This is a genomic window from Bacillus sp. SRL543 (assembly GCF_984799205.1).
In genome coordinates this window covers 1063815-1121274 of the sequence record NZ_OZ481794.1, presented here as the reverse complement: position 1 = coordinate 1121274, position 57460 = coordinate 1063815, and the positions used below count along the sequence as shown (strand labels likewise).

At 47.7% G+C, this 57460-nt stretch carries 58 protein-coding genes (2 of these 58 only partly in view); 15 read left to right on the top strand and 43 right to left on the bottom strand.

Going from position 1 to position 57460, the window contains the following annotated elements; translation table 11 throughout:
- Window positions 1-1002 carry the 5' portion of an ABC transporter substrate-binding protein gene (locus AC4E8B_RS05775; protein WP_490217602.1) on the bottom strand. It extends 360 nt beyond the left edge of the window, so 1002 of the gene's 1362 nt are visible here — the first part of the coding sequence; its start codon is at window positions 1000-1002; the stop codon falls past the left edge of the window.
- A gap of 223 nt (window positions 1003-1225) precedes the next feature.
- Window positions 1226-1858 (bottom strand): glycerol-3-phosphate responsive antiterminator, encoded by a 633-nt coding sequence (locus tag AC4E8B_RS05770; protein WP_490217600.1) that lies wholly within the window; start codon window positions 1856-1858, stop codon window positions 1226-1228.
- Between the two features lie 193 nt (window positions 1859-2051).
- Here AC4E8B_RS05770 and AC4E8B_RS05765 point away from each other — a divergent pair, with 193 nt between their 5' ends.
- The gene (locus AC4E8B_RS05765) at window positions 2052-2894 is read left to right on the top strand and encodes a metallophosphoesterase family protein (RefSeq protein ID WP_490217599.1); all 843 of its coding nucleotides are present in this window, start codon (window positions 2052-2054) and stop codon (window positions 2892-2894) included.
- 454 nt (window positions 2895-3348) lie between these two features.
- A complete protein-coding gene (locus AC4E8B_RS05760; protein ID WP_490217598.1) occupies window positions 3349-6378 on the top strand; it encodes an efflux RND transporter permease subunit in 3030 nt (1009 codons plus the stop codon).
- A gap of 105 nt (window positions 6379-6483) precedes the next feature.
- On the opposite strand, the gene AC4E8B_RS05755 is transcribed toward AC4E8B_RS05760, so the two are convergent.
- The 4 genes from AC4E8B_RS05755 to AC4E8B_RS05740 form a co-directional block, all read right to left on the bottom strand.
- Window positions 6484-7716: an MFS transporter gene (locus AC4E8B_RS05755; protein WP_490217597.1), complete on the bottom strand. Its 1233-nt coding sequence runs from the start codon at window positions 7714-7716 to the stop codon at window positions 6484-6486.
- A 606-nt stretch (window positions 7717-8322) separates the two neighbouring features.
- On the bottom strand, window positions 8323-9099 hold the full coding sequence (locus AC4E8B_RS05750; RefSeq protein ID WP_490217596.1) for a TerC family protein: 777 nt from the start codon (window positions 9097-9099) through the stop codon (window positions 8323-8325).
- 24 nt (window positions 9100-9123) lie between these two features.
- Window positions 9124-9399: a YkvA family protein gene (locus AC4E8B_RS05745; protein WP_490217594.1), complete on the bottom strand. Its 276-nt coding sequence runs from the start codon at window positions 9397-9399 to the stop codon at window positions 9124-9126.
- Window positions 9400-9414: 15 nt separating this feature from the next.
- Window positions 9415-9540, bottom strand: a complete 126-nt coding sequence (locus AC4E8B_RS05740) for an FbpB family small basic protein (protein ID WP_083783065.1) — start codon at window positions 9538-9540, stop codon at window positions 9415-9417.
- 314 nt (window positions 9541-9854) lie between these two features.
- Between AC4E8B_RS05740 and AC4E8B_RS05735 the strand changes: the two genes are divergently transcribed.
- From AC4E8B_RS05735 to AC4E8B_RS05720, 4 genes are all read left to right on the top strand, one after another.
- Window positions 9855-10256: a VOC family protein gene (locus AC4E8B_RS05735; RefSeq protein ID WP_490217593.1), complete on the top strand. Its 402-nt coding sequence runs from the start codon at window positions 9855-9857 to the stop codon at window positions 10254-10256.
- Window positions 10257-10346: 90 nt separating this feature from the next.
- Window positions 10347-10511, top strand: coding sequence for a hypothetical protein (locus AC4E8B_RS05730; RefSeq protein WP_224904466.1), 165 nt, complete (start codon window positions 10347-10349; stop codon window positions 10509-10511).
- A gap of 180 nt (window positions 10512-10691) precedes the next feature.
- Window positions 10692-10868 (top strand): SE1832 family protein, encoded by a 177-nt coding sequence (locus AC4E8B_RS05725; protein ID WP_490217592.1) that lies wholly within the window; start codon window positions 10692-10694, stop codon window positions 10866-10868.
- A 253-nt stretch (window positions 10869-11121) separates the two neighbouring features.
- Window positions 11122-12132 carry a hypothetical protein gene (locus AC4E8B_RS05720; RefSeq protein ID WP_490217591.1) on the top strand — a complete coding sequence of 337 codons (1011 nt, stop codon included), beginning with the start codon at window positions 11122-11124 and terminating at the stop codon, window positions 12130-12132.
- 40 nt (window positions 12133-12172) lie between these two features.
- Here AC4E8B_RS05720 and AC4E8B_RS05715 read toward each other — a convergent pair whose 3' ends face one another.
- Window positions 12173-13060: a GNAT family N-acetyltransferase gene (locus AC4E8B_RS05715; RefSeq protein WP_490217590.1), complete on the bottom strand. Its 888-nt coding sequence runs from the start codon at window positions 13058-13060 to the stop codon at window positions 12173-12175.
- Window positions 13061-13410: 350 nt separating this feature from the next.
- Complete coding sequence (locus AC4E8B_RS05710; RefSeq protein ID WP_490217589.1) at window positions 13411-14739, bottom strand: sensor histidine kinase; 1329 nt, start codon at window positions 14737-14739, stop codon at window positions 13411-13413.
- Window positions 14740-15133: 394 nt separating this feature from the next.
- Between AC4E8B_RS05710 and AC4E8B_RS05705 the strand changes: the two genes are divergently transcribed.
- The 3 genes from AC4E8B_RS05705 (at window position 15134) to AC4E8B_RS05695 (ending at window position 17415) form a co-directional block, all read left to right on the top strand.
- On the top strand, window positions 15134-16549 hold the full coding sequence (locus AC4E8B_RS05705) for a Na+/H+ antiporter NhaC family protein (RefSeq protein ID WP_490217587.1): 1416 nt from the start codon (window positions 15134-15136) through the stop codon (window positions 16547-16549).
- A gap of 74 nt (window positions 16550-16623) precedes the next feature.
- Window positions 16624-16968, top strand: coding sequence for an ASCH domain-containing protein (locus AC4E8B_RS05700; protein WP_490217586.1), 345 nt, complete (start codon window positions 16624-16626; stop codon window positions 16966-16968).
- 6 nt (window positions 16969-16974) lie between these two features.
- On the top strand, window positions 16975-17415 hold the full coding sequence (locus AC4E8B_RS05695) for a hypothetical protein (protein WP_490219522.1): 441 nt from the start codon (window positions 16975-16977) through the stop codon (window positions 17413-17415).
- A gap of 48 nt (window positions 17416-17463) precedes the next feature.
- On the opposite strand, the gene AC4E8B_RS05690 is transcribed toward AC4E8B_RS05695, so the two are convergent.
- The 22 genes from AC4E8B_RS05690 to AC4E8B_RS05585 all read right to left on the bottom strand — a co-directional run bounded on the left by AC4E8B_RS05690 (window position 17464) and on the right by AC4E8B_RS05585 (window position 38130).
- On the bottom strand, window positions 17464-17820 hold the full coding sequence (locus AC4E8B_RS05690) for a YbaN family protein (protein WP_490219520.1): 357 nt from the start codon (window positions 17818-17820) through the stop codon (window positions 17464-17466).
- A 137-nt stretch (window positions 17821-17957) separates the two neighbouring features.
- Complete coding sequence (locus AC4E8B_RS05685) at window positions 17958-18704, bottom strand: amino acid ABC transporter ATP-binding protein (protein WP_490217585.1); 747 nt, start codon at window positions 18702-18704, stop codon at window positions 17958-17960.
- A 13-nt stretch (window positions 18705-18717) separates the two neighbouring features.
- Window positions 18718-19398 carry an amino acid ABC transporter permease gene (locus AC4E8B_RS05680; protein WP_490217584.1) on the bottom strand — a complete coding sequence of 227 codons (681 nt, stop codon included), beginning with the start codon at window positions 19396-19398 and terminating at the stop codon, window positions 18718-18720.
- A gap of 14 nt (window positions 19399-19412) precedes the next feature.
- Window positions 19413-20216, bottom strand: a complete 804-nt coding sequence (locus tag AC4E8B_RS05675; protein WP_490217583.1) for an amino acid ABC transporter substrate-binding protein — start codon at window positions 20214-20216, stop codon at window positions 19413-19415.
- Between the two features lie 226 nt (window positions 20217-20442).
- On the bottom strand, window positions 20443-20805 hold the full coding sequence (locus tag AC4E8B_RS05670; protein ID WP_490217582.1) for a hypothetical protein: 363 nt from the start codon (window positions 20803-20805) through the stop codon (window positions 20443-20445).
- A complete protein-coding gene (locus AC4E8B_RS05665; RefSeq protein WP_490217581.1) occupies window positions 20805-21350 on the bottom strand; it encodes an NAD(P)H-dependent oxidoreductase in 546 nt (181 codons plus the stop codon). The genes AC4E8B_RS05670 and AC4E8B_RS05665 overlap by 1 nt, the downstream gene beginning before the upstream one ends.
- A 28-nt stretch (window positions 21351-21378) precedes the next feature.
- Window positions 21379-22014 (bottom strand): HlyD family secretion protein, encoded by a 636-nt coding sequence (locus AC4E8B_RS05660; protein WP_490217580.1) that lies wholly within the window; start codon window positions 22012-22014, stop codon window positions 21379-21381.
- Between the two features lie 28 nt (window positions 22015-22042).
- Window positions 22043-23671, bottom strand: a complete 1629-nt coding sequence (locus AC4E8B_RS05655; protein ID WP_490217579.1) for an MFS transporter — start codon at window positions 23669-23671, stop codon at window positions 22043-22045.
- A gap of 155 nt (window positions 23672-23826) precedes the next feature.
- Window positions 23827-24270, bottom strand: coding sequence for a MarR family winged helix-turn-helix transcriptional regulator (locus AC4E8B_RS05650; RefSeq protein ID WP_490217578.1), 444 nt, complete (start codon window positions 24268-24270; stop codon window positions 23827-23829).
- A 107-nt stretch (window positions 24271-24377) separates the two neighbouring features.
- Window positions 24378-25085 (bottom strand): hypothetical protein, encoded by a 708-nt coding sequence (locus AC4E8B_RS05645; RefSeq protein ID WP_490217577.1) that lies wholly within the window; start codon window positions 25083-25085, stop codon window positions 24378-24380.
- A 73-nt stretch (window positions 25086-25158) separates the two neighbouring features.
- Window positions 25159-26619, bottom strand: a complete 1461-nt coding sequence (gene nagE, locus AC4E8B_RS05640; protein WP_490219518.1) for an N-acetylglucosamine-specific PTS transporter subunit IIBC — start codon at window positions 26617-26619, stop codon at window positions 25159-25161.
- 167 nt (window positions 26620-26786) lie between these two features.
- Complete coding sequence (locus AC4E8B_RS05635) at window positions 26787-27752, bottom strand: alpha/beta hydrolase (RefSeq protein ID WP_490217576.1); 966 nt, start codon at window positions 27750-27752, stop codon at window positions 26787-26789.
- A gap of 91 nt (window positions 27753-27843) precedes the next feature.
- Window positions 27844-28449 carry an SAM-dependent methyltransferase gene (locus AC4E8B_RS05630; RefSeq protein WP_490217574.1) on the bottom strand — a complete coding sequence of 202 codons (606 nt, stop codon included), beginning with the start codon at window positions 28447-28449 and terminating at the stop codon, window positions 27844-27846.
- A complete protein-coding gene (locus tag AC4E8B_RS05625) occupies window positions 28446-29183 on the bottom strand; it encodes a hypothetical protein (protein WP_490217572.1) in 738 nt (245 codons plus the stop codon). The genes AC4E8B_RS05630 and AC4E8B_RS05625 overlap by 4 nt, the downstream gene beginning before the upstream one ends.
- A gap of 20 nt (window positions 29184-29203) precedes the next feature.
- Entirely contained in the window at window positions 29204-30268 is a 1065-nt protein-coding gene (locus tag AC4E8B_RS05620) for a C45 family autoproteolytic acyltransferase/hydrolase (protein WP_490217570.1), read from the bottom strand.
- A 560-nt stretch (window positions 30269-30828) separates the two neighbouring features.
- Window positions 30829-31545, bottom strand: a complete 717-nt coding sequence (locus AC4E8B_RS05615) for a LutC/YkgG family protein (RefSeq protein WP_490217569.1) — start codon at window positions 31543-31545, stop codon at window positions 30829-30831.
- Entirely contained in the window at window positions 31545-32972 is a 1428-nt protein-coding gene (locus AC4E8B_RS05610; protein WP_490217568.1) for a LutB/LldF family L-lactate oxidation iron-sulfur protein, read from the bottom strand. The genes AC4E8B_RS05615 and AC4E8B_RS05610 overlap by 1 nt, the downstream gene beginning before the upstream one ends.
- 27 nt (window positions 32973-32999) lie before the next feature.
- A complete protein-coding gene (locus AC4E8B_RS05605; protein ID WP_490217567.1) occupies window positions 33000-33716 on the bottom strand; it encodes a (Fe-S)-binding protein in 717 nt (238 codons plus the stop codon).
- Between the two features lie 174 nt (window positions 33717-33890).
- Window positions 33891-35675 (bottom strand): L-lactate permease, encoded by a 1785-nt coding sequence (locus tag AC4E8B_RS05600; protein WP_490217565.1) that lies wholly within the window; start codon window positions 35673-35675, stop codon window positions 33891-33893.
- 250 nt (window positions 35676-35925) lie between these two features.
- A complete protein-coding gene (locus tag AC4E8B_RS05595; RefSeq protein ID WP_490217563.1) occupies window positions 35926-36645 on the bottom strand; it encodes a FadR/GntR family transcriptional regulator in 720 nt (239 codons plus the stop codon).
- Between the two features lie 86 nt (window positions 36646-36731).
- The gene (locus tag AC4E8B_RS05590; RefSeq protein ID WP_490217562.1) at window positions 36732-37439 is read right to left on the bottom strand and encodes a hypothetical protein; all 708 of its coding nucleotides are present in this window, start codon (window positions 37437-37439) and stop codon (window positions 36732-36734) included.
- 265 nt (window positions 37440-37704) lie between these two features.
- On the bottom strand, window positions 37705-38130 hold the full coding sequence (locus AC4E8B_RS05585) for a flavoprotein (protein ID WP_490217560.1): 426 nt from the start codon (window positions 38128-38130) through the stop codon (window positions 37705-37707).
- A 180-nt stretch (window positions 38131-38310) separates the two neighbouring features.
- Between AC4E8B_RS05585 and AC4E8B_RS05580 the strand changes: the two genes are divergently transcribed.
- Window positions 38311-38613, top strand: a complete 303-nt coding sequence (locus tag AC4E8B_RS05580; protein ID WP_490217558.1) for a DUF5634 family protein — start codon at window positions 38311-38313, stop codon at window positions 38611-38613.
- Between the two features lie 48 nt (window positions 38614-38661).
- Here AC4E8B_RS05580 and AC4E8B_RS05575 read toward each other — a convergent pair whose 3' ends face one another.
- Window positions 38662-40707, bottom strand: coding sequence for a bifunctional diguanylate cyclase/phosphodiesterase (locus tag AC4E8B_RS05575; RefSeq protein ID WP_490217557.1), 2046 nt, complete (start codon window positions 40705-40707; stop codon window positions 38662-38664).
- A 183-nt stretch (window positions 40708-40890) separates the two neighbouring features.
- On the opposite strand from AC4E8B_RS05575, the gene AC4E8B_RS05570 reads away from it, so the two are divergent.
- From AC4E8B_RS05570 to AC4E8B_RS05560, 3 genes are all read left to right on the top strand, one after another.
- On the top strand, window positions 40891-41316 hold the full coding sequence (locus AC4E8B_RS05570; protein WP_009791814.1) for a MarR family winged helix-turn-helix transcriptional regulator: 426 nt from the start codon (window positions 40891-40893) through the stop codon (window positions 41314-41316).
- A 122-nt stretch (window positions 41317-41438) separates the two neighbouring features.
- Window positions 41439-42065 (top strand): FMN-dependent NADH-azoreductase, encoded by a 627-nt coding sequence (locus tag AC4E8B_RS05565; protein ID WP_490217556.1) that lies wholly within the window; start codon window positions 41439-41441, stop codon window positions 42063-42065.
- 109 nt (window positions 42066-42174) lie between these two features.
- A complete protein-coding gene (locus AC4E8B_RS05560) occupies window positions 42175-44214 on the top strand; it encodes a molybdopterin-containing oxidoreductase family protein (RefSeq protein WP_490217555.1) in 2040 nt (679 codons plus the stop codon).
- Window positions 44215-44262: 48 nt separating this feature from the next.
- On the opposite strand, the gene AC4E8B_RS05555 is transcribed toward AC4E8B_RS05560, so the two are convergent.
- From AC4E8B_RS05555 to AC4E8B_RS05525, 7 genes are all read right to left on the bottom strand, one after another.
- Window positions 44263-44877 (bottom strand): acetate uptake transporter, encoded by a 615-nt coding sequence (locus AC4E8B_RS05555; RefSeq protein WP_490217554.1) that lies wholly within the window; start codon window positions 44875-44877, stop codon window positions 44263-44265.
- A 211-nt stretch (window positions 44878-45088) separates the two neighbouring features.
- Complete coding sequence (locus AC4E8B_RS05550) at window positions 45089-45973, bottom strand: helix-turn-helix transcriptional regulator (protein WP_490217553.1); 885 nt, start codon at window positions 45971-45973, stop codon at window positions 45089-45091.
- Window positions 45974-46059: 86 nt separating this feature from the next.
- Window positions 46060-46485 carry a YhfM domain-containing protein gene (locus AC4E8B_RS05545; RefSeq protein WP_490217551.1) on the bottom strand — a complete coding sequence of 142 codons (426 nt, stop codon included), beginning with the start codon at window positions 46483-46485 and terminating at the stop codon, window positions 46060-46062.
- 114 nt (window positions 46486-46599) lie between these two features.
- On the bottom strand, window positions 46600-47448 hold the full coding sequence (locus AC4E8B_RS05540; RefSeq protein WP_490219517.1) for a phytoene desaturase family protein: 849 nt from the start codon (window positions 47446-47448) through the stop codon (window positions 46600-46602).
- A gap of 12 nt (window positions 47449-47460) precedes the next feature.
- Entirely contained in the window at window positions 47461-48048 is a 588-nt protein-coding gene (locus tag AC4E8B_RS05535; protein WP_490217550.1) for a phytoene desaturase family protein, read from the bottom strand.
- A 159-nt stretch (window positions 48049-48207) separates the two neighbouring features.
- Window positions 48208-48582 carry a hypothetical protein gene (locus AC4E8B_RS05530; RefSeq protein WP_490217549.1) on the bottom strand — a complete coding sequence of 125 codons (375 nt, stop codon included), beginning with the start codon at window positions 48580-48582 and terminating at the stop codon, window positions 48208-48210.
- A 377-nt stretch (window positions 48583-48959) separates the two neighbouring features.
- Entirely contained in the window at window positions 48960-50225 is a 1266-nt protein-coding gene (locus AC4E8B_RS05525; protein ID WP_490217548.1) for a hypothetical protein, read from the bottom strand.
- 273 nt (window positions 50226-50498) lie between these two features.
- Here AC4E8B_RS05525 and AC4E8B_RS05520 point away from each other — a divergent pair, with 273 nt between their 5' ends.
- On the top strand, window positions 50499-51500 hold the full coding sequence (locus AC4E8B_RS05520; protein ID WP_490219516.1) for a glutathione S-transferase family protein: 1002 nt from the start codon (window positions 50499-50501) through the stop codon (window positions 51498-51500).
- Entirely contained in the window at window positions 51497-52009 is a 513-nt protein-coding gene (locus AC4E8B_RS05515) for a GNAT family N-acetyltransferase (protein ID WP_490217547.1), read from the top strand. The genes AC4E8B_RS05520 and AC4E8B_RS05515 overlap by 4 nt, the downstream gene beginning before the upstream one ends.
- Window positions 52010-52151: 142 nt before the next feature.
- Here the strand turns inward: AC4E8B_RS05515 and AC4E8B_RS05510 are convergent, their stop codons facing one another.
- The 5 genes from AC4E8B_RS05510 to AC4E8B_RS05490 form a co-directional block, all read right to left on the bottom strand.
- A complete protein-coding gene (locus AC4E8B_RS05510; protein WP_490217546.1) occupies window positions 52152-53327 on the bottom strand; it encodes an amidohydrolase in 1176 nt (391 codons plus the stop codon).
- Window position 53328: 1 nt separating this feature from the next.
- The gene (locus tag AC4E8B_RS05505) at window positions 53329-54570 is read right to left on the bottom strand and encodes a Zn-dependent hydrolase (protein ID WP_490217544.1); all 1242 of its coding nucleotides are present in this window, start codon (window positions 54568-54570) and stop codon (window positions 53329-53331) included.
- An 18-nt stretch (window positions 54571-54588) separates the two neighbouring features.
- Window positions 54589-55803, bottom strand: coding sequence for a hypothetical protein (locus AC4E8B_RS05500; RefSeq protein ID WP_490217543.1), 1215 nt, complete (start codon window positions 55801-55803; stop codon window positions 54589-54591).
- 558 nt (window positions 55804-56361) lie between these two features.
- Window positions 56362-57147 carry an SDR family oxidoreductase gene (locus AC4E8B_RS05495; protein ID WP_490217542.1) on the bottom strand — a complete coding sequence of 262 codons (786 nt, stop codon included), beginning with the start codon at window positions 57145-57147 and terminating at the stop codon, window positions 56362-56364.
- A 234-nt stretch (window positions 57148-57381) separates the two neighbouring features.
- Window positions 57382-57460, bottom strand: partial view of a TerC family protein gene (locus AC4E8B_RS05490; protein WP_490217540.1) — the final stretch only. 683 nt of this gene lie beyond the right edge of the window; the window shows 79 of its 762 coding nt (coding positions 684-762); its start codon lies off the right edge, out of view; the stop codon is at window positions 57382-57384.

The window sequence follows — 57460 nt, the reverse complement described above, 5'->3', positions numbered from 1 at the left end:
GGCACCGCCTGTCGGAACTCCATTCACCTTATTGGCAGGCATGAAAGCAGTGTTCAGCTCAAAGCCCTGTTCTTCGGCAACGCTCAGATTATAAGAAAGATCGGCTGTAGAAGAGAAAGCCATGGCAGAACGGCTGTTGGCAAAGTCCTGCTTGGCTGTATCTGCAGCTGCTTCGCCGCCAGGAACCTTGATGACGCCTTTATCGGCCATCTTTTTCCAGAATTCAAGCGCTTCGACACCTGCTTCTCCATTGAACTCAGCACTCTTTTCATCATCGGAGATCATTTGCCCTTCGCCTTGTGCGACAAATGCTTCATACATCCAGATATTGACCGGCATGGTCATCCCCACTGTTTCCCCTTCTTTTGTCAGGGCAGTCAGATATTCTTCGAATTCGTTCCAATCCTCAGGTCCTGCCGGATCAAGGCCAGCTTCCTTCAGCATGGTCGTATTCATATACAAAATCGGTGTGCTTCGCAGATATGGAAGGCCGTAAAGCTTGTCATCCACATAGGAATTCCCCATCAGCCCCGGATTAAAGTCATCCATATTGATATCATCTTTTTCAATGAATGGCGTGAGATCCTGCGTCATGCCGGATTTAGCGAAAACGCCAATGGAAGCAATCTCATTCTGAGTGACTTCAGGAGCATTCTTGGCGGCAAAAGCAGCCTGTGTCTTGGAGTGAAGCTCATCATAAGTCCCCTGGTATTCTGCTTCTACATAAATCTTGTCCTGGGATTCATTGAACATCTTGACTAGATTTTCATTATTCTCGCCAATTTTATCTCCCCATGCATACCAGTATTTGATATGGATTCGGTCATCACTGGCAGATGCTTTATGATCTCCCGAAGATTTCGTTTCTGTACCCGCAGAATTATTGCCTGAGCATGCGGTTGCCATCAGCAGCATAAAAATCATTACGATAAGACCGGATATTTTCTTCACTTCATATTCCCCCGTTTTTCGATTGAATTGTGATCTAGCGAATGCATTCATTATTGCAGCTTAAGCAAGATTGGAGCTTTAAAGCTTTCAAGAAAATGGTCAAAGGTACTGGCCTGCCTCCTCACCTCCCAAAAAAATAAAGAGACCTCAAACTAACGGAATGATTCTGTCCGTGTTTGAGGTCTCTCTGCATTGAACCTGTTTTCTATGTACTTGTCGATTATGATGTTACATCCCTTTTGCTAAGATAGTATTAGGGAATTGTAAATCTTTATTAAACTGGCATTCTCGCATTTTTGCGCCCGGCCTTGCTTAAATCTTCCTTCCAGATCCCGGTATTGGAGGTTGTGACCGCCGCAGCCCCGCATGAGAGCGATTCTTCCGCATGCTCCCTTTCCGTCAGCAGCCCTCCTGTGATAACCGGCACCGCGAGCTTTGCCGAGAGTGATTTAATGATGTGCGGAAGCCTTGAAGGCATGATTTCAATCATATCAGGGCCATCAGGACCACCCAGCTCCAGGACATGATCATATACTTCCGAATCTATCATGAATACACGCTGGATGACCATCAGGCGCCGTTTCTTAGCTTTTGCCGCGAGTCCCGGCTTTGTGGTCACAATGCCGAGCGGCTTGACATAATTGGCGATGAAATCCAGCCCTTCACTGTTAAGGCTCAGCCCCCCGATCTTTTCTATATGGATAAAAACCGGCAGCCCCTCCTTCCTGAACAGATCTGTATAATTTTTGACAGACATGATATTGCCGGTCATCAGGAAGACCGCGCTGAGTTTATCTTTATGCCTGATCGCTTTTTCAATTCCGCAAGGCTCTTTGACTGCCGCAATCTTCCTGCATGCTTCCAGACGTTCCAGAAAACCCGCTTTCTCTGCCAATGCTGCCACCATAACACTCCTATTCTTAAAATAGATTCGCTGTCCGTGATCCTGTCTTTCCCCTATTACAGTATCATAATCCTCTTTGATAAAAAGGAACCGGGAGTCTCTTTAACCTGATTTTTACAATTCCCGTCATTTTTCTTAATATTCGGCCCTTACTGTTCTAAGTGAAAGGAAGTACATACGAAGGGAGAATAAAAAAATGAAAATTGCAATGATTGGAGATCTGCATTACCCGGCAATCAACGAAGAGGTTTTGGGACTCAAGGAAGCGCGTACAGCTTTCTATGAAACGTTCATGAATCACTTTCTGGATATCGAGGCTGATTTTCATGTTTCTATCGGTGACCTGACTAATTTCGGCCTTCCAAACGAGCTTGAGGAAATCTACAGCATCATCAGGCAAAAAGACCGGACCTTCTACCATGCGCTTGGCAATCACGATGTATATGCGATGACAAAGAAAGAAGTGCTCGCCATCACCGGCCAAAAACAATATCACTCTTTCGAAAATGAAAAAGCCGTTTTCGCCTTCCTTGATACGGCAAGGGAAATGAACTATGAAGACTGGGGCGGCTGGATGGACGATGAGCAGCTGCACTGGTTCGAAGAAGTAGTGGCAGCTTCCGGGTCCAAGCCGCTTCTTGTGTTTGCCCATCATCCTATCTATAACACAACAACCCGCTCAGATGGCGAAAAAGGCTCCATCCACAAGGATATCGACATGTGGAAAGTGCTGAACCAGAAGAAAGGGCTTGGCGTTTATTTCAACGGCCACACCCATGTAGACTCCATCGTGCGCCAGCACAACTGGACCTTTGTACAGAAATCCGCTTGCCTTGACCAGCAGGCAGTCCGGGTCATTGAAATCGGCGAAGAAGAAATCTCCGTATCCGCTATTGATCTGGATGATGATATCTTGGCGGAAAAAGCAGGCTTCATCGCCGACAGCATCCCCCACTTTGGCCCGACTCCTGCAGCAAGGGGCACACAAGAGCAGCGTGAGTGCCGCATTCCCCTCCATGCAGCTGCCTACCAGCTGTAATAACTGCAAAATAGACATGGCTGTGAGCCATGTCTATTTTTTTGCGGACGGAGCGTCGTGCTGTTAGTCTGCGGCGGCACAATGGATGCGGAATGCAATTGCGGCGGCAAATTGAGCTTGTTTTTCTGAAGTCGCAAATAAATGCTGGAACTCGCAAATATATCCCCAAATCCGTAAATATAGCCTTTAACTTCAAGTCCAGCTATGGCGCCAGCCCCTCCGAATCTGAAAATGCCCCGCGCTTCCCTAGGTCCCAAGTCTTAGTCAAAATATGGCTGAGGCTCAATCCCTTTTTGGCAGTTTGCCTTTAAGATAGAAAACAGAATATGTGGAATTTACTCCTTTATAAAGAAAATTTTACCTATTGTACGTATTTTTTTCTTTTTCCTCTCTGTGTGATTGGTTTTTGGGGGCAAAAATCCATATTATTCATTTTACTTAAAGGAGAATCTTTATGAAATTGATCAGATTTATTGTTGAAAGAAAAATCCTTGTTGGACTGGTGGCGGTCCTGGTTTTGCTTACCGGGAGCTATGCGGTTCTTGAGCTTGATAAGGAGCTCATGCCTGCCATGAAGATGGATGGCGGCTATGCTGAAATCAATGCAGGAGAAATGCCTGCTATAGAGATTGAACGATCGATTACCACTCCGCTTGAGCAGCAGTTAAAAGGGCTCGACGGGGTTGAAGATGTAACCTCCACTACTATTGCCGGAAGAAGCTCCATACAAATGACCTTTGAGCAGGGACGCGGTGATGAGGTATTCAAAGAAGCAGAATCTGTCATTAATTCTTCCACTGCAGGAATATCCGGAGTTAAGGAAGTAGAAATGGGACAATACGGCGCAAGCCAGAGCTATGAATTTTTCCTGGATTTGTCGGACGGCAATCTTGAGGATACAACGAAGTTTGCAAAGGATACATTGGAGCCAAGGCTTGAAGCTCTGCCGGAGGTCCGGGATGTATCGCTTTCCGGCCTTGAGGAAAATGAAGTAAACATTCTCTTAAACCGGGAGGAAATGCAGAAAAAAGGACTGGATGCTGCGGGAGTGATGGCAGCCATCCAGCAGGTGAACAGCGAAGCGACACTCGGCCAGCTCAAGCTTGAAAATGATTCACCTTCCGTCCGCTGGAATACAAAACCGGGATCTGAAGATGACATAAGAAATATAGAAATCGCTTCCCCTGCCGGGTTCATCAAACTGGATGACATTGCTGATATTACTGTGGCACCGCAGGAAAGCTCCTCCTTTGTCTGGAAAAATGGCACCAAAGATCTTGTGTTTGTCCAAATAGGCAGGGTTTCTGATGCAACGCAGATCGAAATGGCAGATGCAGTCCGCGGGGAAATTGAAAAAATCCGCGAAGAAGGTCTGATCAAAGGGTTTGAATTGAATGAGATGGTTGCGCAGGCTGACTATGTTCAAGAGTCCATTGACGGTGTTGCGTCAAACATCATCATCGGGGGCATCATTGCTGTAGTGATTCTCCTGTTATTCCTGAGAAACTTAAGGGCTACTCTTATTGTCGGAATTTCCATCCCGACATCTGTACTCCTGACCTTTGCTTCTATGTGGATGTTCGGATACAGCCTCAATATCCTGACACTCATCGGCCTTGGATTGGGAATCGGCATGATGGTTGACTCCTCCATCGTCATTCTGGAATCCATCTACCGCAAAAAAGAGCAGGGGCTGGCCCGTCTTGAGGCAGTATTGGAAGGAACGAAAGAAGTTTCGGCAGCCGTAATCGCAAGTATGCTCACAACCATCGTCGTGTTCCTGCCGATCGGGCTGCTCGGCGGAGAAATGGGGCAATTTATGATCATGCTGTCTGCAGTTGTTGCGATCACACTGATCAGCTCAGTACTGGTTTCATTTACTGTCATCCCTTCTCTATCTGAGAAATTCTTGAAGATTTCCGGCAAAAAGAAAGCACGCAGGGAAGGTCCGCTGCTCCGTTTTTACAGCAGGGTGATTTCCTGGACTGTAAAGAAAAAACGCCACAGCCTCGCTGTGATCACAGCCTTTTTCATCATGTTCGCAGGATCGCTGCTGCTGATTCCAAAAATACCGATGACGATCATGCCGGATGTGTTCAACCGCTATTCCGAGCTGATGGTTGACCTGGAAACCGGTGTTTCCATTAAGGAAAAAGAAGCGGTTGCCGCAAAGATGAATGAAAGTCTGAGCAAAATCTCTGATGTAGAATCCAATTATGTCATGGACAGCGGCGGCATGATGTATACCATCATCAATATGACCAAAGGGGATGATATCACAAAGCCCCAGAAAGAGGTCAACGAGGAAATCATGAAAGCCCTTCGCAAACTTGAGGATACCCAGCCGATTGAAAGCGTCCAAAGCGCCATGTCCAGCGGAGGCGGCTATCCTGTGCAGATTAATCTGAAGGGTGAAAGCTTTGAGGAGCTCCAGTCTGTTTCAGGCTCTTTTATGAAGGAACTTGAAAAAATAGATGGAATCGTCGGCGTCACTACCTCCATGAAACGGACATCTCCTGAAGAGATAGTAGAGTTGAAAGAAGAAGAAATTGAAAAAGCTGGCCTGTCCGGACTGCAGGTCAAGCAATTCATTGAACAGTCTTTTATGGAAATGCAGCTTGGCGATGTTGCACTCAATGAAGAATCTGTTCCCCTTTCTTTAAAATGGAGCGAAAAAACGGCTACAAAAGAAGCGCTGATGGATCTCACCATCCCTGCTGCCGGCGGCGAAAAGAAGCTGTCAGAGCTGATCAGCCTGAAGAAAGTCGAAGTGCCGAATGAAATTGCACATAATGATGGAGACAGATATATATCGATTTCTGCTGATATCGAGGACAGGGATCTTGGCAGCATCAACCGGGATGTACAGAATTTGATCGAGGACTTTGATACACCGGCAGGCTACACCTTGTCTGCAGCCGGAGACCTTGAAGAGCAGCAGGAATTGATCAAGGATATGGTCTTTATCCTTGCCATCAGCATATTCCTTGTGTATCTCGTCATGGCAGTCCAATTCAACCACCTGGTTCAGCCGATCATCGTCATGTCCGTCATCCCGATGACAATCGTCGGCGTCATCCTTGGTCTTTTCCTGACCCAGCGCGAGCTGAGTGTCATGTCGGCAATGGGAATCATCATGCTGATCGGCATAGTGCTGAATAATGCCATCCTTCTGCTTGACCGGACCAACCAGCTGCGCAAGGAAGGAACTGCAATCACTGATGCGCTCATTCAGGCCGGAAAAGACCGGATCCGCCCGATCTTCATGACGACCCTGACAACAGCTGGCGGAATGCTGCCGCTGGCCCTTGCTTCCGGGACATCCGGAAACTATCAGGCGCCAATGGCAACTGTCCTCATTTCCGGGCTTATGTTCGCTACCTTTATAACGCTTCTGCTGATTCCGGCTGTGTACCGCTTGTTCACCCGCTCTCCTAAGAAAACGGAGGAGCAGCCGGAGCCAGTGATGGAGAATGCAAGCTGATGAGAATAGCCCCGCTTTTGGCGGGGCTTTTTTGTTCCGTTGATACCTCTTTCACAAATTCATGCCAAAATGCAAAACAGACAGAGAGAATCCCTGTCTGTTTTTTTACGATGCCTCCGCTCTCTCTTCCTCCGAAAAATACTGGTTCTTCCCGGGCTTCAAAGCCAGCCGGATAACATAAAGGGAAAGCAGCAGGTTTGCCCCGGCGAGGGCGATCGTTGTATAGCGCAGAGGAATAACATCGCCGATTATCCCGATTCCGAGCAGGAAGATGATCTGCGCAATGCTTTGGAAGACACTCAGCACACTTGTCATCCTCCCCATGATGGATACGGGGATGTTATTTTGATAAAAGGTCTGAAAGCCAGCGCTCATAAAAGCATTAAAAAAGCCAAGGAGCAAAAAACCTGCTGTGACCATGGCAAATGAATAGGATAAAGCATAAATCATATAACCTGCCGAGACCATGAGCATCCCGATGGCCATTAGCTGCCTGATGCTCAGCCGTCTGGAAATAACGGTAATAAGCAGAGCTCCAAGTGCAAAGCCGATACCGGTGATGCTGACCAGGAAGCTGTAATCCGCCTCGGACAGCCCAACCGTATCCTGGATGAACACAACTTCCTGTGAATCGAGGGCAAGGGAAAACAGGCCGAACGCAAGAAAGCTGCTATAAACGGCAAAAACGAATGATTCCTTCCGGCTGAAGGTGATCACTGCCTGCCAGTCCTCTTTTAAATGCTCAAATGCATTCCTCTTTTCAGGCAGTGCTGGTACATCCTTGTCTGCATCAGGAAGGAGCATGATGATCAGGGCAGAAATAAGAAACGATAGGCTGTTCAAGTAGATGGCCATATCAATGGTTCCAATCAGGAACAGTGCACCTGCAATCGAAGGACCGACAATGAAGGCACCGGATGAGACAAGGCTGCTGATCCCGTTAAACCGTTTGCGGCTGCCGGCAGGTACAAGCATGGTGATATATGTAGTGGATGCCGGAGTAAAAAAAGCTCTTGTGAGACTGATGACAAACAGGCTAACATAAATCAGTTCCACACTGCCAAGCAGCGGGATGACTGCGACTCCGGCAGCCCGGATGATGTCCGTAATGATCATCAGCTTTTTTTTATTGCTGCGGTCGACCAGCCCCCCGCTCCAGGAATTCATCAGCACCGCAGTGACCGGTCCGATGATCCACAAGCCTGCGACCGCTGCAGCCGAACCGGTCATCTCGAAAACGAGCAGATTAATGGCAATCAGATAAATAAAATCCCCCAGCCTGGATATGCCGATGCCAGTCAGGAGAAGCGAAGCAAGCTTCCAATTGAATTGATTCATGAGTTCACCCTTTTTTTGTGGGAATAGTCAATTAATTCATTATAGCATGCGAGTCACTTATCCTTTTGGGAAGATGTTACAAACTGGCAAACTCATATAAAAAGAGGAAGGCAGCGCCTTCCTCTTTTTCTGGGATCACTATTTTCGTTTTTCATAGAAATAGTGGTTCTGCCTCCTCGCGCTGGAACCACTATTTCCATTTTTCATAGAAATAGTGGTTCTACCTTCTCACCCTGGAACCACTATTTTCGTTTTTCATAGAAATAGTGGTTCTAGCCCGACTACCTGGAACCACTATTTTCATTTTCCATAGAAATAGTGGTTCTACCTTCTCTCGCTGGAACCACTATTTTTGTTTTTCATAGAAATAATGGTTCTACCTTCTCTCGCTGGGACCACTATTTTCGTTTTTCATAGAAATAGTGGTTCTACCTCCTCTCGCTGGAACCACTATTTTCATTTTCCATAGAAATAGTGGTTCTACCTCCTCTCGCTGGAACCACTATTTTCGTTTTTCATAGAAATAGTGGTTCTAGCTCGACACCCTGGAACCACTATTTCCAATTTCCCCAGAAATAATGGTTCCAGCTCCTCTCCAGCCTGCCCTCATCCTTCAGATACAGCCTCTTCCTTCGGCTTTGAGAAGAACCAGCCGCCAACTGCAATTAATATAAGCACGATATAAAATGTGATTTTCCATTCAGCAGACTTTGCAAAGCCTTCTGCGAGAACGCCGAGCGCCGGATGCGAAAGTGTGTAGACTGACAGCTTCACACCTACCCAGCCGACAATAAGGAATGCAGTAACCTCAAGGCCAGGCCTTGAGTGCAGCAGCCCGACAAACAGATTGGCGGCAAAGCGCATGATGATCAGCCCGATGAAACCTCCGGCAAAGATGACAAGGAATTTACCGCCGTCAAGTCCCCCGATGTTAGGCAGCCCGGAGTCCGGCAGCGCTATCGCCAGGGCAACAGCAGCAAGGATCGAATCGACAGCAAAGGCAATATCTGCCAGCTCCACTTTAAGGACGGTCATCCAAAAGCCTGACTTCTTCTTTTCTTCTCCTTCATCTTCCTCTTTCGCGCCGAATTTTCTTGCAGCGAGCTTGCGGAAGATATGGTTAATACAGATAAATAATAGATACAGCGCGCCAATGGCTTGAACCTGCCAAACGTCGACCAGGAATGAGATGACGAATAAAGAACCAAACCTGAAAACGAATGCCCCTGCCAGACCGTAGAATAATGCCTTTTTCCGCTCCTCCTCAGGCAGATGCTTGACCATGATGGCCAGTACGAGCGCATTGTCAGCAGCTAAGAGCCCTTCGATGGCAACCAGGAGCAGCAGCACCCAGCCATATTCCATTAATAATGCAAAATCCATTTTTTGTGCCTCCTATTAATCTGATTATTTTTCTATTCCATGCTTTAATTTCAGTGAATCCGGCGCCATCTTGATCATCCGCTCTACAAGAAACCCGGCCACTGCCAAGTCATCAACGATTCCGAGGAGGGCAAGATAATCAGGGATAAGATCGAATGGGAAAAAGGCATAAGTCAAAACGAGCAGGATGCCGAGCGCCTTTTTGTGAGCCCCGACCTCCTTTGATAAAAAGAAATCCTTTAGAAAGGGAATCACCTTCCAGAACTTAAACAGAAACTTGATTCTTCGAAAAAACTTCATACTGCCTCACACTCCTTATTGCGATTTTGCATACCTCTCATCCAGGCGTTTTTCAATTTTTTCAATCTCCCTCTTGTCCTTCAGAAGCTCTTCCTTGTTCTTCCTGATCAATTCTTCAAACTGGAATTTCTTCTTTTTCATGCCTGACACCCCTTTTTAAATTTTTAACAGAAAAAAAGCCTTTGCCACATCCGGCAAAGGCTCAATAAACAAATAAAGACCTTTACCCGAATCAGGTAAAGGTCTTGCTAACAACGTCATGGTTGCCAACAAAGCCGGGAGAAAACTCCGAAATGACGACTTTGCTGTAAAAGCTACTCCCCTTTAGGAGACTATTTAACTGTTGCTTTTATCATAATATAAACCTTCTGGGCTGTCAAATTTTCTTCTGCAGGAAGGAAATGGCATATCCAATGGCAAATTATTAAACAGACCATTTTTTAAGGAGGATAACCATGCAAAATTTTGTATCTCATATTGCCACGATTGAAATCCCTGTCTCAGATCTTGAAAGGTCCATAGCGTTCTACAGAGAAATATTCGGTGTCTCTGTGCACTTTCATGGGGAAAAAGCTGCCATGCTGACATTTGAAGCCAAAGGGGTGCCGACCATCTTTCTTGTAGAGACTGGCAGTGAAGGAAAACTGTCTTTCCATAATACATATACCGGAATCGACCACACCATTGTTGATTTTTATACAGAATCTCTTGAAGAATTCAGAGATTGGCTTAAGGGAAAAAATGTAGAAGTGGGGCCGCTTAATGTTCATCCTGAAAACGGGATGGGCGGGTTTGGCTTCAAAGACCCGGACGGCAACAATCTGAGCGCGTGCAATGTCCTTCACCCAGGACAATAGGCATTAAAGGAGGCATTGCCCCTTTTTCTGCTTTGTCCACACCATTCTTCCCCGAAGAGCATTATATGTATCCGTAAAGGATGTGAAATCATGAACATTGCGTCAATCGGGGAGCATTGTGTCGTAAGAATCAACCGGCAATTTTTCCTGCTGCTGGAAATCGATTTTTCTTTTGAGGCGATGAACAGAAAAGAAACTATTTTTATCAAATTGACCGAACAAGAAGCCAGTGCGCTGACCGAAGCTTCTCTATAAAAAGCCATGAGGTGCCCTGCCGGGAGAAGGCAGGCACCCAATGGCTTGCTTTGCTTTATAGAACTAACGGGTTTTCCGGAGGAAATGCAGCCATATGCTGCGCTACATAAATGCAAATCAGTTGCCCTTCCCTTCTGTACACGTTATATTTCGGGTAAATAGAAGAAATGAGGGATCAGGATGAAAAAAGCAGAAATAGAATACAAAATCCAGGACTTGAAACTGGACTATGTGCGGCTGCAAAACGACCTGGAGAAGCTGGAATCTGTCGATGGGAATATTTCTCCTCTGGAAAAGCAGATCCAGGCTATCGAGGCAGAGCTGAAGAGTTTGTATAGTGAACTGGAAAACGCCTGATTTTGTTTGTCAGGCTGGACAATTAAGTTATTCAGAACATGACTCTTTAGTCTCGAATCAATTCTGTACGTATTGGCACCAATGAAAGGACTCGCCTTACCGGCGAGTCCTTTGTGACTTTTGCAGCAAGGGCACCTCTCCCTTAATAGGCATATCGAATTATTTTTCCAATATTTAGGTATTATCATTCACATTAACTCTTTCCTCCCGTTTACAATAAGGATTGTTATCTTATAATCGGAGGAACGTAAATATGAAAATCAATTCTCTTATTCTAGTCATTCTGGCTGTACTGCTGGCTGCCTGCGGGAACAATCAGAATGAGGAAGCGGGCAAAAAGGAACCTGTGCAAGAAGTGGATGCCCAAAAGGAAGACCAGGATTCTGCTGAGGATGAGGACAGTGAGAAAGAGGCTGTGGAAACCACGGTGCTTAAAGCTCGTGAGGATGCTGGCGATTATGATGTGAAGCTTGAAGGCGAAATCCACCGGAAGGACCAGAAAATCACAGTTACAGGCACCACCAATCTTCTTCCCGGTTCAAAACTTTTCCTTTATACCGATCCGCTTGACGGCGCCATCATCGGTAGCGCTGGCACCACTCTTGTCGAAGAGGATGGAAGCTTCACACTTGAAGACAGCATCCCGGATGGCTATAAATATCCTGTGATTTATACAAGAATCATTTTCAGTCCTTCTGCCAGCAGCGATGAGGTGAATGAGCATTATTCCGTGGATGGCAGCAAGCTCGAAGGGGCATTCGTAAGGCTTGATGAAGAAGGCGGGGAACATCAGAAGCAGATTGTCGCTGTGAATGAAATTGATCTGTCCCAGCCGGAAAGCACGGTTATGATTGAAGAATCGGAGTGGTCAAAGCCTGAAGATTACGGAGCTGTTCAAATCCGGATGGAAACTGAAGTGACCGAAGATGAAGATTTCATTTACATTAATGGCAAAAGCAATATCCTGGAAGGAGCATCTGTTACAGGTGGCGTCAGTGCAGAAGGCTATATCATCACAGGCTTCAATGACCGTGCCGATGTCATGCCTGACGGATCCTTCCGCCTGGTCATCTCCAACCCGATGACCGAAATCAAGGATCTGAAATCGTATCAGGTCAAAATCATGTTCGACCCAACTGATGGCAACGGCTTATCATATATCCAGGAAACCTACGGCGAAAAAGGCGAGAAGCTGCAGGGCGGCCTGATCAAAAACGAAAACGGGACTAACATGGCGGTTTATACTTTTAAGGCAGGAAAATAATAATTAACAGGCCTCCTGAATAATTTCAGGAGGCCCTTCTTCATGCCTGGGCAGTCAGCGGATGCTTAAACTCTGCCGGCAGTCTGCTATGTTCGCCATTATATTTTACAAATAAAACAGTGCTGTCCTGATACTTCACCTTTTCCAATACAGCGGTCTCTGGGGAAGGGGTGAAATAAAGCGCTGCCCTGTTTGTGCCCTCTCCTGCGAGCATTCCGGCAAGCTCGGCCGGATCCCAATCGGGTTCAGATGAAATGACATCGTACATATGCAGGACATCGTCTTCCTTCCTGGCAAGGACAATGGCCCCTTCTTCCGGAATGTAATAGATATCATCATGAAACACATTCAGGCAGTAAAACATGAGCAGCTCTCTTGTATTGACGGCATCAAACCCGCCTGGAAAGCTCCTTCTGGCTGCCATCTCATAAATGAACTTCAGATCTTCAGGATTTCTGCCATCCAATTTGCGGATTTCCCTTTGCCGGCTGCCAGCGCTCACCTTTATGAAATATTGCGTTTCTTTCACAGGATTAAAACCAAATTTCGGATAAAAATCGAGCACAGATGAATTGGCAAAAAGGTAAATGAAATCTGCTTCTTTAAAGTCTTCCAGGATGCGTTCCATCAATTGCCTTGCCAGCCCTTGGTTGCGGCAGTCGGGGTGCGTCATGACGGTGCCTACCTGGACAGCCTTCCACTGCTTCCCCTCCCCTGAAAACTGGATCAAGTTTGCCGAGGCATTGGCCACCACCTTTTCTCCGACTGCAAAAGAATAAGGTATGTATTTATTTGACCAGTATCCAAGGTTGAACCATTCTTCAAATTGGATGCCGAAAGTCTCTTCCGCCAGTTCATTAAAACTCCTGCGCAATTTTCGGTTTTTTTCATAGCCTGTGACAAACGTCAGCTTCTCCAGTACAGCCATATTATTTTCCTCCATCAAAGCTTCTTTGCTTTTATAGTAAGCCGGAAAATGATCAGCGTCCAATCTTTTTTCAAAAAAATCCCTGATTTAAGTTTACAGGAAAACACACCGGGAACGAGTGGAATATCTAATTCTTACACAGGGAGGCGGAAAAGATGAGCCTGCTTTTTTACAAAGCAATGGAAGCGTTCAAAAAAGATGCTGAACGCGAAGAGCAAATGAAGCGCCAAGCGGCAAGTCAATATCCGATAAAGCAAAAATAAGAACCTTTTCCCTTTCCTGTCCATCCTTTCGGGGGTGGATTTTCTGTATAAGAAAAAGGATAAAATCCTATGGGATTTTATCCTTTTTCATTTTGCCGGGCTCTTTCCAGCAGCTGCAGGAATGACCACTTTTGCAGAAGTAACCGAGTTTTGTGAATCTAAGGTAACCTGGCCGCCATAGCGGCTGGTGATCTGCTTTACGATGAACAGCCCCTGGCCCCTTGTTTTTCCTTTTTCGGTTTTTTTCGTTGAAAATCCGCTTTCGAAAATCTTTTCTTTATCCCATGAATTTATGCGGGGGCCTGTGTTTGTCACGGTAAACATATAGCGTCCTTCACCTGCCGTGCAGGATACTGACAGCTTCCTTTCTTCCTCAGGAAGCTCAAGGGAAGCCTCTATGGCATTATCAATCAAATTTGAGAGGATTTTAATCAGGTCTGTAGTTTTAATAAAATTAAAAGAATCCTCAGAAACGGTAAATCTGGCTTCGATGCCGTAATTTTGTGCCAGCAGCCTTTTTGTTTCAAGCAGTACCCCCAGCCCGGGGTTGACCGTATCGAGCTTGATGGATTCAATGGAATGCACTTCCTTGGAAAGGGCCGTCAGATAGGAAAGGGCCTGATCATAGCTCTCAATCTTCAGCAAACCGTGAAGCACCTGGATATGGTTTGAGTAATCATGCCTCAATGACCGGACTGAAGAAAGAAGCGAATCAAACTCTGCCTGGTACGTATATTCCGTCTCACCGACTTCATTTTTCAGCTCACGCTGGTACCAGCGCTGGATAAAGATGAATGCTGTGAGGAGAAACAGTACAAAGACTCCGTTGAAGACCAGGTTGGATAAACTGCCTTTCAGCACCTTGCTGCTGATGCTTCCAATCATATCCGCGCTGATGTCAATGGCCAGGAAGCCAATGACCGCACCTTCCGAATTTTTGATTGGCGCCCCGGCGGTCAGATACTCGCCATATTCAGGGTCCTGAATGATACCGGTACTAAAAGGCTTTCCATTATAGGCCTGCTTCACCTGCTCCTCCGGTACTGTGCAGATCCCGCCGATCGGGAACTCTGCGGCACCAGGCGGCAGCCCGGCTATCATCGCCCTTGAAACCTCAGGATTATCAATAAGGAGGGTATAGACGTGAAGAGAGCCTGTCTTTTTCCTCACATCCTCCAGATACCTTTTGACAGCATCATATTCCGGCCCTTTTTCCGGATTTTTCAGAAACTCCTCATAAATGATGACTGGCATGGATTCTGCAATGGACTTGGCTGTTTCCAGCGTCTGGCTGGCGATGGACCTTACGGTTGAGCCTTTTATGCTTACATAAGATATATACATATTAAAAATAGTAAACAATAGCAGCAATAGCGCTGATATGACAATGATGGCTTTGAGCTTGGCATTTTTCATCTGCTTTGACTTCCTCTTCTTATTTACAGTTATAGTAAAAATAGCCTAAATTCAAGTTTACTATATTTTGAGGGCGAGCACATCATAAAATAGGTTGGGAAAATTTCAAAAGCAGGCCAGTCTGAATGGCCTGCTTCAATTCATTCTATTCTTCCTTTTCATTGTGCTCCGAATAAGTGTTTCCTTCATTTTCAAAGAGAATCTTAAGTACCGTTTCAGCGGCTGTCCCAGAACCGGTCGAAATAACGGGCCATTCCCTCAGTTCAGCCAGGGATTCGGGCTGGGGGATAGGCAGCTTCTCCCTCCCGCCTTTCAGGAAATCTTGCCCAATACCCGAATAAATTTTCCCAACCTCGGCAATCTAACATTATGACAAAAAACAGGGTGAATCATTGTGCAGACTGACTGGTTTTCTATCCTTCCATTTCTGATCGCCATTCCAATTGCCATTAAAACCAAGCAGGTTCTTCCCGGCCTTTTTGCCGGCCTTCTTGCCGGCTCCTTCCTTCTTCAGCCAACACTGGCAGGCGGCTTGGAAACGCTCATCCGTTTTCTTGTAAAAGGGCTGGTGGACGAAAATAATATTAAGATCATTCTTTTTCTGTATGCTTTTTCCGGCCTTGTCGGCATGATCAAGATTTCCGGGGGCATCCGGGGATTTGTCGAGGAAGCCTCAGTCAGGATCCAGAACAAAAGGCAGGCGCTGCTTCTTACCTACCTGTCAACGGTCGGGACCTTCTCCGCCCCGAGCTTCCGGTTCGTCACGATTGCGCCGATCATGCGGGCACTCTTGAAAAAGGTCAATATGTCGACGCAGGAGCTTGGCTTTGTCATTGAGACGACAGCCACGCCCATCATTGTCCTGATTCCCATCGCTACAGCCTTTGTCGGCTATATGACCTCCATTGTCGATATTGCTGTAAGCAATGAAAATATCGCTGCCGATCCTTATGATCTTTTCCTGAGGAGCATCCCTTTTAATTTCTTTTCTTTTGTGATGATTCTGCTTGGGATCTATTTAAGCTTTTTCCATCATTCAAAATCGACCCAGGACAGCGACCCTGAAAAAATTGGAGAATCCGGCGATGATGAGGATGATTGGCACACATGCGATCCGTCGGTTGGAAGGGATTTGCCGGAAAAGCCGTGGAACCTTTTAGTTCCGCTTGCGCTTGTCGTCCTCCTGACTTTGATTTTCACATGGTGGGACGGCTATAAAAAGGCAGGGGGCTTTGCCGCCGCCTTCATTAAAGCAGATGTAATGGATGCTATGCTGATTGCCCTTGTATTTACCGTACTCTTTACCTTCCTGTTTTTCCGGTTCCAAAAGACGAAGACATCAGATCTCTTGAACAGCTTCGTGATCGGCGGGAATGACCTTATGTCTGTCATCGTCCTGCTTGCTGTTGTCTGGGGGCTGTCGTCCGTGACGGAGGAACTTGGATTTTCCGCTTTCATCACCCGCTATTCAGGCTGGATACCGCCTTCCATAGTTGTGCCGCTCCTCTTTTTATTCGGGGCAGCCATCTCATATTTCATCGGGTCTGCATGGGGCACATGGGGAATCCTGATGCCGCTCGGGATTTCAATGGCCGTTGCCTCAGGCATCTCTCTTCCGCTCGTCATCGGCGCTGTCTTTGCGAGCGGGACTTTTGGTGCATTTGCCTCCCCGCTGAGCGACGATACAAATACGATAGCCCGTATCCTGAATCTGTCTGTCATAGAATATGCACGTTATAAGCTGAAGCCCGCACTGATTGCTGCCGGGATCACTGCCGTATTGTATGCCGGCACCGTATTTTTCTCCTGACAGCAGAATTGCCCGCACCGCAGCGTATAAAGTGTGGTAAAGTAAGAGGGCACAAAACTGAAAGGAGAATACATATGACACATCAAGCAAATGAATTGCCTGCTAAAACATGCAGCATAGAAAGACTGGTAACCGTTCCGGCAGATATCGAGAAGGTACTAAAAGGAGAAAAAACAGCCACAAGACGTAACGGCAGGTATGCCGATATCGGGGAAATCATGGTACTGAAGGATAAGGAATTTGTCGTTACTTCCGTCTACAGCCAGACTCTCGGCGAGCTTACAGACGAGCATGCCCGCCATGAAGGATTCAGCTCTGTAGAGGAATATAAAGAGACCATCCTTTCCTATCATAAAGGTATGCCATGGCTTCCGCATATGAAGGTCTGGGTCCACGAGTTTAAACCGGCTGAAGCGTAAAACATGATGGATTTACTCTATCGGGCCGTTATATACATACATGTACTTAGTGCGATTATGTCAATCGGGCCGTTCTTCATCCTCTTCCCGATCGTGAAGAAGCTGAAGACAGCCGCCGGTGCCGGGCTCGAAGCATATATGGATACTTTCCGCTCCGTTGTCAGGCTCTCCAAGCACTCCGGGCACGTCCTTGTGGGATCGGGCGTCATTTTGATTGCAGCCGGACCTTGGACATGGGGCACCTCCTGGGTTGTCATGACCCTGATCATCCTGTTTCTCTCTCTCTTCTTCCTGGCACGCGCCTTCACGCCGAAGCTGCGGAAATTCAGGGAAGAAGGGACCGATAAGGAAACAGCAGCGGCTGAGCTTAACCGCACTGTATGGATTTACATCATCCTTCTTTCGGCCATGCTCTGGTTCATGGTCGTCAAGCCAGGTCTTTGGTAAGATGGTTTGCTTATTGAGGAATACAGGATAAAATGCTAAAACCTTGCCCTATTGCGGCAAGGTTTTTATTTTAAAGAAGAAATAATAGTATTTATAAAGAACAATGATGACCAGCATAATCCTGACTGCTGTGATGTCCGTCAAGAAGAATGCAATGATGATCATAGCGTCAGCAAACAGCAGGATCGTGAACTTTTGCTTCAGTGTCATCGACTTATTTTTCACAAAGCTTGCTAAGTGCTTTTTGTAGATCCCTGTCTGCTTGAACCAGACTTCGAACCTTTTGGATCCCTTCATAAAGCAGAATGAGGCCAGCAGAAGCAGCGGGGTGGTCGGAACGACGGGAAGGATGATGCCAAGGATGCCGAGGCCCAGGGCCAGAAAGCCGGCTGTGACGAATAAAATCTGTATTAATTTCCTGATAACATCTGCCCCCCTTCCTATTCTGAGTTTAATCTACCATTTTTCAAATTAAAAAGATATATCTGATGTATGTAAAACTCCATAATGAAAGGCCCTGCATCAACGCAGGGCCCTCCACTTTACCGGGCAGTCACTTTGTTCAGGAACTGCTGTGTACGCTTGTTTTGTGATTTTTCAAAGACTTCCTCAGGTGTTCCTCTTTCAAACACAACACCGCCGTCCATGAAGATGACTTCGTCGGCAGCATCGCGGGCAAAGTTCATTTCATGCGTCACGATGACCATCGTGATGTCTTCCTTGGCCAGATCCTTCATTACCTTCAGCACTTCCCCGACCAGCTCCGGGTCAAGAGCAGATGTCGGTTCATCAAAGAGCAGCACCTGCGGGTCCATCGCCATTGCCCGGGCAATCCCGACCCGCTGCTGCTGGCCGCCGGACAGCTGGTGCGGATAATTATCGGCACGGTCTTTGAGACCCACCTTTTCAAGGAGGCTCAGCGCCTTTTTCCGTGCTTCGTCTTTCGAGCGCTTCAGCACGACCATCTGGCCTTCCATTACATTTTCAACCGCGGTCAAATGCGGGAAGAGATTATAGTTCTGGAATACCATGCCGGTCTGCTTGCGGAAGGCTACCATTTCCGCCGTTTTAATTTTCACAGAATCACCGAACTGGAGCGTTTTGCTGCCAAGCTCGATCTTGCCGGCATCAGGAGTTTCGAGCAGGTTCATGCATCTGAGAAGGGTTGTCTTCCCTGATCCTGAAGGGCCGATGATAACGGCCGTTTTCCCGGTCGGTATGGACAGGTCGATCCCTTTCAGCACTTCCAGTTCGCCGAATTTCTTATACAGGTTTTCAATCTTTATCATTCAGGCACCTCCATTATTTTGCTACGCTTCTTCCAAAACGGTCTTCTAGCTTGTTCTGGAAATAAGACAGGACTGTGCTGAAAATCAGATAAATAAAAGCAACCTCGATGTACAGCCACAGCGGTTCATAGGTGGCTGCCGCAATCTGCTGCCCTTTTTGGAACATCTCGGTAACCGTGATGGTCGCTGCCAGGGAAGTATCTTTTACCAGGCTGATAAAAGAATTCCCGAGCGGAGGGACTGAGACCCTGACTGCCTGGGGAACGATGATGCGCCTCATGGCCTGGCTGCGGGTCATCCCGACAGAGGAAGCCGCCTCCCATTGCCCTTTGGGAATGGAAAGGATTGCTGCCCGGATGATTTCAGAGCTGTAAGCCCCCTTGTTTAAGGTAAAAGCAATCACAGCGGCCGGGAACGGATCCAGTGTGATGCCCAGGCTTGGAAGCCCAAAAAACAGGATGAAAATCTGGACCAGCAGCGGGGTTCCCCTGAAGATCCAAACATAAAACCTGGCCAGCGCGACAAGCGGCTTGATGCTGGACAATCGGGCAAGGGCTACAAAAAACGCAAGAATCAAACCGAGTGCAAATGTAATCAATGTGAGCGGGATCGTAAAATAGATCCCTGCCTTTAAAATAGGAAAAAAGGAATCAGCGAGGATTCCTATAATTCGTTCTGAGCGTTCATCAAACATCTATATCATATCCTTTATTTCGATACGTCTGAGTTGAACCATTTTTTAGAGATTTCCAGGTATGTTCCGTCTTCTTTCATTTCTGCAAGTGCCCCGTTCACAGCTTCGACAAGCTCATCACTGCCTTTGCGGAAAAGGAAGGCATTGCTTGTTGCATCTTTTTCTTCATAAACACTCTTGACTGGAAGTTCAGGACGCTGCTTCTTTAGGTCCAGATAAGAAAGGCTGTCGTTGATTGTTGCATCAATCCTGCCGGAAGTAATCAGGTCGATGGATTGATTGAAGCCTTCCACGACTGTGTTAGTTGCGCCATGCTCCTCGGCAATTTTACGGTAGTTTGAGTCCAGTGACTGGCCGACTTTTTTGCCGTCCAAATCATCCAGCGTCTTGATATCATTATTATCTTCATGAACGACAAGTACCGCTTTAGAAACGATATACGGATCAGACATATCATATTTCTCCAGGCGCTCGTCACGGATAGCGACTTCATTCGCAACCATGTCATAGCGTTTCGCATCAAGGCCGGCAATCATGCCATCCCATTTCGTTTCAACAAATTTAGGCTTGATATCAAGGCGCTTGAATACTTCTTCAGCAATTTCAATGTCAAAGCCAGTGAGCTTGCCTTCATTATCATGGTAAGTGAACGGAGCATATGTTCCTTCAGTCCCGATAGTGATTTCGCCTTTTTCCTTGATCTGGTCATACAGGCTTTGGTCTTTCGCTGTATCTTTGTCTCCATTGCCGCTGCTTCCGCATGCTGCAAGGGAAATCGCTAATGCAAATGTGAGTAAAATTAGTGCGTACTTTTTCATGTGTGCATCAATCTCCTAGTATTTTTATCGGTTTAATTTAAACAACGTTACTTAGGTTAATCCACCGGTGAAAAAAAGTCAACATATATTGCTCGGTATTAAAAAGAATCCCCTTAATGCCTGGATTTCATGTGCAAATAAAAACATCTGCCATATCAGCTTTTCAGCCCTAAAATCCTAAAGAATCAGCAAACCCGCATCTTTTATGCTAGATGCGGGCTGAGTATTACTCTTCTTTTTTCTGGTTCAGTGATTTTAAGGCGCCGCGGAATGCCTGATCATCCATTCTGCTGTCAGAGGAATCTTGCTTTTTTTCTTTTTCCGCCCTAAAAGATAGCAGTGCCTGCCGGTATGCATGATCCTCCATCCGGTCCGTATCATCGACCGCGGGTTTTATGGTTGTGCCTGCCGCTTCCCCTGCATCCTGAACAGGTTCAGCATGATGTTCCTCAGAAGCCTGGAGCACTGCCTGCCTGACACTCTGTTCTTCCTCCTGGAGTGCATGTCTGCGGGAAGAGTGTATATTGGCAGCAATCAGGATGGCAGCCACAATAACCGCAGCCAGAAGGCAAAATATGATGCCGGCCATTACTGACCAGCTCCGTCACTGCCGGCATCAAGCCGCCTGGCCAGAAGGGAGACACGTTCGCCGAGGGCTCTCCCAAGTTCCAGCCCTTCACTTGATATCTTCTCGTCTGAATCAATCGGGCAGGTGATGCCGACTCCATAATAAGAGCCGTATAAGGCATTCGCCGGAATGTTGGCAGGCAGCCCGGCAATGATCATCCCTTGATGGAGCATCGGCGTAATCAGGTTAAGCATCGTCGCTTCAAGTCCCCCATGGGTTGTTGCCGTTGTACAGAAAACCGCGCCGATTTTATTGACCAGCTTTCCTTCCGCCCATAAATAGCCCAGCTTATCAATCCATGCTTTCAAGCCAGAGCTGATGGTTCCAAAATGGCCCGGGCAGCCCCAGATAATGGCATCCATTTCCGGAAGCCGGTATACATCAGCCTGGCTGACATGGTCAATGTAAACCTCTGCCCCCTCTATCATCCGGGCACCGTCAGCAATAGAATTTGCCAGTGATTCTGTATGCATGCCTTCACTATCATATACTACGTATATCTTCAATTGCCTTTCCTCCCTTCGATCACTTCTGTTAGAGCGAAATCTTCACTTCCGCATTCATCCCTGGCAGCACTTTGTCTGACGCATTTTTCAGGGAGATTTTCACTGCGACCTTTTGGGCCACTTTAGTGTAGCTGCCATTGGAGCTTTGCTGGGGAAGCACAGAAAATAATGAATTGGTCGCAAAGCCGATTTCCTCTACTTCTCCGTCAAATATGGTATTGCCATCTCCGTCAACTTTGATTTCAACACTGTCTCCGGCTTCAATGTCCTTCAAATCTTTTTCCTGGATATTGGCCGTGATATAAAGATGCTCCATGTCCGCAGCCACAGCCAGCGCCTGTCCTGCCTGGACCATTTGATGCGGATAGGCTTCATTCTGGATGATCGTGCCGTTCATATAGCTGCTGACAGGAACAGAAGATTCTCCTGCCGCTACTTTCCCGACGCTTTCATTCTCGGAGACACTTTCCCCTTCTTCCAGTTTCCATTCTGCAAGCATCCCTGATGCCGGTGCCGTCACCTGCATCATATCGGCTGACACCACTGCATCCTTGGTCGTTACATAGTTTTCATTCTGATAATAGTAATAAGCACCGGCTGCGATCAATGCAAACACAACCAGGATTCCAATAATATTTGTCAGGATTAAACGTCCTTTACTCATTCATCTTTCTCCTCTCAGATAACACCTATTATTTATGTGCCTGCCGGCTGTCCGGAGCAGGCAGCAGGATTCTTTTCTGTTTTTGGACAAGCGATCGCCCTTTTCCTGTCGCAATCTTACCAATCGAAGCCAGCAGCATGATAACACCGATTCCCAGCAATATCGTAAACAGGTCATGGTATGCCGTAAGGATGGCCGACTTTTTCGCATTGACGACCCATTCATAGAACATCATGCTCTTTGCTTTGGCAAGGGGCATACCGGTTTCCATCAGGTGCTTCGTCATCCTGGCCATTTCTGCCTGCACCTCTGGATCATACTTCCCTGCCTGGCTCCTGATTGCTTCATAATGATGCGCATTCTGCCTGTATATAAACCAGCCGAGCACCGGAGCGGCCACTGCCCCGGCAAAATTCCTGATAGAATGCAGGGTGACTGACCGCTTGGAGGCTTTATGGATATCCCCGGCCAGCGCCGTCCCAAGTGCTCCTGCCACCAGCACCATGCTGACTCCTGCTCCAAGGCAGGCGATTTGGAAATAGAGAGCCGGAAGGGAGATGTCAGGAGTGATGTTCATCCATCTCCAGCTGACATATATGACACCCAGTGAGCCGATTGTCCCCAGAATGCCCGCTCCAAGCCTGTCGTATAATAAGGTTTTCAGGATTGCTGTAATCATGATCCCGATGAAAAACCAGAAATAAAAATGCGATAGATATTCAAATGGCAAATCTTTATTATTGCGAAGAAAACCATTAATTCCGGCAAGAGCAAAAATGAGCGAGATATGGGAGGCAACTGCCATGATTGTGCCTGACAGCGGCTTGGCTGCCTTGAGAGAGCCAAACGGAACCAGAGGATTCTCCGATTTTAAATCCCAATAAATAAAGAGAATCATGATAATGGCGGCGAGAACAAGCAGCGGCCAGATCCTGATCGATGAGAAGCCCTCGTCCATCAGATTGCAAAGGGGATAGGCCAGGCTGAGGATAAACAAGCCTAATAGGAATATCCCTTTTTTATCCGCAGGCGGCTCCCTATGCTTTTTCTCATCCTGTGCTGATGGAAGAAAGATGCTTCCCAAAACGAGGCATAAAATGCTGGAAACGATGTTCAGGATAAACAGCCAGCGCCACATGCCCGATGTAAGAGAAATGCTTCCAAAGAAAGCTCCGACTGCACTCGATCCGAATAGTCCCCCGATCGCCATCAGCAGGAAGGTATTGCGGATCTTGTTAGGAAAAGAAGTCAGGCTGACCGGCAGGATCGTCAGGAAAAGAATGCCGGCGCTGATCCCCTGTATGATCCGTCCAGCCGTTAATGTTGTGAGACCCAGTGACAGCGCGTCCAGTACAGAGCCAAGCTGGAAAACCAGCACAAAGGTCAGATAGTTCCTCTTAAGGCCGATCTTCCTTGCCAGCACCGGACCGAGCGGCACACCAAGCGCAAACGCAAGATTGGACAATGTGGACGGCAGCAGCAGATCATTCGAACCGAGGTTCAGTCCGTTTTGAATGATTCCCTGATTGAGAATATAAGATAAATTTAAAAAGTACTGAGGTCCGATAGAAAATATGGTCAGTATGGATATAGCCAAATATGGCGGAATGGCCATCTTTTTCGAATCAGATCCGGAAATATTGATAGGTTGACTCAACAGCAGGATCCTCCTTTCGATACTATATATTTCTTTTTACAAGTTGCATCATACAACTTACAAACAATATATTGTATTATACAACTTTACAGTGATTCTGCAACAGGTAATTTCCAACAAAAAAGAGAGCCTTGCCGGCTCTCTCCTCAACCATATTATTTTCCCCATAGTTTGAAATCTTTATTAAGTCTTGTCAGGCTGGCTTCCAGTCCTGCCAGCTCTTCCGGTGACCAGTCCTTCAAAATCTCACCATAGACGGTCTGGCGGGCTTCTTTCACCTTCTGAAGCACTGCCCTGCCTGTGTCTGTAAGCTGGACAAGGCTGATGCGGCCGTTATGTTCGTCCGGAAACCGTTCAATATAAGCTTTTCCTTCAAGAACGGCGATTTGCCTGCTTGCTGTAGATAGATTCAGCATCAGCTTTTCTGCCAATGCATTAATTGCCAGCGGCTCATGCGCGGAAATCTCACTCAGCAATAAATACTCCGACCGGTCAAGGCTCCCCAGCTTCGGGCTGTGGGCAGTCGTCAGCCTCACAAGCATCGCAATTTCATATTCAATCTGCCTTAAAGTATCCTTCAGCACCATCCGCCCCCTCATAATAAAGCCTTTCTTCTATTTGTGATTATGAACCATTTTAAGTGAGGTATCAAGGGATGAAATGCGGCGGTTCAGCCAGGGCTTTCTCCCTGGCGCCAGCTGTATCTTCAATTTTCCAAAACTTCGGCCAGCACAGCAAGCCTGTCCACGGCAGGATCCTCTCCAGGATGGCCAAACTTTGAAAAGAAAAGCTGCCTGTCTTCAGGATCAATGCCGCTTCTATTAATAGGGATCATATAGCTTGCAAGAATCCGGTCAAGTGAAACCGCCCTCCTGAAAAATTCGGGAGAATCCACGGCATCTACTTTTCTTCCATCAGAGAAAATCAGATCATAGCTAACCGAGATTTCGTTTTCGGTGCTAACTGTATAAGACACCTCCGCCCGGTCGATCTCTTCCCAGCTATACACTTTCTCACCGCTGAAGAGACCATCCCTGAAGCTGATTTCCAAGGGGCCAAAATTGCCATATGTATAATAATCATTCAACAGCAGAATGCTTCCCGCAAGAGCACCTGCAGCAAATAAAAAGGTATAAATATTTAAACCAAATACTTTTCTTGCTTTCTTTTCCATGAACCGGCCAAAGATGCAAAAAGAGAGAAAAATAATGACTCCACCCACCAGCAAAACGGCCCAGCGGCTATACAGGAATATGATCCGGCCAGGTGAACTGAAGCTTTTCAGCTGGCTGCTGCTGTAGCCTTCAATGGCCCATAGGGAAATCACCGCTGCAGCCAGCATAAGTAAACTTAAAGTAATAAAAGGATGGAAGCCCCTTTTTTGTTTTCTGTTTTTAAGCTTTTTTGCCTTCATCTTATCCCCCCTGCGCTTCCATTATATAGAGGAAAAAGAAGAAAAAGCCAGGCATTGCCCGGCTTTTTCAGTGTTATTTCCTGATCTTTTCTATTTCATCGGCTACAAATTGCACTGATGTGCCCACAATAACCTGAATGCTTGTAGGACCGACAATATTGATCCCCGGAACCCCGGTATCTTTAATCTTTTTCTGGTCCACCCGTTCCATGTCCTTCACTTCAATCCGAAGGCGGGTCACACAGTTGTCGACAGATGTAACATTCGCATCTCCGCCGAGGCCGTCATAGATTTTAGCAGCCATGATGGCGAATTTTTCGTTTCCTGCCGCAGGGGCAGAGGCTTCACTGCTTTCAGTGCCTTCCGCTCCTTCAGCCATTTCAACCCGGCCTGGAGTGGAGAGGTTAAACTTGGTGATCAGGAATCTGAAAAGCACATAATACAGGACTGCAAATACGAGACCCTGAACCAGCAGCATCCACGGCTGGTTGGCAATAGGGATCTTTAGGCTCAATACAAAGTCGACCAGCCCTGCACTGAATCCGAAGCCGGCCGTCCAATGGAAGAAGGCCGCCACAGCAAGCGAGATTCCCGTTAATGCAGCATGCACAACATAAAGAGCAGGTGCAATGAACATGAATGAGAACTCGAGCGGCTCAGTCACTCCCGTGAAGAAGGAAGCAAAGCCTGCAGCAAGCAGCAGGGATGCCGCCATTTTTTTCTGTTTCGATTTTGCCGTATGATACATGGCCAGGGCAGCAGCCGGAAGTCCGAACATCATGACAGGGAAGAAGCCCGCCTGGTACATGCCAGTAACCCCTTTAGTCCCTTCGCTTGCCCAGAACTTTCCAATATCATTGATTCCGACAGTATCAAACCAGAACACAGAGTTTAAAGCATGGTGAAGCCCTGTCGGGATCAGGAGCCTGTTAAAGAACCCGTAAAGGCCTGCGCCTACAAAGCCCATCTTGCTTATCGCAGTTCCGAATGAAACCAGTCCTGAAAAGATGAGCGGCCAGACAAAGAACAAAATGGCTGCTACAGCAAGCATTGTTACAGCTGACATGATCGGCACCAGCCGCTTTCCGCTGAAGAATGCCAGGGCATCCGGAAGCTTAACCTTGGCAAAACGGTTATACATAATGGACGCTACAATCCCTGATAAAATCCCGACGAATGCATTCTCAATCTTTCCAAATGCAGGATTTACATCGGCTGCATCTACACCTTGCAGCATCGCAACCGTGTCAGTTGACAGAAGCGTCGTCACAACGAGATAGGCGACCAATCCGGAAATGGCTGAAGAGCCATCCTTCTCCTTAGCCATCCCCAAGGCAATACCGACCGCGAATAGCACCGGTATATGATCGAGGATAGAGCCTCCAGCTTTAATCAGGAAAGCAGCAGCCGGGTTTCCTGCCCCCCAGCCGGTCGGATCGATATAATACCCAATCCCCATCAAAATCGCAGCCACCGGCAGCACAGCTACAGGCAGCATTAAAGAGCGGCCCATTCTCTGCAAGTACTTCATGATCATTTTTTATTCCCCCCTAGGTGAAAAACTTGTTTGTCTAATTTGTAATGTAATGCAGAACGGTCCTCCTTTTCGGGATATTTTATAAGATAAACGAAAAAAGTCCATGCCTGCATCTATTATAGTTCACAAAATTGTAAATATTCAATCAAATTTCCAATTCTGCCTTACTTATTTTGCACTTTTTTAATAAAAGCCGTCAAGCGCTTCTGGTATTCTTCTTCAGCGACCGTATAAGCCTCCGTATGACCGGCCCCCGGCACAATCCAGATTTCCTTCTCGCTTGTCGCCGCATCATAAATCCGGTCTGCCATTTCAGTCGGCACCAGCTCATCCTGGTCGCCGTGGATGATGAAAAGCGGGAGCTCGTTCTTTTTCACCTGCTCAATGGCAGAAGCTTCGCTGAACGTATAGCCTGCCCTTACCTTCGTCACCGCGCTTGTCACTTGCATAAGCGGGAAAGAAGGCAGATGGTACATATATTTAAGCTGGTGGGAGAGCTCTTCATGAACGTTTGTATAACCTGAATCCTCAATGATCCCTTTCACTTCAGGCGGGAGCTTCTCACCGCTTGCCATCAGGACGGTCGCTGCCCCCATGGAAAAGCCGTGCAGGAAAATATCAGTTGCCCCTTCCTCTTCTATCAGGCTGCTGGCCCACTTTACATAATCCTTCCGTTCATGCCACCCATAGCCGATATAGTCTCCTTCACTCTGGCCATGGCCCCTGGCATCCGGCTTCAGTACGTCAAATCCCTGCTCATAATAAAATTTCGTAATACCCGGCATCTGTTCGCTGCTGCCCTTATATCCATGAGCCAGGATGACTGCCCTGCCATTGGAATCCGGGTTCTTCAGGAATGCTGCCTTAAGCTTCAGCCCGTCGTCCGAGGTGATTTCAACTGTCTTGAAGTCTTGTTTTTCCGTCCACTCCATCACTTCAGCAAGCTTGGCTGCTTCTTCCTCAGCCGCCATTGCGCTGACCGCCCTCGAATCGCTGCCGCCATGGAGCTTCAACGCCTCATCACTCCGATTGATTGCTACATTATAAAAATAGTTTCCTGCTCCTATCAGAACCGCAGCCAGAAGCACGATGACACTGCCGCTAATCAGAAAGATTTTTTTCTTTTTCATTCTCCTACCCCATTTTCTATTTATCTTGAAACCATTATATCTATCATTTCCATTAATTTCTATATAAAAAGAACAATTAATGAAAGCGCTTTTATACTTTTAACTTGTAGATCAGAAACCTTTCATTATGATCATGGCTGCTTTCCGGAAGCTCAACCTCTTTTTCCAGCTCAAAGCTTGTATAATTTTCAAGGAAAAAAATATATTCCTCTGAGGGGTAATACAGCACGATATCTGCAGAGCGGGGGTGTTCTTCCATAGACAAAAGGATATTCGCAATGATGCTCCTGAACACCTGGATGGAAAAAGGGTTGAAGAAGTAAAAGCAATTCTCCTCCGGCTTAATCCAGTATTCCTCTGCAAGGCTGCATTCAAATTGGAGCATCCCCCTGCTTTTTCTGCTTTTTTTCACATAAGTTTCTGCGTTGCTAAGGGCTTCTTCATATAAATCCTCATTCATTTCAACACCTGTCCCGGAAGCCTGGAACAGATAGTGGCTGTAAAAGACAAGCCGGCCCTTCCCGCAGCCGAAATCAACAAGCCTGTCAGTGCCCGCCAGCTTGTAATCCTGGAATAAAATGTCCAGCGCGGAATAAGGCGTAGCCTCATAGCGGTGATAATGGAAGGACCGGGTAAACCCCTGCTGTCCGCCTTCTGTTTTAATATGAAGAAGTCTGTCATAATCCTGTTCTTTCATTCTGTCCTCCCGGGCTGTTCAATGTCATTCTCCGCCAGTGCCTGCATATACTCCACGTTAGAGCCGCCCGTCCCATAGCTCTCCCCTGTGTCCGGGAAAAAAACCTGCCCATTTCCATCATAGCCGATCCAGCCAAAGCGGATCCCCAGTAACGGAAAAAAGAACTCATCGTGCTGGCTGCTCTTGGCAGACTCGGCCAGTGAACCTGCTAAGGACACCCAATCCCCCGGAAGCTCAATCATGCCATAACTGCCTCCATTTAGGCTGATTTCATGCTCCATTTGGACTTTAGGAAAATAAGTTTCCTTTCCACCTGATACAAAAAAGTCCCTTTCTCTCATTAAAAAGCAGCGGATTCCTTCCAGACCGCTCTCTGCAGGAAAGCTCCAGGCAATCCGGAATGAAGCCGGATCTTCGGGATCGATTTTCCACAGCTTCGGCTCTCCTGCTGAACTGATGAAATCCAGCTCCCATTTCCGCTTTTCCCATCTCCAGAAGCTGGCCCCTGACTCTCCGCCTTCCCTCGCAAAAGGAGCAAACATATGCTTTTCATCGGCAGGGATTACGGCCATGATTTCCTTGGCTTTCATATCCTGATCAAAGCGGTTGATCTGCTGAAGCAGCTCTTTTTTCTCAGGAATACCTTCCGGATTCGAAAAATACAGCCAGCAGACAATAATGCAGGAAACAATCAATATGGCCCCAGAAAGGAGGGCCAGCCTTTTTTTAGTCATATCCATCACTCCGAAAATGTTTATTTACGGAACCAGTTTGCATTCTCATCCATATGCAGGAAGGGGATGCTGGTATTCACTTCCCCGGTAATCCTTTTCATATCAATATCTTCTCCCTGCAGCCAGCTGTCAAAGTCAAACTCAACCGGGCTCCGGTCGCCTCCAAGGGCAAACCAGGCTTTACCTTCCTGCGGCAAATAGCCTGATGTGTGGATGGTGCCCGCCCAGCTGCTGTATAAATCAGAGAAAACGCCTTTATCTGTATCATTCAGGAGCCTGAACGCTTCCATCGCTTCTGTCATTTCTCCGCCTGCTTCTTCAATAACAGCTAGCCTTCGGAGGGAATCGGCCAAATGATGGCGGTTTTCATCTTTCATGATTTCAAAATGGTTGGTGCAGGCATTCGTCTGCCGGACCTCCACCCTGCGCGGGGAAGTTTCCACTGCAAAGGATTTTCCGCTTCGATCATACACTACATAGGTGAAAGAATGGCGGTGCGGAATTTCTTTTAGCATGCTCACAGCTTCATCGGCATCGGCGCATGACTCAAGAAGCAGCCTTCCGATCATGCAGCAGATAAAGCCGTCGCCGGGCTTTTTGCGGTTCATGAAGTTATAGCCTACCACGAGGCCTTTCTCGTTCATTCCATCCATCCGCCCTGTGACCCGCTGGCTTGGCCCGATGATGGCATAGCCCTGGTCTGTGGGCTGGAAAAAGGTGTAGCGGCCTTCATAGGTTTTGGGATGATAGTCGTAGTTGCGGATCAGATAGCTGCTGCCTGTCATGATGGAGCAGCCGGAGCGGGTATAATCGACGCGGTAGCCGCCGAACTCCTGGAGGACTTTCCCTATCGGCCATTCGAGCGCTTCCTGGAGGCCGAGCAGTTCGTCCCAGATGCCGGGGGCGAATTTTTTGATTGCATTTTTTGCTTCTTTTTCATCGATGATGAAGCGCGGTTTTCTTACTTTCCATTGTTCTTCGCGGTTTTTTACAGAAAGCGAGTTTTTGATTTTTTCGCCCTGCATGCAGCCGAAGTCATAGTGGGTGCCGCGGAACTGGATGATGTCGCTGTATATTTGTTTCATAGGTATCCCTCTTTTATCTTAGATTGCCTTATTAATGATGCTTCTTTTAAGGATACTGGAAGGGGAATTGAAAATAAAGTGACTCTTATTAAGAAAAAGCTGACCCGATTAGGATCAGCTTATACAATATTTATCACTTCTTGATGGGGGCTGTTGATTTGCGTTGCAGGCCTTTGAAATTTTTTGGCATGGTTTCTATTGAGAAGTTGTTTAACACAAATAACTCTTTATGGGTGGTTATACCCTTTTTTCAAATCTGATTCATCTCATGGACTCTTTTCCTCTTGCAAATGGGGGCTGCTGATTTGCGTTCCAGGCACTTCGCTTTCCGCGGGGCGAAGTTGAGCCTCCTCGCGCTCCGCGCTGTGGGGTCTCAACATTTCCGCTGCATTCCCGCTGGAGTCTTCGTGCCTTCCACTCCAATCAGCAGGTCTTCGAAATTTTATGGCTCAGAAACATTCATACGGATCTAGTTAAGCACCTTCAGGAGTTTTTTATTCATAAACATCTTTAATTCTCTTCCTTGAGACCTAATCTGTACCAACCTGGATATCTTCCTTTTATAAATCATCCACTACAAGGTAAACAGCTTTAACTGGTCCATGGACGCCGACGATGAGGTTCATTTCGATGTCGGCGCTGTTGCTTGGGCCGGAGATGAAGTTGATGCAGGATGGGACTTCTTCTCCTCTGGCTGACATTTCGTGGATGACTTTGGCTGCCTGGGTCATCCTTGGTACGATGGTGCTTTTTGGGATGATGGCAAAGTAGATGGCTGGGAGGAGGCTGACGGACCGCCCTTTCCCCTGGCCGCTGAACAGGACAACGGTTCCGGATTCTGCCAGGGTTGTGTCACTGAAGGTGATTCCGATATCGGCGGTTGCTGAAATGGCGAGATTTTCTTCTCCCGCTTCAGAATCCCATACATGCAGATCAATCCCGTCTGATTCCAGGGTGCTTTGCATGCTGCCGAGCCCGCATTCTTCAAAGCGGGGGTCATCCCATGTGACGACCGATTTGCCGCCGGTTTCCTTTATCAGTTCTGTTATCAGGAAAGGAAGGTCTGCTGTTACTGTCCGATGCACTTCTGTATGGATGATTTCACATTGCTTGATAAGGACCCCGGCAAGCTCATCCTGTGAAAAGTTCTTCAGGACTTCCCACTGCGGATTATGCTTCCAGACCGGCTTTTCAACAGTATTGCGCCTTTCCCGGCCAAGGTTCTTCGCCAGGTTATCCAGGAAAGAGGAGCGGTTTTTGATTTGTCCTGCAGGCATTATTTGTCCCCCTCTTTTTCTCTCTTTTTGAACCAGTCCCTGAACCGGTCCTTTTTAGGTGCCGGGAAATCGCGGATATCTGTCCAGTTTTTCAGCGGGCCCGGTCCTTTAGAGATTTTATCGTCTTTTGAAAAAACACCCAGTGCCGCCGGTGCAAGCTTTGAGCCGATGTTGTACATGGCCGGCGAAGCGGTACCCATGCTGAAGGCCTTCATGGACAGATTCTCAAAGGCAGGAGCCCTGCCTTCTTTCTCGACGATTTCCTGGCGGTGGCGCAGCAGATGCTCGTGAAGCGGAATCTTCACCGGGCATGCTTCCGTGCACGCAGCACATAAAGTCGAGGCGTAAGGAAGTTCCTTAAATTCATCATAGCCGCCCAGTAATGGAGACAGGACAGCGCCGACCGGCCCCGGATAAATTGAGCCGTAGGAATGTCCGCCTACATGGCGGTAGACCGGGCATACATTGATGCAGGCTGCACAGCGGATGCAGTGCAGGATCGACTGGAAGGCCGTCCCCAATATTTTCGAGCGCCCGTTATCGACGATCACCAGGTGGAATTCCTCCGGCCCGTCAACATCGCCCTCCTGCTTCGGCCCGGTCAGGCCGGTAACATAGCTTGTCAGCTTCTGCCCGACCGCCGCCCTTGTCAAAAGGCTGACCAGGACCTCCATTTCTTCCCATGTCGGCACAATCCGTTCCATCCCCATGACGGTGATCTGCGTCTTCGGTATAGCTGTGACCATCCGGGCATTTCCTTCATTCGTCACAAGAGAAACCGTTCCGGATTCTGCAATCGCAAAATTGCATCCTGTGATGCCGATGTCTGCTTCGAGGAATTCCTTCCGCAGCTTTTCCCGAGCAAACAAGGCAAGCTCTTCCGGCTTTTCCGTTTTGTCATAGCCGAGCTTTGCTTTAAATACATCACGAATTTGTTCTTTATTTTTATGCAGCGCAGGCGTCACGATATGGGAAGGCGGATCATTGTCATCGACCTGCAGGATCCATTCCCCAAGGTCGGTTTCAATCACTTCGCAGCCTGCCTTTTCAAGCGCTTCATTCATATTGATTTCTTCCGTGACCATGGATTTGGACTTAACGACCTTTTTTCCTTTTTTTTGTTTTACAACATTCGTGATATAGTCATTCGCTTCTTCAGCTGTTTCAGCGAAAAAAACATGTCCGCCGCGCTTTGCGACATTTTCGCTCAGCTGCTCTAAATAGTAGTCAAGATTTTCAATGGTATGAGAGCGGATTTCTTCGCCAAGCTGGCGCCAGTCCTCCCAGTTCCCAAGCTCTTCCGCTGCATTCAGGCGCCCTGTCCGGAAGCGGCCCTGTGCAGAGGAAACGGCTCCGCGCATAAACGTATCATTGATGCCGCCGGCGACCCGTTCCTTGAAAGGCTTATCCCCAATTTTCATTGCCATGTTAATTCCCCCTCTTTCTCTGCACTTTTACCTGCTGTTCAGGACGGATGCTATATGCATCACTTTAATCTGCTTGCCATGCCTTTCAATCCGTCCGCCGATATTCATCAGGCAGCCGCAATCGCCGCCTATTAAAATATCAGCCTCTGATTCTTCAATATGCATCACTTTTTCATCGACCATCTGCTCTGAAATCGGTGTCATTTTTACCGAAAAAGTGCCTCCAAATCCGCAGCAGTCATAGCTGTTCTGGAGCGGCCTCATCTCAAGCCCCTTCACATTGCCCAGCAGCTTCATTGGTGCTTCCTTCACTCCGAGCAGCCTCGTCATATGGCAGGAAGTATGATAAGTTGCCTTCCCATCAAGCCTGGCACCGACATCCTCAACGCCGAGCACATCAACAATGAACTGCGTCAGTTCAAACGTTTTATCAGCCAAACGCTGGGCCCTGCCTTCCCATTTCGGGTCCCCTTTGAAAATATGGGGATATTCTTTGAACATCGTGCTGCACGACCCGGAAGGAGAAACAACATAGTCTGCATGCTCAAAAACTTTTATCATATGTTTCATCGATTCTTTCGCTTTTTCCACATAGCCGCTGTTATATGCAGGCTGTCCGCAGCAGGTCTGGCGCTCCGGGAAATCGACCTCGCAGCCGAGCCTTTCGAGCAGCTCCACGGTATCTTTTCCTGCTTCTGTCTGGAATATATCGATCAGGCAGGTAACAAATAATGATACTTTCATCGATTTCACCTTTCCCTTGTTATCGCTTTCACTTGTTTGAAAGCTGATTCGCTTTTTCTACTTTCTAGTTTAAATCTTTATACGTTCATAGTCAACAGGTCATCAGATGACTTTAGTATACTAAAATATTATCCTGAAAAATAAAGCAGGCCCTTTTATAGGACCTGCACTTTTTTAAGCCGCTTTTTTCAGCTGCTTGCTTTCCGTACGATTCTGTTTTTCCCCTTTGTACAGCATCACAAGTATGAAGCCGGCGGCAAGCGCAAGAATGGCTGTACCCGCATTAAGGCCGAATCCATTGATGGCTGTATAGCCGATCCCCCCGGCAAAAATGACATAGAAGGTCATTGGGATCAGTGTTTTTCTGATCAAGTTTCCTTCTTTTCCGATCAGGCCTGCGGAAGAAGAGGCAGCAACCACATTGTGCACACAAATCATATTGCCGGCTGCCCCGCCGACTGCCTGCAGGGCGACGATCGTGGCAGGAGCTGCCATGATATTGTCTGCCACCCCGAACTGGAAGAGCGAGAACATCATATTGCTGATCGTGTTGCTTCCGGCTGCAAATGCGCCGATCGCCCCGATCGTCGGTGCCGCAAGCGGCCAATAGGAGCCGAACACCTCTGATATCCCTTCGGCGAGTGCGAGCGGCATGCTCGTATAGTCAGCCGCGTTGACACCGGAATTAATGAATACCTGCACCATCGGCACCGCGAATATAAGGGCTGCCATGGCACTGACAACGGTCTTGAACGAATCTCTGACCGCCCTGCCGTATTCCTTCATATTCATCTTGAAAATAAGGATGGAGATCAGCGATACAGCAATGAATACAACACCGGGAATATTCAATGGCTTGGATTCCACCGTGATGACTGTCCCGAATACATTTTCAAGGCTGATGACCCATGACTGGATCCAGCCGGCAAACGGGAGGGTCTTCAGTCTCGTCAGTACCAGCAGGACTGCTACAAGAATGTAAGGCAGCCAGGCTGCGATGAAAGAAACAGGCTTTTTCGCAGCATCTTCTTTATCAACCTGGAGGGTGCCTGTCCAGGCAGGGTCCCAATTATTTTCGGAATCAAAATTCCAGGTCTTTTTCGGGACAAGGAATCCCTTCCTTGCTGCCGGGACCACAATGGCGAGTCCCATCAAACCGCCGATCATGGACGGGAATTCCGGCCCAAGGAGATTGGCCACAAGCGCATAAGGCACCGTGAATGCCAATCCTGCGAAGATAGCAAACTTCCAGATGGCAAGCCCTTCTGCAATCGATTTATTTTTGCCGAAGAAATAGGTAAGCATCGTAACCATAAAGAGCGGGATGAATATCCCGATCACACCATGGATCAGGGCAACCTGGCCGCCGATTCCGTTTATGTACGCATCCATCGTTGTGCCTTGCTCGGCAACATAGCTTTGGACAAGGGGCGAATCCTTCAAGCCGGTATTAACGCCGATCAGGATCGGTGTACCGACGGCCCCGTAGGATACCGGCGTTGACTGCAGGATCAGGGCAACCATTACAGCTCCCATTGCCGGAAAACCGATTGCCACAAGAAGCGGACCGACAATGGTGGCCGGTGCTCCCCATCCTGCAGCTCCTTCCAGGAAAGAGCCGAACAGCCAGCAGACGATGATCGTCTGGACGCGCCTGTCAGGCGAGATGCTCATAAAGCCTTTTCTGATCGTGAAGATGGCACCGCTTTCTTTCAGGGTATTAAGCAGCAGGATAGCCCCGAAGACGATGACCCCAACCTCAAGCGCTGTCACAAGACCTTTGACGGCAGCAGCACCGATCTGGGCGCCAGGCACTTTCCAGACAGCGGTGGCCATCAGGACGGTCACAATCAGCGATAGCGGCATCGCCTTATTCGCAGGCCATCTCATAATGACTAAGAAAACAAATACCGAAACAATCGGCACGGTAGCAATAAGAGCGAGCATTCCAATACTCATGTTTTCAATCTCCTTTTTAAAAGACATTTCATTCATCATGTTAACAGGTCATCAGATGACTTTATTCTATTAAACAGTATAAGTAAAACGCTTTCACATTACAATAGGGAATTTTCAGATATATTTTTTCAGAGGAGTTTAGTATTTGTGTTTCGAGGAGTTTGGTTTTGAGACATTTTCAAATAACCTGTCAAATGAATCGTCTAACCAGACGGATAAATAAAACCTGCATCCCCTCGGATGCAGGTCTTCATTCTTCCATTTCATTCATAAATTTCATCAGGACTTCTTCCACACTGTGGAGGTGATTCAGCATCTGCTGCTGGGCGCGGGGCCCATCCTGGTCCCGGATGCTTTCATAGATGCTCTGGTGCTCAAGCGTTAGGCGCCCTAATGCTTTTTCGGTAGAATACAGCCAGATTCTCCTTGTCTCGCGCATGGTGGTCACCATCATTTCGGAAACATTATTCATCAGGCTGATAAGAAGATCGTTTTGCGACGCCTTGGCAATCGCCATATGAAACTGAAAATCGGCTTCTTCCCCGAGTTCTTCATCGCTCGCCTTCTTCATTTGCTCGAGCGCCGCTTCAATTTCAGCCAGCTGCTCTTCCGTACGCCTTTCTGCAGCAGCACTGACGGCACCTACCTCAAGTATCCTCCGCACCTCCAGAAGATTTTTGACATCGGTCTTTTTCATCAGCATCGCCGTATACACGGGCAATGTCAGCATATTGGATTCGAACTCCCTGATATAGGTGCCCTCGCCCTGATGCATCTCCACAAGCCCCATGGCACGCAGGGCGCTTAAGGCTTCCCGGACCGCAGACCTGCCGACCTGAAAGTTTTCCGCCAGCTGCTGGACCGAAGCCAGTTTATCCCCCGGCTTCAGCTCGCCTGACTTGATCATGTCCATGAGAGCTTCGGCGATTTCTTCGTATATTTTACGCGGTTTAATCCGTTTGTAGTTCACAAGGCTCACCCCATTATCCTTCTGATTCTGATTTTATAGCATAATGGATGAACCGACAATGCAGAGCAGCCGGCAAAAAATCCGTTTTATTTGGAATCAGTAATGATCAGCGGGTTTTCAGCCCGGAAATATAACTGCCCTTCAGGCGCCGATATCAGTACGCCCTTCCCATCCTTTTCAATATAAATGACTGACTCCAGGCCGCTTCCCCATTTAGGCTCAGTACCGGAAAGAAGATAAGGAAATCTTTCCTCACGATTCTCTTCCATCGTTATTTCCCCGTACCATTCTTCACTATCAAAATTTTCCCTGGTCCATGTTTCTGCCTCCTGCAGAGCTCCCGGGCGGAGGACTGCCTGTTCTGCAGCCGGGTGCAGCAGGACCACTTCCGCTTTTTCAAAATTGGCTATGTAGATAGCAGGATCCTTTGTGTCATAGACCCCATGGTAAAACATAGCCGCTGCAAGTGAAGCCGCAAGCAGAGCAAAATTGGCGGCAAAGCCGAGCCAGGCAAACCGCCGGTACTTTGCCCATCTCCCTTCTTTGCCCCTGGAGAAAAAGTAAAGGATCCATACCCCTAGAGGCAGAATCGGCAGCCGTATGGGCAAATCCTCACTCTGCCAGTTAATTGAAAAAGAAAAAAGGCCAATAAACATGATGAAGATGATTTTAATAACCTTTGGCTTGTCGTCCTGCTTTTTATATAAAACATATGCGGCTATCATAACAGCTGCATAAGCCAATAAGGTGGCTGCCCATTCTACTGCGTTACCTGTAAAATCCAGATTGATCATGAAGTTCACCTCCTGCTGGTTCCATTTACTGTTATATGTATGATAACAAGAACAAAAGCGCAAGCGCCTTGATCACCCCCGACAAGCACAAGACGAACCTCCCGGAAAGGCGTTCAAATTGCCTTTTTGGGAGGTTTGGCTTGTGACCTCGAGGGGGTAGGCGCTGGAGCTGGACGTTGATCAAGAATTGACATTTTTCCACAAGACTTACAATTTATAAATTCCTATACAAAGAAAAAGGACCACTGTAATGGCCCTTTCTTGTTCAGATATGCTGCTGGAGCGGCAGGCTGCCGATTCTTTCCGGGGAAATCCCGGTTTCTACATAGCTTCTGGCCAGCTTCCAGCTTCCTTCTCCGTCCTTTTTGAAGGTGTCGAAAAAGAGATTGGCCATCCCAAGCCTTTCACCCTTCATAATGAGGGAAGCCGACAACACCGCCATCACTTCATCCTCCTTCAGCGGAATGACAGCCAGCTCCTTCAAATCCCAGATCCCTTCATTCTCTTTTACATACCGAAACCCCTGCTCCCAGCCTTTGACCGACTCCTCGTAGCCAAAATCATCAATCTGGTCCCCGCGGATTTCCCTTGCCTGGTAATCCTTTGATATCAGCTCTTTCATTTCCTCGAGCGAGGATTCCCTCCAGACCTGGAGATAATGGTTGAGAAATGATTTGAATTGCTGTTCCATATTTCTTCCTCCTAAAAAATCTTCTGTCTCTAACTTCTCTAGGCAGGGAACTTTCTCCTTTTTATTAAAAGGAATAAGTGTTCTTACTTGAAGTATCTTGACTCTCTTTCCAATGTCAAAGCATAAAACACCCAATCTTAGCCATATTAAAAGCAGATAACAACGAAGGGAGACAGCACAATGGAATCAATGACACGGGAGCAGATTCTGGCGGATTTGCAGAGGTCTTTTGAGGGCTATTTGAATGAATACGGGGCGGACAGCATTGGCACTTTTGAGGAGCCGGGCCAGGGCGGGCGCTATTATTTTGGCTGTACGGTCAAGAAGGATGATCGGACGTTCCACATACATACACCTTTTGCACAGCAGGAGGATGGAAGTTTTACAGCTCTTGGAAACGGCTGGACGGCTGAGACAGATGATCCGAAGCTCCAGGATAAAAGGGGCTATGGAGATCTGGAAAGTGCCCTTAAAGAAATTTAACATATAGGAAAGGCAGGCTGGAATAAAGTATCCGGCCTGCCTTCTTTTTTAAACCAATACTTCTGCTTGTCTATTCTGTATCCAGCCCAGCAGCTCTTCTTCTTTCAGCGGGCGGGAAAAATAATAGCCCTGCACATGCGGCGATTCGCTTAAAGCAGCAATAAAGTCGATCTGGTCCTGATATTCTGCCCCCTCGATGACGACCTTTAAATTCAGCGAGCAGGACAGTGAAATGATGGCCCGCAGGATTGCCGAATCCTTTTCCGATACCGGAACCCCGTCGACGAAGGATTTATCAATTTTAATTGTCGATATCGGTATTCTTTTTAAATACGAAAGAGAGGATACGCCTGTTCCAAAATCGTCCAAAGCGACAGAAAGTCCCATTTCCCTGAATTGCGCCACTGCCTGAATGGCATTCTCGATATCATGGATAACGCTGGTCTCCGTAATTTCCAGTTCAAGCAGATCGCTGCTGATATCATATTTCTCAAGACTGTCTTTTAAGACGTTCAGCAGTTTGGCTGAAGTCAGATAAGGGCCCGGGATGTTAATCGAGATCTGGTGAAGGGCTATCCCTTTCTTTTGCCAGTGTGACAGCTGCCGGCATACTTTTTCAATCACCCAGTCTGTGACTTCGAAAAGCTTCCCGCTTTCCTCCAGGATGGGAATAAATACGCCTGGCGAAATCATGCCATGCCTGGGATGGTTCCAGCGCAATAATGCCTCCATGCCAGAAACTTCCCACGTGCTTGAGGAGATTTTCGGCTGGTAGACAAGAAAAAGGTCATCATTTCCCATAGCAAGTGTGATATCCTTAGCCAGTTCCTTTTCAAAGCTGTAGGTATGGACAGCAGGGTTATATTCAATAACCTCATGCTTGTACTTGACCGTCGAGTGCTGGAGTACGGCCATTGTGCTTGAAAACAGTTCTTTATGCGTTTGTTTATCGCTGGCTGAACTTACGGCACACACCATATCGATCACGAGCCGCTGTTTTCCGATGATCAGCGGCTGGGTGAAGACAGCCATGATTCTGTGCAAAGCTGCCTTTATTTTTTCAAAGTCATGCTCCCCGGATGCGAACAGCGCAAATCGATTTCCTTCAATGCGGTATAGCTTCATTTCCAGCGGAAGCAGCATCTTGATTCCGCCATGGACAGACTGAATGATTTCATCCCCGAATGAATAGCCAAAACCGCTGTTCCATTTCTCCAGGTCATGGATATGGATGATGGCCAGGCTTACTTTGCCGCCAGTTTTCAAGTCCTGTTCAAACTGCCGCTGGTTCGGCAGCTTTGTCAGCGGATCAAAATAGCTCAGGCGGTATTCTACATACCGGTCCAGCAGGCTCGTCAGGCCCGAAATGGCAAGGAGAAGCAAGATCCCCGCTGTGATGACTCCGATCAGGAGCCTCATATCCATACTATGCATCTCATGCAAAGCATGGCCCAATGGCGCTTTTGTATAAAAAACAACAGCAGCCATTCCGGTGTAATGCATGCTTGTTATCGCTAGGCCCATAATAATTGCGGTGGCTGATTTTACCAGAAAGCTGCCCATGTATTTCTGCAGCACAGAAAATATATACAGAGCAATATAGGAAACAACCACAGCAATGGCAATGGAGGCGGCAAACAGTCCCGGTTTGTAGCTGTATTCTGCTTCCATCTTCATAGCAGCCATCCCAAAATAATGCATGGCGGAGATGCCAAGCCCCATGATGGCCCCTGAAATGGCAGAAGGCCAATGAGTGCTGTTCTTCCGATTGCTGATGTAAAAGGCCAGATAAGAAGCCAAAAAGGCAGGAAACACAGAAACGACTGTCAGCGTCAAGTCATACTTCATCGGCATCGGCAGCATGAACGCGCTCATGCCGATAAAATGCATAGACCAGATTCCGAGCCCCATGGCTATGGAAGACAGCAGCAGCCAGAACCTTTGCTGGAAAAAGCTTGGCTGCTGCATCCGCTGGTTCATCGATAGTGCGGTATACGACGCACAGCAGGCAATAATGATAGAAATCAGAACAATAGGGATAGAATAATGGCCTTGCAGAATATGTATATTCTCTGAGTCTGGGACAGTAAACATAGATGTTTGACCTCATTCATTTTTTATAGGCATATCATACTGGTTATATCGGCTGATTCTTCTGATTTTCAACTAAATAATCCACTTTGTGCACAAGGATGCTCAACTTATTGTTTTTTTGCTGCCTTAACCATAAAATATGATTATCTGCTGCCTGTTTACTTATAGAATGGAGGAACCCTCTTGAAGCTTTCTTTTACCGATTATATCAGCATCTATATTCATCAGACCGACCTGACGCTGACAAGCTATGTGAAGAACAGGCTGGCGCCTTATAACCTTGCTCCCGAGCAGAATTTAATTATGATGTTATTGTGGGAAAAGGATGGGATCACGCAAAACGAAGTGGCGGAAAGGCTGCTGAAAGATAAAACCAATATTGCGCGCATGGTGTCCAATCTTGAGAAAAAGGGATTTATTCAAAGGATCCAGCATAAAAGCGACCGCCGTTCCCTCCAGCTGTTCCTGACAGAAAAAGGGCGGGAGCTCGGGGAGCACATCATTCCCCTTACCGAGGAGTTCAACTCTCTTGTCTGCCAGGGAATCTCAGAGGAAGAGCAGAACGAAGTCAGAAGGATTCTCCGTAAAATGCAGGCAAATGTCCAGTAGTCTGTACATTTGCCTGCATTAATGTTGCTACAACAACCAAAAGTGTGGTAAAGTGGTGTTTGTCATAATAGCATAAACAACAGTTGCTATAGCAACACAGAAAAATAAAGCGAGGTATTCTTATGTCAAACGTATTATTCATCAAAGCCAATTCCCGCCCGGCCGATCAGGCTGTAAGCGTTCAGCTCTATAATGCTTTTGTTGAAAGCTACAAAGAAGCTCATCCCGGCGAACAAATCACTGAGCTGGACCTTTTCAGCGAAAACCTGCCATACTACAGCAATGATATGATGGGCGGCATGTTCAAGCTTGCTAAAGGCATGGAGCTTACGCCAGCTGAAACGGAAGCAGCAAACCTTGTAAACAAATATCTGGACCAGTTCCTGGCTGCAGATAAAGTTGTGTTGGCATTCCCATTGTGGAACTTCACTGTTCCTGCAGTACTGCACACCTATCTTGATTATCTCGGACAGGCAGGAAAAACTTTCCGCTATACAGCAGAAGGCCCTGTCGGTCTGCTGGGAGATAAGAAGGTTGTCCTTCTTAATGCACGCGGAGGCATTTATTCTGAAGGCCCTGCGGCAAGCGCTGAAATGGCCGTCAACTATGTGAGCACCATCCTGAATTTCTGGGGCATCCAGGACGTTGAATCCATCATCGTTGAAGGACATAACCAATTCCCTGACCGTGCACAGGAAATCATCCATGAAGGCCTTGAAAAAGCAAAAGCGGCAGCGAAGGCACTTTAATCTGCCGGCACCATTCAGCCTGTTCCAATCGGAGCAGGCTTTTTCTTATATTGCATGAATTGTCCAACTCTTTTAAGATACTAATATACGAATGAGGAGAGGCGGTCATATGATGTCAGCTGCAGAAATGGACAATGGAATATTCAAAAGCGTGTGCCCGCTGGACTGCCCGGATCAGTGCGGGCTGCTGCTGCATAAAGAGAACGGGAGAATCGTGAAAATTGCCGGAGATCCGGAGCATCCGGTCACAAAGGGCCATATTTGCCAGAAGGTGCGGCATAAGGCTGAGAGAATTTATGATGAAAATCGACTCAAGCATCCATTAAGAAGAATCGGCAGGAAAGGCGAAGGCAAATTTGAGAGGATAAGCTGGCAGGAAGCTATCCGGGAAATCACCGGGCATTGGAAGGGACTTCTCCAAACCGATGGTCCTGAGAGCATTCTTCCCTACAGCTTCTATGGAAATATGGGCAGGCTGAATTCCGAGGGCATGGACCGGCGCTTCTTTAACCGCCTTGGCACTTCAAAGCTTGATTATACGATATGCCAGGCGGCAGGCACTGTCGGCTACCGCTACACGATGGGCGGAAGCTTTGGCATCGATCCCGAGGATACGATCCATTCAAAGCTGATGATTTTCTGGGGCATCAATGCGGCGAGCACGAATATGCACCAGATCACCCTGGCCCAAAAGGCGCGCAAGAACGGAGCAAAGCTGATTGTCATCGATGTCCACAAAAACCAGACAGGACGGGCCGCCGACTGGTTCATCCCCATCCTTCCGGGAACAGATGCAGCCCTTGCCCTTGGCATCATGCATATCCTGTTTGCGGAAAACCTGGAGGATGAAGAATTCCTTAAAAACTGGACGGTCGGATATGAGGAGCTGAAGGCGCAATCTGCCGCCTATGATCCTGATTTTGTTTCCGGCATCACCGGCGTCCCTCTGGATGATATTTATAAACTGGCAAGGATGTACGGGACCATCTCCCCTTCCTTCATCCGGATCGGCAACGGGATCCAGCACCATGATAATGGCGGCATGTGCATCCGCACCATCTCCTGCCTGCCCGCGATCACAGGCCAATGGATGAAAAAAGGCGGCGGAGCCATCAAAGGAAATGGCGGGTACCTTGCACTCAATAATTTCAAGCTGCAGCGCCCGGATCTTCGGAGCGGCGATGCCCGGACGATCAATATGAACCTTCTCGGCCAGGCTCTTCATGAAAAAAAGCACCCGATTCTGTCATTGTTCATTTACGGGACCAATCCTGCCGTTGTCGCACCTGAAAGCAATCTGGTCAGGAAAGGCCTTGAAAGAGAAAATCTTTTCACTGTTGTCCATGACTTATTTTTAACAGAAACGGCCAAGTATGCCGATATCGTGCTCCCGGCGACTTCTTCTTTTGAAAATACGGATTTGTATACCTCATACTGGCATCATTATCTCCAGCTGCAGGAGCCCGTCATCAGGCCTTATGGAGAATCGAAGTCGAATGTAGAGGTTTTCCGGCTTTTGGCAGCAGGGATGGGTTTTGAGGATGAGGCTTTTTCTGACACCGAGGCGGAAATGATCAGCCAGGCGCTTGATTATCCCGGAAATCCTGCACTGGATGGGGTCACTTACGAAACGCTGAAGGAAAATAGCTTTGTGAAGGGAAAGGTGGAGCCTCTTTTCCCTGGAAAGCTCCCGACACCGAGCGGGAAAATCGAGCTGTATTCAGAGCAGATGGCAAAGGACGGCTATCCGCCGCTGCCTGTCTACAAGCCGCTGGAAGAAGACAGCGTGTACCCGTTCCTCTTCGTCCCTGCACCGAACCATAATTTCCTGAACTCCACTTTTTCCAATAACCGAAAGCATCAGGAATTGGAAAAAGAGCCTCAGCTGTTCATGAACACTCAGGATGCGCTGGAATTAGGAATTCTGGATGGAGACCTGGTGAGGATCTGGAATGACCGCGGCGAATGCATCCTGAAAGCGAACACCGGCGACCGCGTCCTGCCAGGAGTCCTTGTGTCACAAGGTCTTTGGGCCGACTCCCCCGGCAAAAAACATCTTGTCAATGCACTCGTCCCTGACCGCATCGCCGATATGGGCGGTGGCGCCACCTTCTTTTCCGGACGTGTGAATGTGGAGAAATCTATATAAAAAGGGTGCCAGGCGCGGGAATTTCTCCCGGTGCCTGGCACCCTGCTTTTATTTAAAAATCCCGAACGGCTTTCCGATCGGCAATACAACTTTTCCAAAATGCGTATTCAGCACAATGGCCGCTGATCCGTAAAAGGACAATAGCGCAATGCACATTTCAGCAACAGCTGCCAGCATATGTGTCGCTTCATGCATGATATCAAAGGTGCTCAGAGATAGACCGATAAACAGAAAATCGATGAACACGAAAATGAAAAACAGCACCTTATGGGTTTCCATAGCTCCGACCGTCATAAAGAGGCTGAAAATCAAATAGCCGACGAACGCGAAGCCCAACTGTTTGGGATCTCCGTCCAAAGCGAGCGCCTCGCCGAAGAAGCCAAGCTGGATCAGCCATGTCATGCCGACGCCGAACCAGAACAGTCCGAATGCCCCGAAGGCTGTTGTGCCGAAAATATTATTATGCTTCGAATCCTGGACCGAAGCGAAAAGCTGCGCCAGCCCGCCAAGGAAAAACGCCCACGGAAGGATATATGACAATCCGTCTGTCAGCCCCAATTTCTGTGATGATGCCACAAACGTGACCATGGCAAGGCCGAATAAGCCCAACGCGGATGGATCTGCTGCTGTGATTTTAACTTGTGTGTGATTCTGAGTCTCCATACTTTCCTCCTAATAAAAAACATACTTGTGTACTTTATAGGATAAAAGTAAGAGTGTCAACAGCCTATTAATGGGAAGGGCTTTATTACGCCGGTCAGCCCAATAGGCCGCTGATAAGATTCCACAGAAAGCTGCCTGCCTGAAGCTTCAGCAATGTGATCCCGATTACAAGGCACGCCCCAAGGATTATGCCTGCTTTTCTCCTCATTCTCTACTCCTCTTCAAAAGAGAGATTGACCGGCTCTTCGTGAAGATCTCTTGTAAAATCAATATTGGTTGTAGGGACGGAGGTGCTGACTTCCTCAAATTTCAGTTCATCCACCCACACTTTTCCCCTGCCGGATAGTATAACGCCAAAGGCAATCACCGCACTATTTTCCGGCACATCGAGGACAATATCATAATAATTCCAGCTTGTACTTCCCTTGATCGGGCGATTGCCCATATTATCAAACTGCAGGACTTCATCGGAAGCATTATCTACTCTCATCCAAAAGCTGCAGAAGCCGTCCACATGACCCGATTTCAGGAACCCGGAAAACTTCAGCCGCTTCCCGCGGTAATTTTTTGCGTTGATTTCCTGCATCATGGTCGCAAATTCTCCTGGCGCTTCGACGGTCTGTGACTGCAGATACCCTGATGATTTTCCTTTGTGAAAAGTTTCATGATCAATTCCCATCCTGTAGTTGAAAGGATGGCTTCCACTGAGCACCCATCCTTTTGGCTTCTGTTCTTTGTCCATGTTTTTTTCCTCCTTCTGCTCCGCCAGTTTCCCGATCAGCTTTCTGTATTTTCCCGGCGGCAAATGATAATATTTTTTGAATGATCTTGTGAAGGCTTCCTGTGATTCGAATTGAAAGTATAAAGCAATATCGAGGATTTTCTCATCTGTATAAAGCAGCATATGGGCACTATTGGCAATCCTTCTGTAGCGGATATACTCGGAAACCGTTACCCCGACTTCTTTCTGGAAAACCCGGTGATAATGAAACTTAGAAAACCCGGCAGCCAGAGCGATGTTCTCCAGCGAAAGATCCTCATGAAGGCTTGATTCAATATGCTCTATGCTTTTCTGGATGATGGAACTGTAGGCCACTGCTGGCACCTCCTTCCTTATTTAAGATAACAAAGGCAGGCAGCTGCTTTTTTGACTTATCTTGCTAAGTTGGCGGCGGGCTGCCATTATTTTTTCTCTTCGGGAATCAGCTCTCTCAAATTCCTTGTGTGGGCCTGCGAAGTAAGATAAACAGCATCATCCCCGATATACATGAATGTACTTCTCTCGTTTTCCCTGCCGAGCCACAGGTGGATCCCATGTGCCGGAAACTCCCCCTCCGGCTGATATTCCACCATCACGTCATATTCCGGATCGGACATATCGGCCTTCCCAGGCTGCCGGACCGCAGATGTGATTGCCTTCTCGAATTTGGCCAAGCTTTCTTTGTCCTGAAAAGAATAGAGGATTTCTTCGTTCATCCCGCCGAAGCCATTTGACTTTGAAACATTCACTCCCGATATTTTCTCATCAAGCAGAACCATTTTTTCCGTTGCCTGGCACCCGGCTGAAAGAATGGCGATAAATATTAGTATAATGATAGATTGTTTCATGGTTGTCCTCCTTGTAGGGCTATTGCTTTTCATTTTATACCAAAAAATAGTGCCAGGCACCGCCCGTGGACACTTTTGGTGTTAGTGTCCATGGACGGTGCCTGGCACGCAAATTTAATTCTCTTTTATGATAGCTCTTGCCGCATTCCGTCCGCTTAGCGCTGCTGATAGTGTGCCCGGCCCGGGAAAGACCTGTTCTCCTGCTAAATAGAATCCGGGCAAGGAGGTCCGGAAGCTTTTTGGCTTAAGGATACTGTTCCGGACTGTCAGAGGAAATCCGCCGACCTCCGCCTTGCCGACAAATTTTTGATACGTCAAAGGGGTGCCTGCCTCTGCTTTCTGCAAGCGGGCTTTGACAGGGATGACTTTGTCTGCTTCATCGAGGAGCAGCCCGGCCAATTGATCCTTCCTCAGTTTATAGTCCTCTTTTGAGAGAGGATGCCAGATGCCGCTGTCTGTATGGACAGAGATCGTCAAAATCATTTCATTTTCTATTGCCGTCCCGCTTGAGTCCCGCGATTCCTGCAGAGTCGCGTAGATGGGGCCATGAAAATCTCCATGCTCCCCTTCCGGCACAATCTGATAGGCGAAGGGCAGGTTATCTTTATCCTTTCCTGTTAAAATAGCGTCCAGGCGAAACGCTCCCCACGAAAACTCATCATCTTCACTATGGCTTGTCCCATTGCCAAAGGAAATTCCACTGTTATTGATGATAAAATCAAATGCTTCGCTGCATTTCCTGCTTTCTACCTTCCACAATTTTTCACTATTGCTATACTCAATATTCTTAACGGGTGAAACAAGTTCCACTCTTCCACCCAATTGCTCGATCGTCTCTGCTAAAGAAGAGCTGATCTGCCCCAGCCCTTTTTCAATAGCAAAGCTCCCTTTCCTATAAATGGTCAGGGCCAGGCTGGAAGGCAGCAAAGCAGCTTCAGAAGCATCGGTCTGTGCGGCATCCAGCAGCTGGGCGTCCTAAAACTGCCTGAACGGAAGATACTGTTCGAGCTTATGCTTCTTTAATAGATCCTCTACGGTTAAAGCCGCATAACGGCCAAGCCTCAGCATGGAGAATGGGCGCCGGAGGACAAGGCCAGGTAAGCCTCCGAGGTCATACAGTTTTTTTACCGGAAGCGATATTCCCGATGCGGAAACAGCCAGTACTGTTTCCCCTATCTTGTGAAGCTCTCTCCAGAACCGCAAAACATCCTCTGGGTGCTCAAAGAAAACGCGCTGCAGCTCTTCCTCCCATGAGTCTGTACTTTGGAAGATGGAAATTTTCCGATCAGGCAATATAACATCCATCGGGTGAGACAGGCACTCAGCCGGGATGTGTACCCCTGCTTCATTTAGTACCGCCCTCAGCAGGCCTCCTTCCTCCAGTCCGAATGCGACAGTTGCACCAGTGGGAAACATCCTTCCTTTGCGTATATAAAAGCCAGCCGATCCGCCTACAGATGTTGCCTTTTCCAGGACAGTCACCTGAAAGCCGGCATTAGCCAGAAGGGCACCGGCTGTCAGGCCACCGATCCCTGCCCCGATAATACAAACTGACTTTGCCATCCTGCCGCCTCCATTTCCTGCTTGTGTTTTAAGTTGTTTATACCATTATAAGCAATATTGGCGGCGATTTTGAAATTCTAATATGGTGTTTATACGGTGTCAGGCACCGCTCGCGGACAATTTCAGCAGGAGTGTCCATTTGCGGTGCCTGTCATGAGATTAGGAGTCTATTTCTTTTACATAAATGGCTGAATTGGTTTTGATGGTCCGGCAGCCCTCCAGATCAGCTTCTTTCAGAAGGCCGAGGTCCAGGGCCGATTTGATTTTTCCTTCATCCGGCTTTTTTTGGATCAGTTCATGGAGATTTAACTCTTCCAGCCTTTTAACGGTTTGTTCCTGCTCATATTTCTCTGTCTTCCTGATCTGCCGCTGGAGCTTGAAGGTGCTCACAGTGAGTTCGCCCTTTTCATTTTGTCCGACATATTGATCAAAATGAAGATTGAACATCTTTTTCAGCGAATCAAGCTCCTCTTCCGCAGCCTTCTTTGTTTTGCTCAATTCCACATAGCGCGCAAGGATTTCCTTTGTAACCATGCCATTCGCATTTACCAAATTCTCGCCCCATTTCTAAGATGATAGTTCATCATATTAAGGTGAGGGGGGCATTATGCATGTACCTTGAAAACGTATGTTCCTGGTGGAAATAGTGCCAGGCACTGCCCGTGGACAAATTGGCGGATTGTCTTTTTGCGGTGTCAGGTACGGGCACGGCTTGTTAATTCCAATAAATGTATTTTATGTAGAATCACGCTGATTTTATGTAGAATAACAGGAAAATTTGGTAGAATAATAAGAAATTTATGTAGACTAAGAGAAAATTTATGTAGAATCACTCACCCCTGCAAAGTATATAATGAAAAAATACCCCTCTGATATCTATCAGAAGGGCATTTCCGGTACTAAATCCGCTATCAAATATCATCCAGCAGAACAATCTCGCCTGTTTCAGCTTCAACTGCATGCCGGCAGTCCAATTTTCCGCATAAAACATACTTTTCTTTCTCAACATCATAGACATACACCGGTTTTAAGAAGAAGTATGGTTTTAATTTTTCAAAGGCTTCGGCCTTAACGACCGCTATCTCCCCTGGTGCCTGGTAACCGTCGAACATGTCGAGCATCATCCTGTTGTCGACATAATTTCTCGGCTCAAAACTATGGGCATCAATCATGACCGTCAGCTTTCTTTTAAAAACACTGAAATCCTGCCCGGATTTCCTCAATACTGCATCAATGCACCCGCGGCTCCTGCGAAGTGTTTTCAATGTCCACCGGCCGGACTCGCCAGAATATTCCCGGCTGAGCACCTGCCTGACAGCTGCCGCGCATTTATCAGTCTCTTCCTCCCTGATCGGGCAGGACTCTATATGAGGTTCTCCGCTGAATGCCTGGTCTGCTCCAATGTCTTCGGATTCTATAATAGGCTTTCGTTCAAAAGGAACGTCTGAAGACTTGTCCCACTTTATCACCTGATCGACTGCCAGCTTTGGTTCCATTCCCATCGGGTCAAATTCAATATTTTTCTGGCTGTCATTTGTAACGAAGATTTCCTCAAGCGCAAATAGAGAAAGCCACTTTTCATTTTCCCGGTTCGGGAATTGAGCGAATACCAATTGCTCTCTAAGAAGATCTTCATCTATGTCTTCAAGCGAGAGAGCATATTTCTCTTCCTGTACCTGCCCTGCCTCTGAAAAACTTCCATATGCAGAAAAAGCAATCAGCCTTCCTTCCTCATCCGTTTCCAGCTCTATATAACCACCAGGATAGAGGGCGGTCCCATTGACAGCCGCTGAAAAATGCAGCCTTCTTTCCTCTTCCTTCGTCAGCATGAATTGCTGTCCATAGCTCAGATCAGTTTCTTTTTCAATCCAATCAATCATGCTGCCCCGGTCCCCGGGAACGAATGCAACTCCATCAGCCATTGTCTTCCCGCCCACAAATATAGCGCTCTTCGTCCTGCCGCCCGGGATAGTCACTTCTATGACAGCCGTGCCCTCCGGATTGCTGTCGTCATCTTCTGCTGCTGCATCTTTAGGGAACCATTCCATACAGAGAGTATAGTCAGTCTTATTTTGAAAAGGCGAATTATGATAGAACCCGGTTCTTCCCAGAACATAATCTTCCAGCCCGAACTTTTCACATGCTGCATCTGCAAGTTTCTTTATTCTTTGGTCCATAGCAGCCTCCTATTTCTTCCTACACTCTTTTACGAAAGTAACTGTTTTGGTTTCAAAGAATGTGGTGCAGTGCCTGGCACCGTCCGTGGACAAATCTGGTGAAAGTGTCCATTTGCAGTGCCTGACACCAATTGTAAAGCCGCACTTAAAATTGACTGAAAATTACCCGTATACTAAACTGGTAGCAGATTGAGATATTTAACTATTTAACTATTTTCAGATAAGAAAGGATGCTGCACATTGACACAATCATCTCAAGATTCAAGCTGCGAATTGCCTTCAAGCAATAAACCAAAGGAAATTTCCTCTGATGGCTCATTCAAGCGCCAGACAAACAGGTTTATGACTCCTTTTGGGGAAGGGCCCGATAAGCTGCCTGTCGAAGCAGGACGCTATCGCCTTTTATGGTCGGCAGCCTGCCCATGGGCACACCGTTCGGTTATTGTCCGGACAGTGCTGGGCCTCGAAGATAGCATCAGCCTTGGCACAGCCAGCCCGATGCGGCCGCGCCTTCAGCATGTTGACTGGGAATTCTCCCTTGATGAAGGAAGCCGGGATCCTGTTCTCGGCATTCAGTATATGAGCGAAGTTTACAAAAACGCAGATCCTGATTATGACGGCAGGCCGACGGTGCCGGTCATGGTTGATGTAAAAGAAAAAAAGGCCGTCAACAATGACTATTTTAAGCTCACAAACTATTTCGAAACAGAATGGGCAGCATTGCATAAAGAAGATGCACCCGACCTTTATCCGGAAACTTTGAGAGCAGAAATTGACGAACTGAATGAAATCATTTTTCATGATGTAAACAATGGCGTCTACAAATGCGGGTTTGCGCACTCACAGGAAGCTTATGAAGAGGCCTATGAAAAGCTGTTCAGCACCCTTGACGTTCTGGAGGAAAGGCTTTCCGGCCGGCGTTTCCTGTTCGGCGACTATATCACTGATTCAGATGTGAGGCTGTACACAACTCTTTCCCGGTTTGATGCTGCCTATTACACGGCTTTCAACACAAACAGAAACCTGATTCGTGAATATACACATCTATGGGGCTACGCCCGCGATCTTTACCAGACGCCGGGATTTGGAGACACAACTGATTTTGATGCGATTAAGCGCCACTATCATTTGTCTATTACCATTTCTACAGACAAAACAGAGCCGGCTATCCTGCCAAAGGGTCCGGATTTATCAGTATGGAACACAGAGCATGGACGTGAAAAGCTCAGCGGTAAGACAGAGAAGTTTTTGAAAAAAGGAGCAGATGGCAGATGAGCGGGCTAATCATCCGCAATGCGGACAAAGACATGACTGAAAGCATCCGCGAGCAGCGGGTATCCGCTTATTCGGCCCATACCGGCAGCATTCCAGGACCGCATTGGGAAGCATTGAAAAAAGCAATATCCTCTGATGCCGACCAGCAGCCGGGCGTGGAGCTGATCATTGCCGAAGAGAATGGCAAGCTTGCCGGCAGCGTCGCCCTTTTTCCAGCCAAGACTGATGCCTATGAAGGTTATGTGGAGGAACTGGATTACCCGGAAATCCGGATGCTTGCCGTTGCTCCTGAATTCCAGGGCAAGGGAATTGCGAAGGCTCTGATCTCTGAATGCATCCGCCGCGCAAAGGAACAGGGCTTCCCGAAAATCGGCCTGCACACAGGCGATTTTATGAAGGATGCGATGAAGCTTTATCAGGGCTTTGGATTTAAAAGGCTTCCGCAGCATGATTTTGAGCCGGCTGGTGATGGGATTATTGTGAGGGCGTATGTTTTGGAAATAGAGTAAAAAACCGGGGGAAGATGCTCTTTCCCCGGTTTCCTTTTTACAGCTCTGACGCATACTGATTCAGCTGAGTTGTCAAAAAAGTGCCTGGCACCGCTCGTGGACACTTTTACCTAACTGTCCATCTGCGGTGCCTGGCACCAATTTATTCATTCAGATATACCCATGCATACTGTGCATAAAGCTCTGCTCCTGTTATGAGTGCGTCTTCGTCTATGTTGAACCGGCCATGGTGATGGGCCCATCCTGTGTCCTTATCCGAATTGCCGCTTCCGACGAGCGCAAAGCTTCCGGGGGCGTGTGCGAGATAAATGCTGAAGTCCTCGCCGCCCATTGTTGGCTTTTCATGATAGATAGTTTCTTTGCCGAAAGCTTCTTCCGCGATCTTTTGCACCAATCCTGCGCTGTGTTCCTCATTGATGACGGCATCGGTGCCGCGGATATATTCCACCTTGGCTTCTGCCCCGTAGACTGAGGCGGTCTGCTCTGCAAATTGCTTCAGCAGCTTTTCCACATGGTCCCTGGTTCCGGCGTCAAAGCAGCGGACCGTTCCTTCAATCTCGGCATTTTCCGCAATGACGTTGAAGCGCGTGCCGGCTGACATCTTGCCGACTGTCAGGACGGCTGGGCTTTGCGGATCGATTGTCCGTGATACGACTGCCTGGACATTCATGACAAAGGAAGATGCTACAACAGCGGCATCAATGCATTCATGCGGCATGGCTCCGTGCCCGCCCCGTCCTTTGAACTTGATTCTGAATATATCGCCTGAAGCAAAGGACGGGCCCGGGCTGCAGGATACCTTGTGTGTCGGCATCTGTGACCAGATATGGATGCCGAACACATTGTCGACCCCTTCCATCGCTCCCTGCTTCACCATCTCCTTCGCCCCTTCGGCAATTTCCTCAGCCGGCTGGAAAATCAGGCGGACGGTGCCTGGCAGCTCGTCCCTGATCTCCACAAGGGCCTTCGCAGCGGCAAGTAGCATGCTTGTATGGGCATCATGTCCGCAGGCATGCATTTTTCCGGGGGAGTTTGACACATAAGACAAATTGTTATTCAGCTCCTCAACAGGAAGGGCATCCATATCTGCCCTCAAGGCCACCCGTTTTCCGGGTTTGCCGCCGGCGATTTCAGCCACCACACCGGTTGGGTTCATCCTCCTGAAGGGAATGCCGAGTTTTTCAAGAGAGGTAACCACAAACTCTGTTGTTTTCTCTTCCTCCCACGGAAGCTCCGGTTCGCTGTGAAGCTTCCTCCGGATGCTGACCAGCTCTTCTCTGCCGGCCTGAATAGAGGCTTTGATTGCAGGATGGAGCATCTTACTCAGCCTCCGTCAGCTTCTTGGCCGCTTCATAGAAAATTTCAACTGCTTTCGCAATGTCCTTGGAATCTGACCATTCTTCAGGACAATGGCTCAGGCCGTTCCTGCTCGGAATGAACAGCATGCCGACATCCGTGAAGTCGGAAAGGACCATTGCGTCATGCCCGGCTCCGCTGTTTATCGGGCAGTATTGAATATTCAATTCAGCGCTTTTTTCTTTTAAAAGTGACAGGATTCCCTCATTCATTGCTTTTGGCTTGATATATAACGGCTGGTCGATAGAGGTCTTGATTCCGCCGCCATCGTAAGAGCCGATCCGTTCTTTAACTTTATCAACCATATTCAGCACATGCTCTTCCTTGCCTGAGCGGATATCCACTGAGAACACCACTTTATCCGGGATGACGTTGGCTCCATTAGGAAAAACATTCAGCCGGCCGACGGTCAAAACGCTCCCTTCCCCTTCTGCTTCAGCCAGCCCCGAAATCCCTGCAATGATGGCAGCAGCCGCAGCGAGTGCATCTGAACGGCGTTCCATCGGGGTTGTCCCAGCATGGCCTGCCTGCCCCTTGACTGTTACTTCCAGCTGGGTCAGGCCGACAATGGCCTCCACCACACCAATCGGAATCGCTTTTTCCTCGAGGATCGGCCCTTGTTCGATATGCAGCTCCAGAAAAGCTTTAATCGTTTTCGGGTCCCTCTGCTTTGGGAGAGAAGGATCCAGCCCGATTCTCTCCATGGCATCTTTAGCCAGCACTCCACCCCGGTCTTCCAGCTGGAAAAATTCCTCCTCAGACATCAGGCCGGTGATGCCTCTCGATCCCATGAGCCCGCCGCCAAAGCGGGAGCCTTCCTCTTCCACCAACGCAATTACTTCCAGCGGATATTTTGGCTTCACGTTATTCTCTGCAAACAGCGCTGCCACTTCAAGACCTGCCACCACGCCTGCCGGCCCGTCATAAGAGCCTCCATTCGGGACAGAATCGAAATGGGAGCCAATCAGCACGCTTGGTGCATCCTTCAGTGTCCCCTCAAGCTTTCCAAAGATATTGCCAAATCCGTCTTCCGTGACTTCAAGCCCAATCTCTTTCATTTTTTCTTTTATATAATTGCGGGCCTGCAGGTCTTCCTGGCTGTAGGTCAGCCGGGTCGTTCCCTTTCCAGGGGTAGCTGTAAATTCACTCAGCGCTTCTATATGGTTCTCTATTCTGGCAGCAAGCTGCTCTTTTACTAGACTCATATTCTATCCTTCCTTTCTTTATAAGAGACTGACAAAGAATCCTGCGAGGACGACGGAAACGATGGTGACGGTGATGAAGCCGCCGACTAGCATTGGCGGAAGCATATGGCTTGTCAGCATCTCCCTTTCCTTTTCGTCATCAGTCAATGATTTAATCACTTCGTTTGTGATGATATAATCAGCCGGGAATCCATATAAGGCTGTCAAAGATACGGCAAAGGCCATATTTTTGCTGACGCCAAGGATTTTTCCGGCAATAAAGGAGAAGATGTACATTCCTATGACGCCCAGCACAATTGTGCCGACCAGCGGCCCGATGATTTGCAGCATCATTGACGGCGTTGCCTGCTTCAGTCCGTCAAAAATAAAGAGCATTAAAGCCATTATCGCAAATCCGAATGCATTGGCTTTTTGCAGGACCTGCTTTTCCAGGAAGCCTAAGCTTGTGGCGATAACACCGAACAGCAGGCAGATGACAAACGGGCTCACGCTGACAATAGGCGCCAGCCAGGCAGAAACCTGGTAGGCCAGGAAAGCGACGACCGAAAGGCGCAGCAGCTTGAAGAAATCGGTATTGTATTTTTCCGGCATACTCCTGAACAGCTTGAGCTCCGGCGCGGCTGGAACCGCCTCAGCCGCCGCTGCCATTTCAGCTTTGGCCAGCTGCTGTTCCTTCAGGGCGGCACCGCCATTCTTGCGGTAGCTTTCCAGCAGGTTCTTTCCTTCTTTTTTCAAAACAAAGGATGTAATCGGATAGCCGGCAAACCCCTGCATTACGTAAATGACAATGGCAAACACAGACAGTGACGCAAGACCTGCCTCCTTCGCACCCTCAGACATGATCAGCGCAGAGACAACGCCCCCCACTAATGGAGGAATCGCCACCACAACCGTCTGATAGCCAAAAATGAAAGTTCCTACTGCAAAAAGGATGGCAATAATGCCAAGGATGCCTGAGACCGCAATTACGATTGTCTTCCATTGATTTTTCAGTTCCTTGACCGATAACAGGGTTCCCATATTCGTAATCAGCAGATACATCATCAGTGTCGCAACAACCGGCGGCACTCCTGCCAGGGCGACGATATCCTGCGGAAAGAATGTCCAATAGCCCGCAAGGAACAAGACCGCACACACAAAGATGGAAGGCACCCATGCCTTTGTACGGACTGCAATAAAATCTCCGATAAATAAAATTAGAACAAGAATAACAACTGCCAACATTTGGGACATAGGAAACTCCCTCCTTTTCTGGATTTATTATTTCGGTGAGCGAAAAATCATTAATATTAGTATAATAATACAGTTAAATTAGTCAGTCAATTTAAATTATTTTAAATATTTAAGTAACCGTTTACAATTTTAAGTGCGGACGTTTTAAAGTGGTGAAGTGAGAAATAACTGCTTGAAGGCTTGGTGCTAGGTAGTGAGTTTATAATAGACTAAGAATGCCCGTCCGATTGGCTTCGGACGGACATTTTCTCAGTTACTTGCGGGGAAAACCATGCAATTCTACATGAATTTTCTATTATTCTACATAAAATATGAGTTTTTCTACCAAGTTTTTCAGTTATTCTACATAAAATCGGCCTTATTCTAAAAAAATTCATTTCCTGGAATACACATACCTGGCACCTCAAAAGGACACTTGGCCCAATTCTGTCCACGGCCGGTGCCTGGCACGACATCAGTGCATTCGACCATTTCCGGGGAAATAAGACTAAACTCCTCAATACCTGACACAAAAAAAAGTGCCGGCCCCGCCGCAGCGGGTGCCTGGCACCTGAAAACCTATATCTCCATCTCCCAGCGCTCCTGCTGGGTCTTCTTCAATTGTTCTTCGGTTTCCTGCGGGTGGACATTACGGAATTTGTGATGGTCCGCCGGGATGATTTCAATCATTTTCTCGATCATGTCCTCTGGGTCAAATTGATGCTTCAGCCCTTCCTGCTGCTTGAGCATATCTTCTTTTCTGGTGAAATTCTTGTCTTCATCGTACCATTTCCATATTTCCTCGGCGCTGCGGTCATTGAAGCCGGTGTTGTAGGCACCTGGATTGATTGTGGCGACTTGTACGCCAAATTCTTCGAGCTCGGATTTCAGTGTCTGGGCGATACCTTCTATCGCATGTTTAGTGGCTGTGTAAGGTCCGACATAGGGAGTTGCGGAAATGCCTGCCATTGAGCTCATGAAAATGACTTTTCCGCTGCCTTTTTTGACAAATTTCCGGGCTGCGATTTGAACGGTTTCCAATGTTGAAAACACATTCACTTCAAACAAGGCCCTGAAACGGTCCATCGGCACTTCACCGAGCGGTCCGCCTTCATTGATGGCTGCGTTGGCCACAAACACATCAAAATCGTAATCCCCTATCTGTGCCCGGTCCCGCTCATTGGTGATATCCAGCTTGAATACCTCCATATCAAGTCCGAGATCGCGTGCTTCCCTGAGAAGATCCGTCTTTTGCGGCGTAATTTCTGTTGTCGCGATGATTTTATGCCCCTTTTTGGCAAGACCGATGGCTGCCCCTCTTCCTAGGCCGCTGCCTGCACCGGTGATAAAAATGGTTTTGCTCATAATCCTATTCCTCCTATATATAAGCTCTACCATTCTCTCTTCCCATCAGGGGCTGTCCTAAACACCGTAATAGGCGGAAGGTTTGTTTTTGACTTGTGGCCAGCCAGCCATTGGCCTAAGGAAGCAGCACGGAAGCCGGTTTGTGAAACCTGCATCCGCATGTTATAGTCACTTTTTTCACTACAAAAAAATGCCCGGCCAACAGCTGGATTCCAGCCTGGCCAGGCATCTTGATCAGTGAGAGAAATTTTCTGTCCTGTTTTTGCGAATAGCGTGGATGATAAAGGTCACGATGAACGCAAGAATCATGACA

Coding starts and splice junctions, on each gene's coding strand:
- AC4E8B_RS05770 (WP_490217600.1), bottom strand. CDS start 1,858: ATGGTGGCAGCATTGGCAGAGAAAGCGGGTTTTCTGGAACGTCTGGAA.
- AC4E8B_RS05765 (WP_490217599.1), top strand. CDS start 2,052: ATGAAAATTGCAATGATTGGAGATCTGCATTACCCGGCAATCAACGAA.
- AC4E8B_RS05760 (WP_490217598.1), top strand. CDS start 3,349: ATGAAATTGATCAGATTTATTGTTGAAAGAAAAATCCTTGTTGGACTG.
- AC4E8B_RS05755 (WP_490217597.1), bottom strand. CDS start 7,716: ATGAATCAATTCAATTGGAAGCTTGCTTCGCTTCTCCTGACTGGCATC.
- AC4E8B_RS05750 (WP_490217596.1), bottom strand. CDS start 9,099: ATGGATTTTGCATTATTAATGGAATATGGCTGGGTGCTGCTGCTCCTG.
- AC4E8B_RS05745 (WP_490217594.1), bottom strand. CDS start 9,399: ATGAAGTTTTTTCGAAGAATCAAGTTTCTGTTTAAGTTCTGGAAGGTG.
- AC4E8B_RS05740 (WP_083783065.1), bottom strand. CDS start 9,540: ATGAAAAAGAAGAAATTCCAGTTTGAAGAATTGATCAGGAAGAACAAG.
- AC4E8B_RS05735 (WP_490217593.1), top strand. CDS start 9,855: ATGCAAAATTTTGTATCTCATATTGCCACGATTGAAATCCCTGTCTCA.
- AC4E8B_RS05730 (WP_224904466.1), top strand. CDS start 10,347: ATGAACATTGCGTCAATCGGGGAGCATTGTGTCGTAAGAATCAACCGG.
- AC4E8B_RS05725 (WP_490217592.1), top strand. CDS start 10,692: ATGAAAAAAGCAGAAATAGAATACAAAATCCAGGACTTGAAACTGGAC.
- AC4E8B_RS05720 (WP_490217591.1), top strand. CDS start 11,122: ATGAAAATCAATTCTCTTATTCTAGTCATTCTGGCTGTACTGCTGGCT.
- AC4E8B_RS05715 (WP_490217590.1), bottom strand. CDS start 13,060: ATGGCTGTACTGGAGAAGCTGACGTTTGTCACAGGCTATGAAAAAAAC.
- AC4E8B_RS05710 (WP_490217589.1), bottom strand. CDS start 14,739: ATGAAAAATGCCAAGCTCAAAGCCATCATTGTCATATCAGCGCTATTG.
- AC4E8B_RS05700 (WP_490217586.1), top strand. CDS start 16,624: ATGACACATCAAGCAAATGAATTGCCTGCTAAAACATGCAGCATAGAA.
- AC4E8B_RS05695 (WP_490219522.1), top strand. CDS start 16,975: ATGGATTTACTCTATCGGGCCGTTATATACATACATGTACTTAGTGCG.
- AC4E8B_RS05685 (WP_490217585.1), bottom strand. CDS start 18,704: ATGATAAAGATTGAAAACCTGTATAAGAAATTCGGCGAACTGGAAGTG.
- AC4E8B_RS05680 (WP_490217584.1), bottom strand. CDS start 19,398: ATGTTTGATGAACGCTCAGAACGAATTATAGGAATCCTCGCTGATTCC.
- AC4E8B_RS05675 (WP_490217583.1), bottom strand. CDS start 20,216: ATGAAAAAGTACGCACTAATTTTACTCACATTTGCATTAGCGATTTCC.
- AC4E8B_RS05670 (WP_490217582.1), bottom strand. CDS start 20,805: ATGGCCGGCATCATATTTTGCCTTCTGGCTGCGGTTATTGTGGCTGCC.
- AC4E8B_RS05660 (WP_490217580.1), bottom strand. CDS start 22,014: ATGAGTAAAGGACGTTTAATCCTGACAAATATTATTGGAATCCTGGTT.
- AC4E8B_RS05650 (WP_490217578.1), bottom strand. CDS start 24,270: ATGAGGGGGCGGATGGTGCTGAAGGATACTTTAAGGCAGATTGAATAT.
- AC4E8B_RS05645 (WP_490217577.1), bottom strand. CDS start 25,085: ATGAAGGCAAAAAAGCTTAAAAACAGAAAACAAAAAAGGGGCTTCCAT.
- AC4E8B_RS05635 (WP_490217576.1), bottom strand. CDS start 27,752: ATGAAAAAGAAAAAAATCTTTCTGATTAGCGGCAGTGTCATCGTGCTT.
- AC4E8B_RS05630 (WP_490217574.1), bottom strand. CDS start 28,449: ATGAAAGAACAGGATTATGACAGACTTCTTCATATTAAAACAGAAGGC.
- AC4E8B_RS05625 (WP_490217572.1), bottom strand. CDS start 29,183: ATGACTAAAAAAAGGCTGGCCCTCCTTTCTGGGGCCATATTGATTGTT.
- AC4E8B_RS05620 (WP_490217570.1), bottom strand. CDS start 30,268: ATGAAACAAATATACAGCGACATCATCCAGTTCCGCGGCACCCACTAT.
- AC4E8B_RS05615 (WP_490217569.1), bottom strand. CDS start 31,545: ATGCCTGCAGGACAAATCAAAAACCGCTCCTCTTTCCTGGATAACCTG.
- AC4E8B_RS05610 (WP_490217568.1), bottom strand. CDS start 32,972: ATGGCAATGAAAATTGGGGATAAGCCTTTCAAGGAACGGGTCGCCGGC.
- AC4E8B_RS05605 (WP_490217567.1), bottom strand. CDS start 33,716: ATGAAAGTATCATTATTTGTTACCTGCCTGATCGATATATTCCAGACA.
- AC4E8B_RS05600 (WP_490217565.1), bottom strand. CDS start 35,675: ATGAGTATTGGAATGCTCGCTCTTATTGCTACCGTGCCGATTGTTTCG.
- AC4E8B_RS05590 (WP_490217562.1), bottom strand. CDS start 37,439: ATGATCAATCTGGATTTTACAGGTAACGCAGTAGAATGGGCAGCCACC.
- AC4E8B_RS05585 (WP_490217560.1), bottom strand. CDS start 38,130: ATGGAACAGCAATTCAAATCATTTCTCAACCATTATCTCCAGGTCTGG.
- AC4E8B_RS05580 (WP_490217558.1), top strand. CDS start 38,311: ATGGAATCAATGACACGGGAGCAGATTCTGGCGGATTTGCAGAGGTCT.
- AC4E8B_RS05575 (WP_490217557.1), bottom strand. CDS start 40,707: ATGTTTACTGTCCCAGACTCAGAGAATATACATATTCTGCAAGGCCAT.
- AC4E8B_RS05565 (WP_490217556.1), top strand. CDS start 41,439: ATGTCAAACGTATTATTCATCAAAGCCAATTCCCGCCCGGCCGATCAG.
- AC4E8B_RS05560 (WP_490217555.1), top strand. CDS start 42,175: ATGATGTCAGCTGCAGAAATGGACAATGGAATATTCAAAAGCGTGTGC.
- AC4E8B_RS05555 (WP_490217554.1), bottom strand. CDS start 44,877: ATGGAGACTCAGAATCACACACAAGTTAAAATCACAGCAGCAGATCCA.
- AC4E8B_RS05545 (WP_490217551.1), bottom strand. CDS start 46,485: ATGAAACAATCTATCATTATACTAATATTTATCGCCATTCTTTCAGCC.
- AC4E8B_RS05535 (WP_490217550.1), bottom strand. CDS start 48,048: ATGGCAAAGTCAGTTTGTATTATCGGGGCAGGGATCGGTGGCCTGACA.
- AC4E8B_RS05530 (WP_490217549.1), bottom strand. CDS start 48,582: ATGGTTACAAAGGAAATCCTTGCGCGCTATGTGGAATTGAGCAAAACA.
- AC4E8B_RS05525 (WP_490217548.1), bottom strand. CDS start 50,225: ATGGACCAAAGAATAAAGAAACTTGCAGATGCAGCATGTGAAAAGTTC.
- AC4E8B_RS05515 (WP_490217547.1), top strand. CDS start 51,497: ATGAGCGGGCTAATCATCCGCAATGCGGACAAAGACATGACTGAAAGC.
- AC4E8B_RS05510 (WP_490217546.1), bottom strand. CDS start 53,327: ATGCTCCATCCTGCAATCAAAGCCTCTATTCAGGCCGGCAGAGAAGAG.
- AC4E8B_RS05505 (WP_490217544.1), bottom strand. CDS start 54,570: ATGAGTCTAGTAAAAGAGCAGCTTGCTGCCAGAATAGAGAACCATATA.
- AC4E8B_RS05500 (WP_490217543.1), bottom strand. CDS start 55,803: ATGTCCCAAATGTTGGCAGTTGTTATTCTTGTTCTAATTTTATTTATC.
- AC4E8B_RS05495 (WP_490217542.1), bottom strand. CDS start 57,147: ATGAGCAAAACCATTTTTATCACCGGTGCAGGCAGCGGCCTAGGAAGA.